This window comes from Mameliella sp. MMSF_3455 (genome assembly GCF_030733205.1).
Taxonomy (GTDB): Bacteria; Pseudomonadota; Alphaproteobacteria; order Rhodobacterales; family Rhodobacteraceae; genus Antarctobacter.
Map to the genome: position 1 here is coordinate 1 of NZ_JASHJL010000004.1, position 55935 is coordinate 55935.

55 protein-coding genes (1 of these 55 only partly in view) are annotated in these 55935 nt (G+C 65.0%); 23 read left to right on the forward strand and 32 right to left on the reverse strand.

Translation table 11 applies throughout. The annotated features are described in order from the left end of the window. Positions 1–515: 515 nt before the first annotated feature. Both RBB42_RS03330 and oiaX read right to left on the reverse strand, forming a co-directional pair. The gene (locus RBB42_RS03330) at positions 516–1577 is read right to left on the reverse strand and encodes a hypothetical protein (RefSeq protein WP_305968091.1); all 1062 of its coding nucleotides are present in this window, start codon (positions 1575–1577) and stop codon (positions 516–518) included. Positions 1578–1746: 169 nt separating this feature from the next. After that, entirely contained in the window at positions 1747–2991 is a 1245-nt protein-coding gene (oiaX, locus tag RBB42_RS03335; RefSeq protein ID WP_305968092.1) for a 3-oxo-isoapionate-4-phosphate decarboxylase OiaX, read from the reverse strand. Positions 2992–3122: 131 nt separating this feature from the next. Between oiaX and RBB42_RS03340 the strand changes: the two genes are divergently transcribed. The 7 genes from RBB42_RS03340 (at position 3123) to nanR (ending at position 10959) form a co-directional block, all read left to right on the forward strand. Next, on the forward strand, positions 3123–4076 hold the full coding sequence (locus RBB42_RS03340) for a D-ribose ABC transporter substrate-binding protein (RefSeq protein ID WP_305968093.1): 954 nt from the start codon (positions 3123–3125) through the stop codon (positions 4074–4076). Positions 4077–4134: 58 nt separating this feature from the next. Beyond that, entirely contained in the window at positions 4135–4785 is a 651-nt protein-coding gene (locus RBB42_RS03345) for a DUF2291 family protein (protein ID WP_305968094.1), read from the forward strand. After that, a complete protein-coding gene (locus tag RBB42_RS03350) occupies positions 4782–6353 on the forward strand; it encodes a sugar ABC transporter ATP-binding protein (RefSeq protein ID WP_305968095.1) in 1572 nt (523 codons plus the stop codon). The genes RBB42_RS03345 and RBB42_RS03350 overlap by 4 nt, the downstream gene beginning before the upstream one ends. Further along, positions 6353–7417, forward strand: coding sequence for an ABC transporter permease (locus tag RBB42_RS03355; RefSeq protein ID WP_305968096.1), 1065 nt, complete (start codon positions 6353–6355; stop codon positions 7415–7417). The genes RBB42_RS03350 and RBB42_RS03355 overlap by 1 nt, the downstream gene beginning before the upstream one ends. Positions 7418–7430: 13 nt before the next feature. Continuing rightward, complete coding sequence (locus RBB42_RS03360; RefSeq protein ID WP_305968097.1) at positions 7431–8450, forward strand: Gfo/Idh/MocA family protein; 1020 nt, start codon at positions 7431–7433, stop codon at positions 8448–8450. After that, positions 8447–10174, forward strand: coding sequence for a D-apionate lactonase family protein (locus RBB42_RS03365; RefSeq protein WP_305968098.1), 1728 nt, complete (start codon positions 8447–8449; stop codon positions 10172–10174). Before RBB42_RS03360 ends, RBB42_RS03365 begins: the two co-directional genes overlap by 4 nt. A 74-nt stretch (positions 10175–10248) precedes the next feature. Further along, a complete protein-coding gene (gene nanR, locus RBB42_RS03370; protein WP_305968099.1) occupies positions 10249–10959 on the forward strand; it encodes a transcriptional regulator NanR in 711 nt (236 codons plus the stop codon). Here nanR and RBB42_RS03375 read toward each other — a convergent pair. Beyond that, positions 10956–12308, reverse strand: coding sequence for a four-carbon acid sugar kinase family protein (locus RBB42_RS03375; protein WP_305968100.1), 1353 nt, complete (start codon positions 12306–12308; stop codon positions 10956–10958). The two genes, nanR and RBB42_RS03375, sit on opposite strands and share 4 nt — an antisense overlap. A gap of 105 nt (positions 12309–12413) precedes the next feature. On the opposite strand from RBB42_RS03375, the gene RBB42_RS03380 reads away from it, so the two are divergent. Next, positions 12414–13241 (forward strand): phosphogluconate dehydrogenase C-terminal domain-containing protein, encoded by an 828-nt coding sequence (locus RBB42_RS03380; RefSeq protein ID WP_306043599.1) that lies wholly within the window; start codon positions 12414–12416, stop codon positions 13239–13241. Between the two features lie 48 nt (positions 13242–13289). On the opposite strand, the gene RBB42_RS03385 is transcribed toward RBB42_RS03380, so the two are convergent. The 4 genes from RBB42_RS03385 to RBB42_RS03400 are packed head-to-tail and all read right to left on the reverse strand — an operon-like array spanning position 13290 to position 16033. Continuing rightward, positions 13290–14429, reverse strand: coding sequence for an amidase (locus RBB42_RS03385; protein ID WP_305968102.1), 1140 nt, complete (start codon positions 14427–14429; stop codon positions 13290–13292). Beyond that, entirely contained in the window at positions 14429–14818 is a 390-nt protein-coding gene (gene hpxZ / locus RBB42_RS03390; protein WP_305968103.1) for an oxalurate catabolism protein HpxZ, read from the reverse strand. Before hpxZ ends, RBB42_RS03385 begins: the two co-directional genes overlap by 1 nt. Next, on the reverse strand, positions 14815–15606 hold the full coding sequence (locus RBB42_RS03395; RefSeq protein ID WP_305968104.1) for a cysteine hydrolase family protein: 792 nt from the start codon (positions 15604–15606) through the stop codon (positions 14815–14817). Before RBB42_RS03395 ends, hpxZ begins: the two co-directional genes overlap by 4 nt. A gap of 1 nt (position 15607) precedes the next feature. Then, a complete protein-coding gene (locus tag RBB42_RS03400; protein ID WP_305968105.1) occupies positions 15608–16033 on the reverse strand; it encodes a cupin domain-containing protein in 426 nt (141 codons plus the stop codon). Between the two features lie 115 nt (positions 16034–16148). Here RBB42_RS03400 and RBB42_RS03405 point away from each other — a divergent pair, with 115 nt between their 5' ends. Further along, positions 16149–17036, forward strand: a complete 888-nt coding sequence (locus RBB42_RS03405) for a LysR family transcriptional regulator (RefSeq protein ID WP_305968106.1) — start codon at positions 16149–16151, stop codon at positions 17034–17036. Between the two features lie 17 nt (positions 17037–17053). Here RBB42_RS03405 and RBB42_RS03410 read toward each other — a convergent pair whose 3' ends face one another. Genes RBB42_RS03410 through RBB42_RS03430 form a run of 5 tightly spaced genes read right to left on the reverse strand, consistent with a single transcriptional unit; the run spans position 17054 to position 23238 of the window. Next, positions 17054–18742, reverse strand: a complete 1689-nt coding sequence (locus RBB42_RS03410) for an ABC transporter permease subunit (protein WP_305968107.1) — start codon at positions 18740–18742, stop codon at positions 17054–17056. After that, positions 18739–19779: an ABC transporter substrate-binding protein gene (locus RBB42_RS03415; RefSeq protein WP_305968108.1), complete on the reverse strand. Its 1041-nt coding sequence runs from the start codon at positions 19777–19779 to the stop codon at positions 18739–18741. The genes RBB42_RS03410 and RBB42_RS03415 overlap by 4 nt, the downstream gene beginning before the upstream one ends. 34 nt (positions 19780–19813) lie before the next feature. Next, positions 19814–20842 (reverse strand): ABC transporter ATP-binding protein, encoded by a 1029-nt coding sequence (locus tag RBB42_RS03420; RefSeq protein ID WP_305968109.1) that lies wholly within the window; start codon positions 20840–20842, stop codon positions 19814–19816. Continuing rightward, complete coding sequence (locus RBB42_RS03425) at positions 20835–22427, reverse strand: CocE/NonD family hydrolase (protein ID WP_306043511.1); 1593 nt, start codon at positions 22425–22427, stop codon at positions 20835–20837. The genes RBB42_RS03420 and RBB42_RS03425 overlap by 8 nt, the downstream gene beginning before the upstream one ends. After that, positions 22420–23238, reverse strand: a complete 819-nt coding sequence (locus RBB42_RS03430) for a creatininase family protein (RefSeq protein ID WP_305968111.1) — start codon at positions 23236–23238, stop codon at positions 22420–22422. The genes RBB42_RS03425 and RBB42_RS03430 overlap by 8 nt, the downstream gene beginning before the upstream one ends. Before the next feature lie 670 nt (positions 23239–23908). Here RBB42_RS03430 and RBB42_RS03435 point away from each other — a divergent pair. Genes RBB42_RS03435 through RBB42_RS03455 form a run of 5 tightly spaced genes read left to right on the forward strand, consistent with a single transcriptional unit; the run spans position 23909 to position 27765 of the window. Then, positions 23909–24748 carry a transporter substrate-binding domain-containing protein gene (locus tag RBB42_RS03435; RefSeq protein ID WP_305968112.1) on the forward strand — a complete coding sequence of 280 codons (840 nt, stop codon included), beginning with the start codon at positions 23909–23911 and terminating at the stop codon, positions 24746–24748. A 1-nt stretch (position 24749) separates the two neighbouring features. Beyond that, positions 24750–25502: an amino acid ABC transporter permease gene (locus RBB42_RS03440; protein WP_305968113.1), complete on the forward strand. Its 753-nt coding sequence runs from the start codon at positions 24750–24752 to the stop codon at positions 25500–25502. After that, positions 25492–26361: an amino acid ABC transporter permease gene (locus RBB42_RS03445; protein WP_305968114.1), complete on the forward strand. Its 870-nt coding sequence runs from the start codon at positions 25492–25494 to the stop codon at positions 26359–26361. The genes RBB42_RS03440 and RBB42_RS03445 overlap by 11 nt, the downstream gene beginning before the upstream one ends. 7 nt (positions 26362–26368) lie before the next feature. Next, complete coding sequence (locus RBB42_RS03450) at positions 26369–27007, forward strand: pyridoxamine 5'-phosphate oxidase family protein (RefSeq protein ID WP_305968115.1); 639 nt, start codon at positions 26369–26371, stop codon at positions 27005–27007. Positions 27008–27018: 11 nt separating this feature from the next. Further along, complete coding sequence (locus RBB42_RS03455) at positions 27019–27765, forward strand: amino acid ABC transporter ATP-binding protein (RefSeq protein ID WP_305968116.1); 747 nt, start codon at positions 27019–27021, stop codon at positions 27763–27765. A gap of 4 nt (positions 27766–27769) precedes the next feature. Here the strand turns inward: RBB42_RS03455 and RBB42_RS03460 are convergent, their stop codons facing one another. The 12 genes from RBB42_RS03460 to RBB42_RS03515 form a co-directional block, all read right to left on the reverse strand. Next, the gene (locus RBB42_RS03460; protein WP_305968117.1) at positions 27770–28840 is read right to left on the reverse strand and encodes a TonB family protein; all 1071 of its coding nucleotides are present in this window, start codon (positions 28838–28840) and stop codon (positions 27770–27772) included. Continuing rightward, a complete protein-coding gene (locus RBB42_RS03465; RefSeq protein ID WP_305968118.1) occupies positions 28837–29223 on the reverse strand; it encodes an ExbD/TolR family protein in 387 nt (128 codons plus the stop codon). The genes RBB42_RS03460 and RBB42_RS03465 overlap by 4 nt, the downstream gene beginning before the upstream one ends. After that, a complete protein-coding gene (locus tag RBB42_RS03470) occupies positions 29220–29606 on the reverse strand; it encodes a biopolymer transporter ExbD (protein WP_305968119.1) in 387 nt (128 codons plus the stop codon). The genes RBB42_RS03465 and RBB42_RS03470 overlap by 4 nt, the downstream gene beginning before the upstream one ends. Then, on the reverse strand, positions 29599–30255 hold the full coding sequence (locus RBB42_RS03475; RefSeq protein ID WP_305968120.1) for a MotA/TolQ/ExbB proton channel family protein: 657 nt from the start codon (positions 30253–30255) through the stop codon (positions 29599–29601). Before RBB42_RS03475 ends, RBB42_RS03470 begins: the two co-directional genes overlap by 8 nt. After that, positions 30252–30680: a hypothetical protein gene (locus RBB42_RS03480; RefSeq protein WP_305968121.1), complete on the reverse strand. Its 429-nt coding sequence runs from the start codon at positions 30678–30680 to the stop codon at positions 30252–30254. Before RBB42_RS03480 ends, RBB42_RS03475 begins: the two co-directional genes overlap by 4 nt. Positions 30681–30796: 116 nt before the next feature. Beyond that, the gene (locus tag RBB42_RS03485) at positions 30797–30964 is read right to left on the reverse strand and encodes a hypothetical protein (protein WP_305968122.1); all 168 of its coding nucleotides are present in this window, start codon (positions 30962–30964) and stop codon (positions 30797–30799) included. Beyond that, complete coding sequence (gene hmuQ / locus RBB42_RS03490; protein WP_305968123.1) at positions 30961–31284, reverse strand: heme-degrading protein HmuQ; 324 nt, start codon at positions 31282–31284, stop codon at positions 30961–30963. Before hmuQ ends, RBB42_RS03485 begins: the two co-directional genes overlap by 4 nt. Before the next feature lie 12 nt (positions 31285–31296). Continuing rightward, complete coding sequence (locus RBB42_RS03495) at positions 31297–32046, reverse strand: ChaN family lipoprotein (protein ID WP_305968124.1); 750 nt, start codon at positions 32044–32046, stop codon at positions 31297–31299. A 10-nt stretch (positions 32047–32056) separates the two neighbouring features. Further along, positions 32057–32839, reverse strand: coding sequence for a heme ABC transporter ATP-binding protein (locus tag RBB42_RS03500; protein ID WP_305968125.1), 783 nt, complete (start codon positions 32837–32839; stop codon positions 32057–32059). Continuing rightward, entirely contained in the window at positions 32836–33903 is a 1068-nt protein-coding gene (locus RBB42_RS03505; RefSeq protein WP_305968126.1) for a FecCD family ABC transporter permease, read from the reverse strand. Before RBB42_RS03505 ends, RBB42_RS03500 begins: the two co-directional genes overlap by 4 nt. 4 nt (positions 33904–33907) lie before the next feature. Continuing rightward, the gene (locus RBB42_RS03510) at positions 33908–34807 is read right to left on the reverse strand and encodes a heme/hemin ABC transporter substrate-binding protein (RefSeq protein ID WP_305968127.1); all 900 of its coding nucleotides are present in this window, start codon (positions 34805–34807) and stop codon (positions 33908–33910) included. After that, complete coding sequence (locus RBB42_RS03515) at positions 34804–35862, reverse strand: hemin-degrading factor (RefSeq protein ID WP_305968128.1); 1059 nt, start codon at positions 35860–35862, stop codon at positions 34804–34806. The genes RBB42_RS03510 and RBB42_RS03515 overlap by 4 nt, the downstream gene beginning before the upstream one ends. 198 nt (positions 35863–36060) lie before the next feature. Here RBB42_RS03515 and RBB42_RS03520 point away from each other — a divergent pair, with 198 nt between their 5' ends. Then, positions 36061–38088, forward strand: coding sequence for a TonB-dependent receptor domain-containing protein (locus tag RBB42_RS03520; RefSeq protein ID WP_305968129.1), 2028 nt, complete (start codon positions 36061–36063; stop codon positions 38086–38088). Positions 38089–38160: 72 nt separating this feature from the next. Here the strand turns inward: RBB42_RS03520 and RBB42_RS03525 are convergent, their stop codons facing one another. The 7 genes from RBB42_RS03525 to RBB42_RS03555 form a co-directional block, all read right to left on the reverse strand. After that, a complete protein-coding gene (locus RBB42_RS03525) occupies positions 38161–39609 on the reverse strand; it encodes a hypothetical protein (protein ID WP_305968130.1) in 1449 nt (482 codons plus the stop codon). A gap of 3 nt (positions 39610–39612) precedes the next feature. Beyond that, positions 39613–41439 (reverse strand): caspase family protein, encoded by a 1827-nt coding sequence (locus RBB42_RS03530; protein WP_305968131.1) that lies wholly within the window; start codon positions 41437–41439, stop codon positions 39613–39615. 22 nt (positions 41440–41461) lie between these two features. Then, the gene (locus RBB42_RS03535; protein WP_305968132.1) at positions 41462–42145 is read right to left on the reverse strand and encodes an OmpA family protein; all 684 of its coding nucleotides are present in this window, start codon (positions 42143–42145) and stop codon (positions 41462–41464) included. 33 nt (positions 42146–42178) lie between these two features. After that, positions 42179–43120 carry a trypsin-like serine peptidase gene (locus tag RBB42_RS03540; RefSeq protein ID WP_305968133.1) on the reverse strand — a complete coding sequence of 314 codons (942 nt, stop codon included), beginning with the start codon at positions 43118–43120 and terminating at the stop codon, positions 42179–42181. 71 nt (positions 43121–43191) lie between these two features. Beyond that, entirely contained in the window at positions 43192–44175 is a 984-nt protein-coding gene (locus RBB42_RS03545) for a hypothetical protein (protein ID WP_305968134.1), read from the reverse strand. A gap of 64 nt (positions 44176–44239) precedes the next feature. Next, positions 44240–45154, reverse strand: coding sequence for an OmpA family protein (locus tag RBB42_RS03550; RefSeq protein ID WP_305968135.1), 915 nt, complete (start codon positions 45152–45154; stop codon positions 44240–44242). Between the two features lie 230 nt (positions 45155–45384). Further along, entirely contained in the window at positions 45385–46887 is a 1503-nt protein-coding gene (locus RBB42_RS03555; protein WP_305968136.1) for a CHAD domain-containing protein, read from the reverse strand. Between the two features lie 273 nt (positions 46888–47160). Here RBB42_RS03555 and RBB42_RS03560 point away from each other — a divergent pair, with 273 nt between their 5' ends. The 7 genes from RBB42_RS03560 (at position 47161) to RBB42_RS03590 (ending at position 54598) form a co-directional block, all read left to right on the forward strand. Next, the gene (locus RBB42_RS03560; protein WP_305968137.1) at positions 47161–47679 is read left to right on the forward strand and encodes a DinB family protein; all 519 of its coding nucleotides are present in this window, start codon (positions 47161–47163) and stop codon (positions 47677–47679) included. 102 nt (positions 47680–47781) lie between these two features. Continuing rightward, positions 47782–48777 carry an acryloyl-CoA reductase gene (gene acuI, locus RBB42_RS03565; RefSeq protein ID WP_305968138.1) on the forward strand — a complete coding sequence of 332 codons (996 nt, stop codon included), beginning with the start codon at positions 47782–47784 and terminating at the stop codon, positions 48775–48777. Further along, positions 48774–49190 carry an HIT family protein gene (locus tag RBB42_RS03570; protein WP_305968139.1) on the forward strand — a complete coding sequence of 139 codons (417 nt, stop codon included), beginning with the start codon at positions 48774–48776 and terminating at the stop codon, positions 49188–49190. The genes acuI and RBB42_RS03570 overlap by 4 nt, the downstream gene beginning before the upstream one ends. Positions 49191–49470: 280 nt before the next feature. Then, positions 49471–49884, forward strand: a complete 414-nt coding sequence (locus tag RBB42_RS03575) for a universal stress protein (protein ID WP_305968140.1) — start codon at positions 49471–49473, stop codon at positions 49882–49884. Between the two features lie 63 nt (positions 49885–49947). Further along, entirely contained in the window at positions 49948–51777 is a 1830-nt protein-coding gene (locus RBB42_RS03580) for a BCCT family transporter (protein WP_305968141.1), read from the forward strand. 134 nt (positions 51778–51911) lie between these two features. Then, entirely contained in the window at positions 51912–53111 is a 1200-nt protein-coding gene (locus tag RBB42_RS03585) for an aminotransferase class V-fold PLP-dependent enzyme (RefSeq protein ID WP_305968142.1), read from the forward strand. Positions 53112–53176: 65 nt separating this feature from the next. Continuing rightward, entirely contained in the window at positions 53177–54598 is a 1422-nt protein-coding gene (locus RBB42_RS03590; protein ID WP_305968143.1) for a cryptochrome/photolyase family protein, read from the forward strand. Between the two features lie 16 nt (positions 54599–54614). Here RBB42_RS03590 and RBB42_RS03595 read toward each other — a convergent pair whose 3' ends face one another. Further along, positions 54615–55016, reverse strand: a complete 402-nt coding sequence (locus RBB42_RS03595) for a hypothetical protein (RefSeq protein ID WP_305968144.1) — start codon at positions 55014–55016, stop codon at positions 54615–54617. A gap of 145 nt (positions 55017–55161) precedes the next feature. On the opposite strand from RBB42_RS03595, the gene RBB42_RS03600 reads away from it, so the two are divergent. Beyond that, on the forward strand, positions 55162–55935 hold the 5' portion of the coding sequence (locus tag RBB42_RS03600) for an SAM-dependent methyltransferase (protein ID WP_305968145.1). Its footprint extends 432 nt past the window's final position; 774 of the gene's 1206 nt are visible here — the first part of the coding sequence; it begins with the start codon at positions 55162–55164; its stop codon lies beyond the right edge, outside the window.

The following is a 55935-nucleotide window of genomic DNA, read 5'->3' on the forward strand; positions in this document are numbered from 1 at the left end:
GCTCCTCTCAGGTGCGGGCTTTCACAGACCCACCTTGGCACAACGCGAAGCCGCTGGTGGAGCCATCCACACCATCAATGGCTTTCCAATGGCTCAATCCTGAAAATACGCCCGACGGATCTTTGCAATCGTCTCCACGACCAACATCCCACACTGTGCTCCCCGATGACCTCGGGGGCATCATCCACATCAGTGTAAGGGGGTCATTTTTGGACGCCGATAACCCCTCTAAAGGGTCAAAATTGCACGCCTGTTCACACCCCGCCGCCTTCGAAAGAAAAGTGGCCTAAACGAGCACCTGGGGCGGCACGAAAACGGGACAGGTCCAGACGTATGTCATCGAAAGATCGAATTTCGTACCCGTTCTCCTTCGCAAGAGGCGACATGCATCGCGACGCGATCAAGCCAATGGCATTGACCACCGGTGACGCCACCCGAAAAACATGCGGTCTATAACGACGCTCTCTGTCAAATCCTGCCCGCTATCCCGTGTTGGCTATCACGGCTGGTCTGCGTCAGTTGCGTGCTCTCCTCGCGAACAGGTCGAACAGGCTCCGGCGGTCTGCTGCGAGGCGAGCGATCTCTGTCTGCAGTGCCTCGATGCGGTCGGGGTCGGTTGTGCAGACGTCCGAAACCGTGCTCAGGCCGCGGATCCGGCGGTCGGCCTCTTCGGGGGACATGGCGGGCTGGCCAATCTCGGGAAAGCGGAGGCCGAATGTCAGTTCCAGCCAGTAGAGGTCCAAAGCCCGGGCTTCGATCGCCTCTTTCAGTCCCTTGCGCAGACGCGGCCGCGAAAAGCCACTGCACTTGCTGTCGGCCTCTTGCACCAGCGCCTTCATCCTTTGCGTGCGTCTCGCGTGGTATCGGGTCGGGGCCTCGATCTCGCCGCGCAGATAGCGCTGCATGATCTCCATCGCTTCAGGGCTGAGGCTCGTGTTGTCCTCGGTTGCCGAGCATCGCGCGCTGGCGGGATCCACCCCGACAAAGCGTCGGCAAAAATCGGTGACGACGTCCTGGTCTGCCAGTTCGGACCGGGCAAAGCGGATACAGGTTAGAGGGCCCGGGCCGTGAAGGCTCCAGGGTTCCAGTGTGTCACGGAAATAGCTGCGCGACGGAATGGTGAAATCGGGACGTTTCTTGAGGTCCTGCTGGGCGGACGACAGGAAGTGTGACGCCGGGTCGCGTAGGTAGGCACAGACGTCGATGCGGCTGAACAGGGGGCGCAGTTCAACTGTCAGGCGCTGAAGCGCCGCAGGCGCAAAAGGGCGGAACTGGTTTTCGCAGGACAGAACCACAAGCCGCGGGTTGGTCTTGTCCATTGTGTCGCGGGCCGCGTGCCAGAACGTCTTGCCCAAGGCCCGTTTGCGGTCGTCGGCCCGGGTGCCGCGCAGCCGGGGATCGTGCTGTTTCACGTCGTCGGTGAGATAGGAAAAGATGTCCTGGTGATTGGTGTGCTTGCCGGTCTCTGGGAACAGCACGCCCGCGTCGCGAAGCATCTCGGGGTTGGTGCGCAAGAAATTCTGGATCGAGGTCGAGCCGGTCTTTCCCTGGCCGATGTGGATCAGAAGATTGGGCATCCTGGACTCGCCTGACGACAGAGGAAAAATCGCTGGCCGGCAACAGAGAGCCGCCGCCGTGAACTGATACACGGCTGCGCGGTCGCCTGCAAACCGCGCCTTCGCCTCCCGCGTGCGCCGTCTTGGGCGTGATCTCCCTCGCACACCGGTGGTCGGGACCGCGGGTGGCTTATCCCCACTTGCCCAGTGAGGCCCGCAACTCGGGATGCTCCCGCGCCTTGTCCTGCAGCGACAGACCTTCGGCTGCGGCCTCCCAGGCCTGCCGGATCGCCTGAACGCCCGCGGCGGCGCCCATCGGGTGGCCGTGAATACCGCCGCCGCCAAGGTACATCAGGTCCAGTGTCTGACCGGTGCGGGTGTAGGTCTCGACCGCCTGTCCGCCCCATTGGCCGGAACAGACGACCGGCAAGGGCCTGTCATCCTCGGAAAAGATGGGGGTCATCACGTCGTGAAAGCTTTTGACGAAACTCTCGTCCGGCTCCCAGTACTTGGCCGCGAGTCCGTTGATCTGGAACTGGTCGACGCCCAGCAGGCGCCAGATCTTCTGGTAGGCGCGAAATTCCATCCCCAATGCCGGGTGGCGAGTCAGGATATCCCAGCCGTTGCGATGCGCATGCAAACACAGTTGCGAGCGTTTGCGCAGGAAACTCATGCCGCCTGGCCCGATCGAGTTGATGTTGATCACCGCCGCATTGCCGCCGCGTTTCACGACGTAGTCATGTCCATGCATCATCTGGTCGGGATCGGCCGAGGAAATGCCGAAGGCATACATCACCCGCTTGCCGGTCCTTTCGGCATGGGCATCGATCACGGGCATGATGGCGTCGACCCGCGCCTTCAGCGGGGCGTAGCCGGGGTTCATCATCTTCTCGTCGTCCTTGATGAAATCGACCCCGGCGGCGCAGAGCTCGGCCACCACCTTGGCGGTATCCTCGGGCGTCAGCCCTAGAGAGGGCTTTATGATCGAGGCGATGATCGGCCCGTCGTCCACCCCGGTCAGGCGTCGTGATCCCTTGATGCCGAATTGCGGACCGGGATGGCAGGACCACGCCTCGGGCAGGTCGAAATCCATCACCCGCACCCCGGTCAGCCCGCGCGCGGCATAGACCCCGCCGACCGTCACCGTAAGCAGCGCCGCGATGTCCGTGCCGATCGCTTCCAGCGGATAGGCAATCACTGCGTCACCACGGTTGAAGGGACCAGACGAGTCGGTGGGAAATCCGGGCCGGTCCGCAGGGGGCAGGGCGGTCACGCTTTCCACACGCGCCGCGCAGCGTTTGCGCACCGCGTCGGTTTCGCCGGGCAATTCGGTGAAGGTCCCGGTGGACTGGTCCGAGGCGATCTTGGCCGCCATCGCCTCGACGCTGCCGGGACATTCGATGCGATAGGTCACACGGATGAAATCTTCGGTCATGGGCTCTCCTGTTGTGGTTGGACTGTAATGCTCATCATACCTGTTGACAATCATATAATCATATCACAGGCTGGCGGCGATCAGGGAGGTAGAGCCCGTAACGGGCCGACTGATCTTTGGAGGAATGATTCATGAGCATTACACGTCGTCTCTTTGTATCCGGTCTGGCCATCACGGCGGTCCTGCCGACAGTCCGCGCTGCCAGGGCGCAAGGCAAAGGCCTGATCGCGATCATCACCCCGAGTCACGACAACCCGTTCTTCAAGGCCGAAGCCGTGGGCGCCGAGGCGCGGGCGCGTGAACTGGGCTATGAGACCCTTGTGCTGGTGCATGATGACGACCCCAACAAGCAGTCCGAGATGTTCGACACCGCCATCGCGCGCGGCGCGGTTGCGATCATCTGCGACAATGCAGGGGCCGATGCTTCGGTTGCGCCTGTCCGGCGGGCCAAGGAGGCGGGCATTCCGTCCTTCCTCATCGACCGGGAAATCAAGGAAAGCGGCATCGCCATCAGCCAGATCGTGTCGAACAACTACCAGGGCGCACAGCTGGGGGCCGAGGAATTCGTGGCGCTCATGGGCGAAGAGGGCCCTTATGTCGAGCTGCTGGGCCGCGAGGCGGACACCAACGCGGGCATCCGCTCTGCCGGGTATCACGATATCATCGACCAGTACCCTGATCTTCAGATGGTCGCACAGCAGTCCGCCAACTGGTCGCAGACCGAGGGCTACGAGAAGATGGAAACCATCCTGCAGGCCAACCCGGGGATCAAGGGCGTGATCTGCGGCAACGATACGATGGCGATGGGCGCCTGGGCCGCGCTCGAGGCGGCGGGCCGAACCGACGTGATCGTGGTCGGCTTTGACGGTTCCAACGACGTGCGGGATTCGATCCTGGCCGGCGGGATCAAGGCGACCGTGTTGCAGCCGGCCTATCGCCAGGCGCAGCTGGCGGTCGAGCAGGCGGACGAATACCTGCGCACCGGATCGACCGGCCAGCCGGAGAAACAGCTGATGGATTGCGTGCTGATCACGCCGGACAACGCCGCTCGGCTGGAAACCTTTGCCCTGGCGGACGCAAGCTGATTGATCCCGGCGGCCCGGGGAGCCGGGCCGCCCCATCCCGAACAGAACCGGAAGTCCCATGCGCCAAGCGATCCTGTCGGGCGCACTGGTCTGCGTGTTGCTGCCTGCGGCGGCGTGCAAGATCGTGCCCAATCCCGACCCAAATGACCAATCCGAAGCCCTGGCCAGCCAGACCGACGAGGCCCGCATGGCGGCCTATGCCGACGCGAACTGGGAGACCAAGGTGCTGCCGGTCATCGCCGAACATAGGGTGGAATACGACATTTGGCGGCAAGCGCTGTCACAAGGGCTGGACGCGGCTGGCGAGGCGCATGGCCTGCGCCCGGAAGGTGAGGCCAATCCCTGGAACTTCGTCGTCTCCGGTACGGGGACAGTGACCGAAGCCAAGCTCGACAGCCGCGCCGCCAAGATGCAGGTGGACATGGATGGCGATGGCGCCGCCGACGTGGTGCTGCAACTGGGCCCGATCATTCGCGGCACCGCCATGCGCGACGCCATGCCATTTGTCGTCTTTACCGATTTCCGCGACCAGATCGAATTCGCCAAACTGGCACGTGCGATGAACGAACGCGCCAGCGACGGGCTGACCCGGCCCGAGGGCGACGTGATGGGCCATACGGTGAGTTTCACCGGCGTCTTCACTCTGCGCGCCGCAGGTGACACGCCCGAGGTCGTGCCAGTCGAAATCGAGATGGGGGCCGCCCCATGACTCTCGATCCCGAATCCGGCAGTCCTCATCCGATCGGGCTGTCGATCCGCGGTGGCACCAAGGTCTATCCCGGCACCATCGCCCTCAAGGAGGTCGATTTCGACCTGCGCATGGGGGCGGTCAATGTGCTGGTGGGGGAAAACGGCGCCGGTAAATCCACCATGATGAAGGTCATCGCAGGGGTCGAACAGTTGACCTCCGGCACTGTGACCATGAACGGCGAAGCGGTGCATTTCACCTCGACCGACGATGCCGAACGGCATGGCATCGGCATCGTCTTCCAGGAACTCAACCTGTTCCCGAACCTGACCGTGGCCGACAATATCTTCATGGCGCATGAAAAGACCCGCGGCGGCATCGACATCGACATGTCGGCGCAGCGCGAGGCCACCCGCGCCCTGATGCAACGCCTGGAACATGACATCGACCCGGACACGCTGGTGGGTGATCTGAAGGTCGGGCAGCAGCAGATCGTCGAGATCGCCAAGAGCCTGTCACGCGACGCCCGCATTCTCATCCTGGACGAGCCGACCTCGGCCCTGTCCAACGCCGAGGTCGAGATACTCTTTCGCGTGATCGAGGAACTGAAGGCCGAAGGCGTCGGCATCGTCTACATCTCGCACCGGCTCGAGGAACTGATCCGCGTCGGCGATTACATCACCGTCCTGCGCGACGGGATGATCACCGGGGCACAGTCGATGGAAGGCGTCGATATTCCTTGGATCGTGCGCAACATGATTGGCGACAGCTCCAAGGATTTCGCCAAGGAGATCGAACATCCCTTCGGCGACGAGGCACTGCGGGTCGAGAACATGCGCCTGGCAGACACCAGCGGCGGCTTTGCGGTGGACGGTGTGTCCCTGTCGCTGCGCGCGGGCGAGATCCTGGGGATCTACGGGTTGATGGGCGCCGGCCGGACCGAGCTGCTAGAAGGCATCATAGGCCGGCACCCCCATGCCGCCGGGGATGTCTGGGTACAGGGGGACAAGATGGGACGGCCCTCTGTCCCCGACCGCATCGCCAAGGGGCTGGCCCTGATCCCCGAGGACCGCAAGCACGACGGGCTGGTCCAGATCCTGTCGATCCGCGAGAACATGACGCTCTCTTCCGTCGGCAGCTTCACCCGGGGCGTGCACATGGACCTGGGAAAGGAACGCTCGCGCGTGGCGGATTTCGTGCGCCGCATGGTCATCAAGATCGCCTCGCCCGAACATCCGGTGTCCGCGCTCTCGGGCGGCAACCAGCAGAAGGTGGTGATTTCCAAGGCGCTGATGACCGGGCCCAAGGTGTTGTTGATGGACGAACCCTCGCGCGGGATCGACATCGGCGCCAAGGCCGAAGTCTTTCGCGTGATGCGCCAGCTGGCGGCCGAGGGCCTGGGCATCGTCTTTGTCACATCCGACCTCGAAGAGGTCATGAGCCTGTCGGACCGCATCATCGTGATGTCGGACGGACGGATCACCGGAGAATTCAGCAGGGAGGAGGTTACGGAAACGGCTCTGGTCAGCGCTTCCGCCGTGGGCCACGCCCCCCTGTCAGAGCAGGACGCGGAAAGGGAGACCGCATAATGACAGACATGACCGCAAACGGTGCCGGAGCCTCCAGTCCCAGTGCAACGCTGCTATTGATCCTGAAGGCGCGGACCTTCATCGCGCTGATCCTTGTCTTCGTGTTCTTTTCCATCTTCGCGCCGAATTTCCTGTCGGCGGCGAACATGGTCATCATGTCGAAACACGTTGCCCTGAACGCTTTCCTGGCCATCGGGATGACCTTTGTCATCGTCTCGGGCGGGATCGACCTGTCGGTCGGTTCCATCGTCGGGCTTTGCGGGATGGTGGCGGGCTACCTGCTGCTCAACGGGATCGACATCGGGCTTGGCTGGTCGATCCAGTTCAACACATTGGAAATCTGCCTGATGGTCGCGCTGGTGGGGATCGCCATCGGGGCGCTGAACGGGTTCCTGATCACCAAGCTGAACGTGGCGCCCTTTATCGCCACGCTGGGAACGCTTTACATCGCACGCGGGGCGGCGATGCTGTCGAGCGACGGCAAGACCTTTCCGAACCTCTCGGGCAATGCGGAGTATGGATCGCAAAGCTTCCGGATGATCGGGTCGGGCGATTTCTTGGGCGTGCCGATCTCGATCTGGATGCTGATCGCGGTGGGTGTCCTGGCCGCCTATATCGCGCGCCGCACGCCCTTGGGCCGGTTCATCTATGCCGTCGGTGGCAACGAACGCGCGGCGGGGCTGTCCGGCGTGAAAGTCACCCAGGTCAAGTATTTCGTCTACATGTTCTCGGGTTTCTGCGCGGCACTGGTGGGGATCATCATTTCCTCGCAACTGGTCGCGGCCCATCCGGCCACCGGCGACACCTTCGAGCTGAACGCCATCGCGGCGGCGGTTCTGGGCGGCACCTCCATGTCCGGCGGGCGCGGGCGCATCGGCGGGACGATCGTCGGCGCCTTCGTGATCGGGGTGCTGTCCGACGGTCTGGTGATGATGGGCGTGTCAGCCTTCTGGCAGACTGTTATCAAGGGGCTTGTCATCATCGCGGCCGTGGTCATCGACCAGGCTCAACAAAAGGTCCAGGCAAAGGTCGCGCTGCAAGCCCAGGCCGCGTTAGGCAATTAAGAGGAGAGACAGTATGAAAGGCGCACTCATCGGCTGTGGCTTCTTTGCCCGCAATCAACTGCACGCCTGGGCGGATGTGACCGGGGCAGAGATCGTGGCGATCTGCGATCGGGACGAAACCCGCCTGACCGAGGCTGGCGAGGCATTCGGCATCGCCCGCCGTTACATCGACGCGGCAGAGATGTTCGCGGATGGCGGGTTCGATTTTGTCGACATTGCCACCACCGTCCCCTCGCACCGCCCGCTTATCGAAATGGCGGCAGGGGCGGGCGTTCACGTCATCTGCCAAAAGCCCTTTGCCCTGAACATGGACGATGCCCGCGCCATGATCGCGGCGGTCGAGGCCACGGGCAAGACCCTGATGGTGCATGAGAACTTTCGCTGGCAATCAGCGGTGCGCGCGGTCATCGAGGCGCTGCGCGCCGGCGCCATCGGCACGCCCTTCTTCGGCCGGGTGAGTTTCCGGTCCGGCTATGACGTCTTTTCCGGGCAGCCCTACCTCGCCGAAGGAGAGCGTTTCATCATCGAGGATCTGGGTATCCACATCCTCGATATCGCCCGCGCTTTGTTCGGCGACGTCGAGCGGATCACGGCCACCACCAAACGGATCAACCCGAATATCCGGGGCGAGGACGTGGCCACCATGCTGTTGTCCCACGGTGGCGGAGTGACCTCGGTGGTAGATTGTTCCTATGCCACGCGGCGCATGCCCGAAACCTTTCCGGAAACCCTGCTGGAAATCGACGGCAACGAGGGCAGCTTGCGGTTGGATGCGGGTTATCGGCTGACGATCCAGTGCGACGGGCAGCAAGAGGTGCGCGATGTCTCTCCGCCGGTGCTGCCCTGGGCGGAACGGCCCTGGAACAACATCCAGGAAAGCGTGGCGCTGATCCAGCAGCATTTCATCGATTGCATCGCCGCCGATCGCGCGCCCGAGACCTCAGGGGCGGATAACCTGCGGACCTTTGCGCTGGTCGAGGCCGCTTACCTGTCGGCTGCGGAGGGGCGCAGCGTCGCGTTGTCAGAGCTGTGAGCCCGGCGCTTTATGGCACCGATCAGCCGCCTGCAGCTTCCGGGGAGATCCAGCATGGCGATGTAACCCTGCACCTGCAGGACGGGGCCCTGCGCCACATCCGCGTGGGCGGTGTCGAGATCATCCGCTCGGTCGCCTTTCTGGCGCGGGATCGCGATTGGGGCACTATTGCGCCGACCCTTGGGGCGCTGAACCGCGACACCCGGGACGGCGCGCTGCACCTGACCATGCCGATGCGCTTCGATACCGCGACAGCGCGGTTGGAGGTTGTAGTGGCCATGACGCTTGGGGCAGGGCGGCTGACGGTCCATGCCCGGGGACGGGCCTCCGGGGATTTCGAAACAAACCGCGCCGGGTTTACCCTGTTGCACCCGATCAAGGGTGTCGCGGGCTGCCCTGCGCGCGTGACCCATGCTGACGGGCAGGTCGAGGACAGCCATTTCCCCGAGTTGATCGACCCCTGGCAGCCCTTCATGGACATCGCCGCGCTGGAGCATCGGGCCAATGGGTTGCGTGTATGCTGCGCCTTTCGGGGCGATACCTTCGAAATGGAAGACCAGCGCCAGTGGGGAGATGCCTCCTACAAGACCTACAACCGACCCTTGGCCTTGCCCTGGCCTTACGTCATCGCGGATGGCGAGGTGCTGGAGCAATCCGTCGTGATCACCTGGGAAGGCTGCAAAGCGCGGCCTATCGCAAGTCGTCCCGCGCCAAAGGACGCGCGGTTTCCGGAAATGGCTTTGGTGCTGGATGCCGCAGACGCGACGCGACTGTCGGACAATCCCGGCGATCTGGACATGGTGCGCCCGCAGCGGATCTTGTGCCATGTGGATGCGGAGTCTGGGCCTGTTTCGCCTCAGGTCGAGGCCTTTGCCAAGGCGCAGGCGGCGCGACCCGACGTGGCTTATGACCTGGAACTGATTTGCCGGTTCGACGGTGCGCAAACGCCGGAAGCCGAGTTGCAGGCGCATGCCGACGCCGTCGCGACCAGCGGCTTTGCCCCGGCCTCTGTCCTTGTCGTGCCTTCGGTCGACCGACAATCCACGCCGCCAGGATCGGAATGGCCCGAATGCCCGCCACTGGCGGAAGTTCATGCCGCTGCCGCGCGCGCCTTTCCCGGCCTTGTCCGGGGAGGCGGGATGGCAAGCCTATTTACAGAGCTCAACCGCAAACGCCCGCCGCTGGAGATGCTGGATTTCGTCAGTCACGGGCTTTGCCCCATCGTGCATGCTGCCGATGACCTTTCGGTGATGGAAACGCTGGAGGCAGTGCCGCATATCGCCCGGTCTGCCCGCGCCATCATCGGGCAAGCCGCGTACCGCATCGGGCCGGCGACCATTGCCATGCGGCAGAACCCCTATGGGTCGCGCACAATCCCCAACCCGGACGCCGGGCGCGTCTGCATGACGGATGATGACCCAAGGCACCGCGGTGCCTTTGGCGCGGCCTATGCGCTTGGGCTGGCGGCGGCCCTGGCGCCCTTCGACATCGCGGTCTGGACACCGGCGGCGCTCTACGGGGCGCGTGGCGTGGTGGGCAATCCGGGCCCCTTGCCGCAGGTCCTGCGTGCCCTGGCGGGGATCGCGGGGCAGTCCATCAAAGAGGCCGCTGTCCGCGATGGGCTGGCGGTGCTGGAAGTCGGGCCCACGCGGCTGTGCGCCAACCTGACCCCGCAGGAGCGGCAAGGGCTGTCGCCCTTTGGCTGGTCCGGCGGAACGGATTGAGGCGCCCGGATGAAACGGCTACTTATCATGTTACCTGACGAGTTCGCGCCGGAGCCCAAGACATGGAGAGCCCATTGAAATCTGCACCCGACAAGATTGTCCGCCGCAAATTGTCGGAACAGGTGCTTGAGCGCCTGCACGAGATGATCCGGACGCGGGAGCTGAAACCGGGCGACTACATGCCCTCGGAGCGGGCCTTGATGGAACGGTTCGGCGTGGGCCGCCCGGCCGTGCGTGAGGCCCTGCAATCGCTGCACAACAGCGGGCTGATCACCATCAGCCACGGCGAACGCTCGCGGGTGAATGAACTCAACGCGTCCAGCGTCCTGACCCAGTCGGATGAACTGGCGCGGCTGGTGTTGGATTCCGCGCCGGCCAACCTCGACCACCTGAAACACGCCCGCCAGATGTTCGAATTAGGCATGGTGCGCGTCGCCGCCGAAAACGCGACAGCCGACGACGTGGCCGAACTGCGCGCCCTGATCGACTTGCAGCGCAGCCAGCTGGGCGATGCCAATGCCTTCATCACCACCGATATGGCCTTTCACCGCAAGCTGGCCTCGCTGACGGACAACCCGATCATCCTGTCGGTGTCGGATGCGATGCTTGGCTGGCTGTTCGAATACCATGTCAGCCTGCTGCACCGGTCCGGCAGCGAGGACGTGACCCTGGCCGAACATGCCAAGATCGTCGATCACATCGAGGCGCATGACGCCGAGGGCGCGGTCGAGGAGATGCGCCGCCACCTGGAACGGTCACGCGTGTCCTTCGGACCGCACGGTTAACGCGGCCCGCCGCCGTCGCGGATCCAGCCGAAGTAGTCCTCGCTACCCATCTGTCCGCCCTTTAACGCGATTTGCAGCCCGTCATGCGCGCTGCCGCCAAAGCCCTGGCAAAGCGCTGCGCCCGGAATGGTCGGGGCCAGCGCCTGCAATGCCTCCAGCCCCAGCGCCCGCATTCCGTGCCCCGAAGTGTCGCCGCCCGAGATGACGGCGCGGCGCAGGCCGGTCTGCCGCAGGGTGCGGTCCAGAATGCGCCCCAGCGACTGGCCGATCCGGGCGTTTGCCGTGTCCGCCGACACGCCGCTGGTGGCCAGGGCGTCGCGGAATGCCGCGACACGAGGGTCGTCGGGGCCTTGGGCCGAGGTGACAAGTGGGCTGGCGCCGTTCTGGGCGGCCTCGGTTGCTGCCGTGGCGCAACGGTCGATTTCCGCTTCCAATGCGCCGGGATCGCCCAGCACACAAACGGTCTCGAAAGGGATCACCGCAAAGCCATGCGCGGCAGACCAGTCCAACTGACGCGCCGTGCTGGGCGAGACAGAACCGGAAACGGCGGCGATCTGCGCCACCTTGCCGGCGCCTTTCACCGGTGGTGCCGGTGGCAATTCGCCGGTTTCTTGCCAGTGGCGCACCAGCGCGTATTCCAGTCCCTGAGAGCCTGCGGCCACGCGCAAGCGGTCGCGGTTTTCCCAGATCAGTTTCCCGACGGCGGCTTCGCTGACTGGTTCCATGCTGTCGCAGGACAGGATCCGCGCGCCCTGATCCAGCGCATGATCCAGCGCCGCCTGGGCCGAGCCGGACCAGAGCGCTTCGAGGTCCAGCAGGGCAGAGGGCAGGTCGGTTTGCGCCGAGAGGTGGCGCAAGAGGTCGGATTCCCTCATCGGTGTGACCGGGTGCCGGGACATCACCGGATGACGGTCCAGCCGAAAAACACCGTCGAAGGTGCCCGCGAACAGGTGCCCAAACGCCTGGTAGCGCCGCATCTGCGGGGCCGCCGTGACTAGCGGCACTCCTTTCGAGGCGCGCTGGGCCAGGCACAATTCAATGGCCGTGCCGATGTTGCCGCTGTGCGGTGCGGAATCGAAGGTGGAACAGACCTTGTAGTGCAGGATCGGCGCGCCCGTTGCATCCAGCCAGGCCAGGGGAGCGGGCAGATTGGCCCGCATGGCGTCAGGGCTGTCGGTGCGTGCGGTGGTGGCGATGCCGACAGCGTCGACATCGGAAAACCGGGCGGCCAGAGCCTCGGACGGTGGGGCGGCATACAGCACCGTCCGCAGGCCGGCAAAGGCCAGCACCTCCATCACGGCAGCCGATCCGGTGAAATCGTCGCCCAGCCAGGCCAGTCGTGGCGTCATGAAAAGTGGTCCTTCCTGTGGCAAGGGGTCTGTCGCCTGTTGACATTGTTCTCATGATATTATCTGATCATACCAGTTAAGCAAGCCCTACCGGAGGAATACACAATGACCAAAGTCGCGCTTTTCGGAGCTGGCGGCAAAATGGGGGTCCGTCTGTCGCTGAACCTCGCGAAGACGGATTTCGACGTCAGCCACATTGAAATCAGCGACCCCGGAAAGGCGCGCCTGAAGACCGAGGTCGGTGTCGAGGCGGTCGATGCCGAAACCGGATTGCAGGGGGCAGACGTTGTCATCCTTGCGGTGCCGGACACCGTGATCGGCAAGGTCGCGGCGAACGTCGTGCCGACGCTGGCACCCGGGACGATGGTGGTCATCCTGGACGCGGCGGCGCCCTATGCCGGGCACCTGCCGGAACGCGAGGACATCACCTATTTCGTGACCCATCCCTGCCATCCGCCGATCTTCAACAATGAATCCACCGAGGCCGGTCGCAAGGACCATTTCGGCGGCGTGGCGGCGCAGCAGGGCGTGGTGAACGCGCTGATGCAGGGGCCGGAAGAACATTACGCCCTGGGCGATGCCGTCGCCCGCGCGATCTATGCCCCGGTTGCCCGCACCTACCGCGTGACAGTCGAACAGATGGCCTTGCTGGAACCTGGCCTGTCCGAAACCGTCTGTGCCTCGCTGCTGGTGGTGATGCGCGAGGCGATGGATGAAGTCGTGAAACGCGGTGTCAGCTATGACTGTGCGCGGGATTTCCTGCTGGGGCACATGAACATCCTCGGCGCGGTGATCTTCGACGAGGTCGAGGGTCAGTTCTCGGACGCCTGCAACAAGGCCATCGAGTTCGGCAAGCCGGCCCTGATGCGCGACGATTGGAAAAACGTGTTCGAGATGGACGAGATCGCCGCCAGCATCCGGCGCATCACCTGACCTGAATGGGCTGCCCCGGTTCGGGGCGGCCAGCTTGGCGTGACGGGGTCACACCTGCATCTGGCCTGCCAGTGCGATCAGCGCCCTGTCGCTGCCGCGCGGTCCGACAAGTGACAGACCGACAGGCAGGCCGGCGCGGGTGCGCATCGGCAGGCTGACTTGCGGCAAGCCGGCATGGCCCGCCAGGGAAAGAAGAGTCAGCGCGCGATTGCGGTAGTCTTCCATTTCCTCGCCCTTCACGGACAGCAGGGGCGCTGGTCCCGGGGCTGTAGGCACGATGAGGACGTTCCGCTCTGCAAGACTGGCAATCAGGTGGTCCTTGATCCGGGCGCGGTTCCTGCGCGCCTGCAAGATCTCTTGGCCGGTCAAAGTTAGCGCGCCTTCGAACCGCTGCTGGATGCCGGGACCGAAGGCGGGCGCGGTCTCTGTGATCCAATCGCGGAAATTCGCGGCCACCTCTGCCCCCTGGCAGATCCGGAAGGTCGGCAAGAGGAGGCTGCGCAACTCGTCGGAAAAAAGCGCGGGGCCCAGGCCCTGACCAGGTGGCAGCAGCGCCTCTGCGGTCTCTGTGTCTGCCAATTGCCAAAGGTCACGGGGATACAGGATCGCACCATCCAGAGGGGCGGCTGTTGGCGCAAACTGGTCTGCCAAAAGGGCAAGCGTGTTCGCGTCCTGCGTCATGAATCCCGGTACGTCATAGCTCTGGGCCAGCGGCACCAGTCCCTCTGCCGGCAAAAGGCCGTGCGTCGGGCGCCAGCCAAAGACACCGCAAAAGGCCGAGGGCAGTCGGAGGGACCCGCCGGTGTCCGTGCCCAACCCGATTTCCACGGCACCGGAGCCCACCGCCACGGCAGAGCCGGAAGAGGAGCCGCCGGGCATCCGGTCCGGCGTGATCGGGTTCACGGGGGTTCCGTACCGCGCGTTCTGCCCCATGAGGGAATAGGCCAGTTCGTCCATCTGGGTCTTGCCGACAGCCTCGGCCCCGAGGTCCAGCAGGCGCGCGACAAGACAGGCGGTGGTCTCGGCGGCCTCATGGGTCGCCGCCCATTCGGGGTTACCGCAGCCGGTGACATGCCCGGTGACGTCAAAATTGTCCTTTACTGCGAGGCGCAGCCCCGTCAGCGGCCCCTGGCCCGACGACAGTGGCGGGTCGAAGATCGAAACGAAGGGCGCGGCGCTGGATTGCATCACGATCCGTCCTGCATCAGCGAGACGTGGGCCGCGATCACGCGCCAGCCGTCTTCGGTGCGGACCCATGTCTGGCTCTGGCGGCCCACGCGGGTCGAGCCGACGCGCTGGAACTGAAGGTTGCAGATGCCCACATCAGGCCCCAGTGTCGTGATCTCGCGCCGGATGACCTCGCGCTGGGGCGATCCGCCAGTGCGGCCCTTGCGGAAGGCGCGGATCTCCTCGATCCCATAGAGATTTTCGCCCACCCCGTACCGCAATGTATTGGGATTGTCCCAGAACAGCCCGTCCAGGACCTCCAGGTCATTCTCCATAAGGGCCTTTTCGTAGAGGTCACAGGCGGCGGTCAGCTCTGCCAGCGCCGCCGGCTGGTTCAATGTCACGGTCATGCGCCGTCTCCGATCGCTTTGAGGATGTCCTTGCTGTCGCCGACAAAGCCGAAACATTGGCGCACGTTGTACAGCGTCGCATCCATGCAATAGGCGGGCGAGGTCGTGCCCGAGCAGTCCTCGAGCATGATGACGTCGTAGCCGAGGAAATTGGCGTCCTGCAGCGTGCACAACACGCATTGGTCGGCGTTGACGCCTGCGAACAGCACGGTGGTGATGCTGAGGTTGCGCAGGATGCTGTCCAGTTCCGTGTCCTGGAACCCGGACATGCGGTACTTGGATACGGCGATGTCGCCCGCTTCCGGTGCCAGTTCATCGACCACGGCGGCGGCCCAGCTGCCTTCCTCAAGGACATGAGCGCCGTTCGAGGGCAGCGGCTTGCCGATGCCGGTCGACCGACCGTCGGGATCGTAGACATGCAGCACCGAGGGCGGCAGGTTCATGCGGTCGGGCCGGTTTCCCCAGTTGAGCCAGATGACCGGAACATCCTGTGCTCTGAGTTCTGGCAACAGCGCCTGCAGCGGCGCGATCTGGGCCCGGGCCGGTGCGACGTCGACGCCAAGGTGGGCCAGCCAACCGTCGCCGTGGCAAAAGTCGTTCTGCATGTCGATCACGATGATCGCCGTGCGCGACAGGTCGATGGTGACGGCACGGTCGCGGTCGCGCAGGGTGACGGGACGCACCGGCGGCAGGCTGCGGGTCATGTCGACGCTGGACTCGCTGACATGCCATGCGTTGCGCGGCGTGGCCCCAAGGGGCAGGGGGGTGTCGGGGGAAAGTTCCGTCATCTCAGGCCTCTGTCAGGACACGCAGGTCTTCGTCGTCCAGTTCCACCCGCTCTCCCGAGCGGATCAACTCGGAGAAATCCTGGTTCGGGGTCATGACCGTCAGGGTATAGAGCTTGCCCGCGCCGGTGTTCTCGACGACGTGGACAGAACCGGGGTTCAGCAGCAGCGCGTCCCCTTTCGCGATGGGCAGGCGGTCGCCATCGGACGAGGCAAAGCCCTCGCCTTCGATGACATAAAAGAACTCATGCGCCTTGGAGTGGCTGTTCGGCGGTGTCGCGCCGCCCTTGGTAAAGATCTCGACGACGTAGATGTTGTCGGTGGGCGCATTGGCGGGGTCGAAGAGCATCACGAAGTAGTTGCTGTCCGTGGGCGCGATCTTCCAGGCCTCCGCCTTGGCGACCTGTTCATGTGAGAAGGATTTGATCATCTGGGGAAACCTCTTGTCGGTACGCGGTCTTGCGGGATGGAGATGAAGGGGCAGACGTGCCATGAATGGCACCGAAAGCCGGGGTTTCGATGACGGATTGGCAACGGAGAGGCGGATGCACGCGAGGGTTCTGACCTATGTGGACGAGGTGGCGCGGCAGGGGTCGATCCGGGCGGCGGCGGACAAGCTGAACGTCGCGGCCTCGGCGATCTCGCGGCAGATCAAGTCGCTGGAGGATGACCTGGGCACGCCGATCTTCAACCGGGCGCCCCGGTCGCTGACGCTGACCGCGGCGGGGGAAATCCTGCTGGTCCATATCCGCGAAACACTGCGTGAGATGGATCGCAACCTGGCACTGATCGAGGACCTCAAGGGGCTGCGCCGGGGCGAGGTTTCGGTCGTCCTGATGAGCGGACTTGCCTCGAACATCGTGCCACGCGTGGTGATGCAGTTCCGCAAGGCAAACCCCAAGGTCGCGGTGCGTCTGCAACTGATGACCGACCCGGACGAGATGATCGCCGCCGTGGCCGAGGGGCAGTCGGACCTTGCCATCGGTTTCGACTTTCCCCAGCGCCCCAACGTCCGGCAACTGGCTGTGGCGATGGTCAACCTTGGCGTTGTCGTGCCGCCGGATCATCCCTTTGCGGGACGTTCCAGCGTCCGGCTGGACGAATGCGCCGACTACACGATGGTGGTGGCGGATTCGAGCATGGTGATCCGCCCGCACCTGGAAAAGCTCTTTGCCCGTTCCGGCGGACGGCCCAGCGACCTGATCGAGACCAACTCGATCGAGATGATGCGCCACCTGACACGGCTGGGGGGCTGCATCACCTTCCTGACACCCTTCGACATCGAGACGGAGGTGGCCGCCGGCCAGCTTGCCTATGTCCCGGTCGAGGAATTCGCACGCGAGACGCAGCGGCTCATCCTGCTGGGGCCAGAGCGAAACCCGTCCGCGCTGGGCAGCGTGCTGGCAGAGCATTTCCGTGCGGCCCTGGGCTGAGAGAGGCACCATCGGCGTCACCTCGAATACAGCCGGTCAAGGCGCACGAACTTGCCCAGCAGCGCCAATGCCACGGTGGTGACGACGATCAAGAGGGCCGAGATCGCATGCGCCGTGGGTTCCAGCGCGAAGGTCGCCTCGGAATAGATCCGGACCGGCAGTGTCGTCAGGCGGGCGGTGGTCAGGAAGCTGGTCACCGTGACTTCGCCGAAACTCATCAGGAAACCGACCAGCGCCGCCGCGAAAATCCCCGGCGCCATGCCGGGCAGCGTCACCAGCAGGAAGCAGCGTATCCTGTTCGCGCCCAGGCTGGCGGCGGCCTCTTCCAGGGACCGGTCGAGGGACATGGCAGAGGTGGTGAGCAGGGTGATGATGAAGGGCAGGATCACGACGACATGGATCGAGACCAGCCCGGCAAAGGGCGGGATGATCAGGTAGACCTGCAGCAGCTTCAGCATGCCCACGGCGATGGCCACGCCGGGCAGCGACAGCGGCAGCATCCAGAAGGCGAGCAGAAGCGGCCGCATCCGGAAGGGATAGCGCGCAAGGGCAAAGGCGGCAGGCATCGCCAGCGTGACCGCGATGGCAACGGCAACCAGGGCCAACTTGACCGACACCATGAAATTGGAGGTGTAGTCGCCCTCTATCAGGACGCGGCGATACCATTCCAGCGTAAAGCCCCTGAACCCGGCCGCGGTGGCAAGCGGCACGTCGTTGAAGCTCTGGACCATGACCAGCACCAGCGGCAGGATCAGCAGCCCGATCGAGCAGAACAGCAGCAGGTAGCGGATCGGCGCCCCGACGGTGTCGACCAGGGTCGCCACCCAGGCGGGGATCGTCCAGGGAGAGGACGGTACGCCCTGGCGCCAGCGCATGAAACGGTTCAGCCAGAGGGTCGCCAGTGCGATGAAGCCCAGTCCGACCGCCGTCATGACCAGCGACAGGGCCGAGGCCATCGTCGCGTTGAGGTTGCTGATCGCCTCGTTCAGCACCAGCATCCCCATCGTCCAGACCTTGCCGCCGCCCAGCAACGTGGCCGAGACGTAGGAGGTGGTTGCCATCAGGAAGACCACGATCACGCCCGACCGCAGCCCGGGCAGCGACATCGGGAAATCGACGGTCAGGAAACGCATCCCCGGCGAGGCGCCAAGGCTTTCGGCGGCCTCGTGAATACGGGGCGAAGTGTTCTGAAGGTTGTCATAGAGCGCCAGTACCATGAAGGGCATGAAGACCTGCGCCAGCGCGATGATGACCGCCCCGTGGTTGAACAGCATGGTTTCCACGGGCGGAATGCCGAACCAACCCGTGAAGGTGTTGATCAGTCCCTGCGGCGACAGCAGCAGCATGATCCCCAACGAACGGACAACCACGTTGGTCAGCAGCGGGATGAGGATCACCGCGAAGGACAGCGCACGCCATTTCGATGGCATGCGCGCCAGCCAGTAGGCCAGGGGGTATCCGAGGAGAGCCGAAATGGCGGTCACGGCCAGGCCGAGCAGCACCGTTTCGGCGATCACCGAAAGATAGAATGGATCGGTCAGGATCTTGATGAATTGTACCAGGGACGGGCTCTGGATAACCGGGCCGAAGGGGCTGGGGTATTCGTGCAGCGACAGCAGCACGACCACGATCATCGGCGCCGCGAAGGCCAGAAGCAGCCAAGCGGTTACGGGAAAGGACAGAACCGGACCGATCCAACGTTTCATCCGGCGATCTCCCGGTCGTATTTCGCCTGCCACTCGGCGCGGTGGGCGTTGATGTAGTCCCAGTCGAAATCGACGAGACTGTCGACATTGCCGGAGGTGATGACCTTGCCCTGCAGTTCGGGCGGGATCTCGACGTTGTTGACCGTGGGCGAGTAGTAGATCTCGTTCGCGTAGGCGAGCATGGTCTCGGGGCTCAGGTGCAGGTTCACCCATTCCTCGGCCAACTTCTGGTTGCGCGTGCCCTCGGTGATGCAGGCCACGTTCATCGTCACGGCCTGACCTTCAACGGGCGTTGCGATGGCGCAGTTCGGGTTGCGGCTTTCGGCGTACATTCGGGTAAACGAGGCGAACTCGACCGACAGGTCGGCGACGTTCTGGTCCAGCATGTCGAACAGTTGCGCCTGGCTGCCCTGGATGCCGGCAAAGGGTTTCAGTTCCTTGACCTTCTCGACAACCTTGTCGAACTCGTCGATGCCATAGCCCCAGGCCTTGGCGGTCATCATCAGGGCAGAGATACCCTCGGCGCCCAGGCCGTTCGGCCAGGCGATCCGGCCTTTCCATTCCGGGTTCCACATGTCCTTCCACGAGGTGATCGGCGCGGAGGCAGCGGTCTTGTCGTAGACGATGGTGCAGGGGTTGAAGGCCACGCCGTAACCGCCCTTTCGGGCCAGCGGGTAGAGGTATTCGTAGTTCGGCACCGCCGGGCTTGCGGGCTGGGTGACGCCATCGGCAACGGCCTGGCGGCTTTCGTAGATGTTCAGATAAAGCACGTCAAAGCTGGGTCGGCCGCGTTCCGCGTAGGCCCGCGCGCGGCGTTCGCCGGTGCCGCCAAGGACGTAGGACACCTTGCAGCCGTATTTCTCGACCAGCTGGGGTTCGATGTGCTTCTTGACGATCTTTTCCTGTGCGCCGCCCCAGATGCCGACGACCAGTTCGTCACCGGGTTTGGGCTGGGCATAGGCCGGGCGGATGATTGACGCCGGGGCGGCAAGGCCCGCGGCCATCAGGCCCGTAAACTGTCTGCGGTTCATAGCCATGTTTGGCACTCCTGTTGGTTGGTGGTTGGGTCGTTCAGATGAAGGTCACGGCGCCGGGCAATGCCTCGACAGAGGCGGTCGCGCCCGCGGGCGGGGCGGCCAGGTCCGAGGGGATTGTCAGCCGGACCGGGCCGCTGGCCGAGGCGAGGTCGATCTCGAATGTCTCGCCCAGGTAGTTGACCGAGGTGACTGTGCCCGAAAGGGACAGCGGCCCGGTTGGACTGTCGCCAAGGCGCAGGCGCGAGGCGCGCAGCACCATCTTGGTCGCGCCATCCGGCGCGCCTTCGCAGCGCACGCCCTTGGTCTGGAACACGCCGTTGTCGACACTGCCGTTCAGCACCGTGCGCGCACCCAGGAACCTCGCCGTAAAAGCCGATGTCGGCGCATCGCAAAGCTGTTGCGGCGTGCCCAGCTCCGAGATCAGACCGCCGTCCATGACGGCGATGCGGTCTGACATCGACAGCGCCTCTTGTTGGTCGTGGGTGACGAATATGGTGGTGATCCCGAGGCGCTGTTGAAGGGCGCGGATCTCGTCGCGCATTTCGGACCGCAGGTTGGCGTCGAGGTTAGACAGCGGTTCGTCCAGCAGCAGGACCTCGGGTTCGATCACCAGCGCGCGGGCCAGGGCGACGCGCTGTTGCTGGCCGCCGGAAAGATTGCCGGGCAGTCGCTCGGCAAAGGCGCTCAGGCCCACGGTGTCCAGCGCCGCGCGGGCGCGTTCGTGCCGCTGGGCCTTGGGGATGTTGCGCATCCGCAGGCCGAAGCCCACGTTTTCCAGCGCCGAAAGGTGCGGGAACAGCGCATAGGCCTGAAAGACCACGCCGATGTTGCGCTTGTGCGGCGGCAGGCGGGTGATGTCCTGCCCGTTGACCATGATGTGCCCGGAGGAAGGCTGGATGAAACCGGCGATCATGCGCAGCGTCGTGGTCTTGCCGCAGCCCGATGGCCCCAGCAGGGACAAGAGCTCGCCGCGGGCGATTTCCAGCGTCAGCTGGTCGACCGCGACCGTGTCTCCGTACATGGCGGTAATCGCGTCCAGAATGAGATAGTTGCGGTCACGCATGGGGTGGTTCCTGATCTGCGGTAAAGACGAAAAGCCGGCTGGCGCGGTGGTCGATGGCGATGGTCGTGGCACGCAAGCCGGGATCGGCCAGTTCGGTGGCCGGATAAGGTTGGAAATCCGGTAAGGGGGCGGCCTGCAGGGACAGCCGCAGAGAGTGGCCCGGGCGCAGGCTGTGAAAGAGCCCCTCGAACACCAGGCGCAACGTGCCGCTCTTCAGGCGCGTGACCGTCGTGGCCAGCGCGGTGGCGGTGCCGTTTCGGTCCACCTCTGCCAAGGTGGCCGCCAGCCCGGGGTGGGGACCATCGACGTCCAGCGCGATCTCTGCCTCGACCCGGTCGCGCAACTGGACGCACGCCGTCATGGGGGCGGTGGTGTAGCAGGCCACGTCCGACCGGTCGTGCAGAGGGCCAAGATCGACCGGGCCGCTGAAGGCGCCCCCGCACAGCGGCGCCTGCCGGGTCGGGTCGAGAACCAGCATGTCGCTCTCCGGCGTCGCGGGGGCGGTCGTCAGGCGGCCATCCGTCACCATCTGCGCCGCAAGGCCGTCCGACGCCAGATGATAGACTCTGGAGCCGGATCCTTCGAAGGTGTCGGTGTCATGCCAGCTGTCGGTGCCCGCGTCGTAGGCGGTGATGGCAGCGGGGCGCGGGCCACGGCCCTTTAGGTAGTGGTCGAAAAAGTCGAGCTGCGCCCGGTCGACAGAGAATTCTGCCCCCGGTGCCAGCCGCGCCGCTCCGGCGGAACGGTTCCAGCCGATGTGGCCCCAGGGACCAAGGACAAGATGCGTGGTGTCGGGCGAGACAGCGCGAAAGGCCCTGTCCGCGGCAAGTGTGCCCCGGAGGAAGAAATCGGCGGTTCCGGCGGTCTGGATCAGCGGAACGGCGGGGGGCGGGGCCAGTTCGGCGGCGGGGTCGGCGCCCGGCTCGCCCTTGGCCCAGCGGGACAGATGCGACAGGTCCGGACGCGTCATGAGAAAGTCGAAATGCGCCTGCCATCCCCGCTCTGGCGCCAAGGTTGCCAGTGCCGCTGAATCGCCCATCCGGCTGGCCTTCAGCCGGGCCATCTGCGCCGCCCAGGAGGCCGACATCCGGCAGCGGAACAATCCGCCTTCGGAGAGCCAGTCGGTCAAGGGCGACCACGATGCCATCGAGACGGCCATCGCGTCGGGCCGCGCGCCGCCGGCCAGCATCTGGAACTGCGTGGTGCCCTGGTAGGAGAACCCGTAAGTGCCGACCTTGCCGTTCGATCCCGCCAGGTCGCGCGCCCAGTCCAGGGTTTCGGATCCATCCGTCGCCTCGTTGACCAAAGCGTCGAAATCGCCCTCGGAGTCGCCCATGCCGCGCACGTCCTGGACGGTGACGACATAGCCGCGCGCCGCGTACCAAGCGGGATGGGCTAGCGTCACGGTCGAGGCGATGGCCCTCCCGTAGGGCTGACGCATCAGCAGCACCGGCAGAGTGTCCTGCGTGTCCGGCCTCCAAGTGTCGGCAACAAGCAGGGTGCCGTCCGTCAGGCGCAGCTCCTGCCGGACGGGGGCCTGTACCGGCAGGAGGGACCGCAGTGGACTGTCCACCATGTCACGCATCGTTGAACATGGTTTTCTGGGTCACGCGGTCGATCGGGAAATCCCGGACCTCTTTCAACAGGGCGACAAACCGGTCGGCGGAGCGGTCCAGCGCGATCCGTCCCCGGTCCGCATCGGCGGTGGCGGCATTGCCGCAGGCGCCGGAAGGATGCAGGTCCTGCGTCTGCCAGCCATACCCGATGCGGCCTTCTGGGGTGAGGATGCCGCCGGCCTTTTCCATCTCGACGGAAAGCGGCTCGAAATCTTCGGCCAGGGTCATGTCTACGAGTTCGGGGTGCAGTTCCAGCAACAGGGAGGTTTCGAATTCGCCGCCGTGGATGCCGTGCTTCATCTCCTGGCTGTCGAAGAGGTCCGAGACATCGAGGTCCGCCGAGGCATTGGCGCTGACCGCGAACATGCCCAGTTTGACCCGCAGTTCGCGGCAGACGATTTCTACCACCTGCGGCTGGCCCCCGTGCCAGTTGGCAAACACCAGCTTTCGGCAACCGGTGCGCGCGACGCTTTCGCCGATTTCGTACCAGATCCGGGCAAGGGTCTCGTAGCTGTGCGTCAGGGTGCCCGGGAATTCCAGGTGTTCGACCGATTTGCCCACTGCCTGCATCGGCAGGATCAGGGCGTGCAGGTCGTCAGGAATGCGCTGGGCGACACGTTCCATGATGCCGGCGTTGATAGCGCTGTCGACGCGGACGGGCAGGTGAGGGCCGTGCTGTTCCACTGCGGCCGTGGGCAGAACGGCGACGACCTTGCTCATGTCCAGTTCGGCAAAATCCTTGGTGGAGAGATCCCACCACCAGTTCGATTTGAGCTTCATTTGCGCCGTCTCCGTCAGGTGTTCGAGTGATTCACCTGACTGTTGTCGAGGTTTTCGATGCGATAAAAGCGGCGTTTTTAGAGGTTTGTGTTGCCTGAATGGCAACGAGGTATGAAGGCGCGCCCTCAAATGCCGGGACTGATCGCTGTCCAGACGACCGGGTTTCAGCATCCCAGCCGGCCAGGACGGCGCCGCTGTCCTAACTGTCCTGAGCGCAATATTGGCATGTTTTCCAAGGGGCTACGGGCCGCCGATAAAAGAGGGCGCCATACCGTGGGGCCGCCTGCCTTCGGCTCGTTGGGAGGGTGTCCACAGTGTGCGCCGACCGCCTGAAAGGGCCTGTTCGGGCCGGGGCCGGCGCATGGGGGCCATTGCAAGTGGAATGCGGTGCTGACGCATTGCTGGGCGGGAAGCTCCGAGTTGCATAAAATCAGAGCGGAAGCGGGACGTGCCCCAAGGCGGTAGCAGGATGCGAAGCGAACTTTGCAGGACGTGTCGCGCTGCAGCGTGCCAGGTATCCCGAGATGTGCCGCAGAACTGGGCGAACCGTGGCACATGTCGAAAATCAAAAGACCCGCGACCGAAGCTTTTTGACTCTTCCGTAAGCTGTGCCAAAGTGACCGCAGCGAACGACCGTCAAAAAAACCGTTCGACGACAAGGGAGATACACATGAAACGATTTATCACGACAGCGCTTGTGACCTCGACTGCCTTGGCACCGCTGAGCCTGGCGGCACAGGAATGCACCAACGATACCTGGAAAAAGGTCATGGAAAGCGGCACGCTTACCGTTGGGGTCAAGGCCGACTACAAGCCCTGGGGTTATCGCGACACGGACGGGACCATCATCGGGATGGAGCCGGACATGGCGCAGATGGTGGCCGACACGATGGGCGTCGATCTGGAACTGGTCGCCGTGGTCAGTTCGAACCGGATGCAGTTCCTGGAACAGGGGCAGATCGACCTGATGATCGCTACCATGACCGACCGGCCCGACCGGCGCGAGATCGTGGGCATTGTCGGACCCAACTATTACACCTCGGGCACCAATGTCATGGCGCCCAAGCAACTGGGCTTTACCGAGTGGAGCGACCTGACGGGCAAGCCGGTCTGCGGCATCCAGGGCGCCTTCTACAACCAGATCGTCGAAGACCGCTATGACGTCGAGGTCGTGGCCTTTGGTGGCACTGCCGAGGCCAAGCAGGCCCTGCGCGACAAGAAATGCGTCGCCTTCGTCTATGACGACAGCTCGATCGGGTCGGATATCGCCAGCGGAAACTGGGACGACTTCGAGATGCCGCTGCCCTCCGAGGACGACAGCCCCTGGGGTCTTGCCGTTCCCAAGTCCGAGGAAAACTGCGTCTTCGGCGCCTTCATGAAGGGCATGCAGTATCAATGGCATCTCGACGGTACGCTGGTCGAGCTGGAGGAAAAGTGGGGGATCAAGCCCACGGCTTTCCTGGCCAAGCAACAGGAGCTGATCCAGCAGACGACACCGATGCCGGAATAACATGAGCGGATTCGAGGAGTTCTTTCGCGAGCTCGCCGCCGAGCATGTGCGGTGGAACTTCATCTGGCTCTACGACGAGAAACAGGCCGGGCGGATTCTGTCCGGCCTGTGGATGACCGTGAAGCTCAGCATCGCCTGTGTGCTGCTTTCGGTCATCATCGGCGTGCTGGGGGCCTGGGCGCAGGGCGCCCAGAACCGCGTGCTGCGCGGCGCGGTGCAGGGCTATATCCAGTTCTTCCGCAACACGCCGCCGCTGGTGCAGCTCTTGTTCTTCTACTTCGCGCTGGGCCAGTTCACGCCGTCCTACAGCCCCGACGGCTGGCTGGAGGTGCCGATCATCTCGAATGTCGGCTGGGCCATCATCTCGCTCTCCTTCTTCGCGGGTGCATTCAACGTCGAGATCTTCCGCGCAGGCATCGAGGCGGTGCCGGACTCTACCGTCGAGGCGGCGGAATCCCTCGGCATGACGCGCACGCAGACCTACCGCGAGGTCGTCTTTCCACTGGCGCTGCGGGTGTCGATCCCGGCGCTGAACAACAACCTGGTGAACCTGGTCAAGACGACGACGCAGGCCTATGCCATCGCCGTGCCCGAACTGCTGTATGAAAGCGTCTCCGTCTGGAACGATTTCCCTTCGGCCCAGAACCCCACGATGCTGTTGCTTTTCGTGACCTACATCCTTCTGGTCGGCATCCTCGTGATGGGCATGAACCGTTGGGAACGCAAGATGAGGATCCCCGGCTATGGACAGTAGGTTGCACGGGCAGACCGACCTGCCCGTCATGAAACCCTATGTCCTGCGCGGACACCAATATGACGAGATGTTCCTGGTGCGCTGGCTGGGAAGTCTGCCACCGTGGAGCTTTCTTGTCCTGCTGGCGCTCTGGCCCGCGGCGGCCTTTGCGCAATCGGCCACGTTCGGGACCGTGGACGCCTTTGCCGCGCTCTGGCGCTGGATACCCTTCCTGACCTTCCAGGGGTTCCTGTTCAACGTGCTGATCTCGCTCTTTGCCATGCTGATCGGCACCACGCTGGGCGCGGTTCTGGGCCTTGCCCAGGTGTCGCGCAACAAGGTAACGCGCGGGTTTTCCTGGGCGATCACGCAGCTGTTCCGCAATTCGCCCTGGCTGGTACTGCTGTTTGTGGTGCTGCTGGCCTTTCCTTTCGAGATCACGATCCTTGGCCTGACCATCCCGATCCCGGCCTGGGTCAAGGCGGTGATCGGGCTCAGCCTGCCGGTCATGGCCAATATCTCCGAGATCGTGCGCGGGGCGGTCAACTCCGTGCCTTCGGCCCAGTGGGAGGCCGCGGAAAGCCTGTCCTTCACCCGCACCCAGACCCTGTGGCAGATCATCCTTCCGCAATGTTTCAAGCGGATGATCCCGCCCTGGATGAACTGGTACGCGATCCTGACGATGGCAACGCCGCTCTGTTCGCTTCTGGGCGTGGGAGAGATCATCACCTTTTCCCGCCAGGCGATGGAGGCCGAGAACAACCACCCCGAGCTGCTGATGCCCTTCTACGGCTACGCGCTGGTGCTGTTCTTTGCCTATTGCTACCCGATCGCCCGGCTGACCATCGCGCTGGAACGGCGCTATTCCGTGAAACTCTGAGGCCGCCATGTCCGATCCCCACGCCATCGCCACCCGCGAAGACCTGCGCGCCATCACGGGCGAGCCCGGCGACAGGCCGGCGCAAAAGGTGATCGACCACATAGACCCGCTTTGCGCACGTTTCATCGCGGCCTCACCCTTTGTCGTGCTGGCGACACGGGGGGCGGACGGGTTGCTGGATCTTTCGCCGAAGGGCGATCCGGCAGGGTTCGTGGCCGTGCTGGATGAAAAGACGCTGGCGCTGCCAGACCGGCTGGGAAACAAGCGTTTCGACAGTTTCGGGAATGTGTTGCACAGTCCCGAGGCCGCGCTGATCTTTGTGATCCCCGGCCACAACGACACGCTGCGGGTTGCGGGCAAGGCCCGGCTGACCCGCGATCCCGATCTGTGCGACCGGCTGGCCGTCAACGGGCGCCCGGCGCAGTTTGTGCTGCTGCTGACGGTCGAGGAGGCCTACCTGCATTGCGCGAAATGCATGATCCGCTCGCGGATGTGGCAGCCTGACCACTGGCCCGACACCTCGGACGTGCCCAGCCTTGCAGAGGCCATGGTCGCCCACGGCAAGCTGGTCGAGAAAAATCTGGTCGCCGATGTCGACGAAATGGCGCAGATCATCGCCGACGACGCCAAGAACCGCCTCTACTAGGAGAGACAGGCATGAGCTGGACCCCCGATTTGCCCATCGTGTCCCTCAAGGACGTGCACAAGAGCTTTGGCGATTTCGAAGTGCTGAAGGGCGTCAGCCTGGACGTGATGAAGGGCGAGGTGATCTGCATCATCGGGCCGTCTGGCTCGGGCAAATCCACCTTGATCCGCTGCATCAACGCCCTGAACGACATCCAGGGCGGGTCGATCACCGTCGAGGGGCAGGAGGTCAGCGACCCGAAACTGGACAAGCTGGCGCTGCGCAAGAAGGTCGGCATGGTGTTCCAGCAGTACAACCTGTTTCCGCACAAGACGGCGCTGGAAAACGTCATGATGGCGCCGTTGAAGGTGCTCAAGGAAGACCCCAAGACGGTCGAGGAACGGGCGCGTTCGCTGATCAAGAAGGTGCGGCTGGAGGGGAAAGAGGACAATTACCCCGGTGAACTCTCCGGCGGCCAGCAACAGCGCGTGGCCATTGCGCGCAGCCTTGCGATGCGGCCCGACGTGATGCTGTTCGACGAGGTGACGGCGGCACTGGACCCCGAGACGGTCAAGGAGGTCCTGGTCACGATCAAGGACCTGGCCGCGGAGGGGATGACCTGCATCCTGGTCACGCATGAGATGGGCTTTGCCCGCGAGGTGGCGGACCACATCTATTTCACCGACCGTGGCGTGATCGTGGAACACGGACCGCCCGCCACCTTCTTTGCCGAGGCAAAGGACCCGCGCACCAAGGAATTCCTCAGCCAGATCCTGTAGAGGCTCAGCGCCCCTGGATCTGGATCGAGAAGCTGCGCCTTGCGCCGCTGGGCGGCTGCGGGAAAGGCGCCGCGCTGCGCACCACGCCCAGGGCCGCGCGATCCAGGGCCGAGGACCCGGAACTGCGCGCCAGCGAGACGGAGGCCAGGCCGCCGCCAGAAGAAATCGAGAAGGCAACGACCGCAGTGCCGCGAGCGTTCACCCGGGGCCTGCCGGCGCGGGACAGCTTGCGCATGACAAGCCCGGGATAGTTGCTGGCCGCCGCGTTTCCGGGGGCAGCCTTGCGGCCGTTGTTGCCGGTGTTGCGCGCCTTGGCGGCGGCGTTGCCGGTGGGGTTGCCGGCACGCGCGTTGCGGGTGGCGCCGCCGCCCTGGGGGGCGGGTTTCGCCCGTGGCTTGGGTTTGGGGGCTGGCTTGTTTGCTTCCTCGAATTCCGGCGTGCGCATCTGCGGCCGTAGCGAGCGGGAGACCGCCGCGCTCTTCGGAGCTTCGCCGGTCACCCGTTCCGCGGAGGCGCTGTCCGGTGTGACGGGAGTGATCGTGGGCGCGGGCTCGGCCCGTTCCGGGGTGATCCGTTCCGGCGCGGGAGCCAGGGCTGCAAGGTCCTGCGTTTCGGGTTTCAGGGGCTCAAGGCGCGGGCCGGTATCGGCCTGCGCGGCTTCAATCGCCGCAAGAAGGCGGGCTGCCGGATCCTGCGGCGCGGGATCGGGACGCGCGGTTTCGGTGGTGTCCCTGGGGCGTTCCACTGCCGCCGTTTCGGGGGCGGGGCGGTCCGCACTATCCGTTGTCCGGTCTGGTGGGGTCTGGTCCGGTCTTGCCTGCTCGACGGGATCCTTGACCCGCTCTGCCGTCAACCGATCCGGTTCGGCCTCCTCTGCCGGGGTCTTTGTCGGTTCGGGTTGGACCCGGCCCGCTGACATGTCGGCGAAGGATGATCCAAGCCGCACCTCGGCCCCGCCAGAGGCACCTTCGATCCGGGCTTCATCGGGGCTGGCAAGGGTCAGGGCAAGGGCGCCGTGGGCCAGCAGCGCCAGCGAAACGGCGGAAGTCTTGGCAAGTCGGGACGAGGAGATCATTCAAGGGCCTTCTCGGTAACGATGACGACGTTTTCTGCGCCCGCCCCGCGCAGGGCGCGGCCAATCCGGACAAGCTCGGCGGCGTCCAACTCCCGGTCCGGGATGAGGCGGACGCGGGCGCGGGCCTCTTCGGGCAGCTGCGCCATGAAGCCTTCGGCGCTGTCCTGCGGGACACCGCGCCATGTCATGCGCCCTTCCGCATGGATGACCAGCGCATCGGCAGGCGCGGTCGTGTCCAGCTCTGCCGTGCGGACCAGCGTCAGGTCCTTGTCCAGCGGACGTGCCAGCGTGCCCGCCACGAGGAAGAAGATCAGCATCAGGAAGACGATGTTGATCAGCGCGATGGTCGGTTCACGTTCGGTTTTCTGTCGGCGCGCTCTCATGAGGTCTCCAGTACCGTAAGCCTGAGGCCGGGCAGGGCGCGGATCGTCACCAGCAGGTCGGTCAGTCGTTGGGCCGTGACCTCGCCCTGCAGGGCAATGACCACGGGCAGGCCGGTTTCCGCGTCGGTTTGATGCTGGCGCAGCGCCTCGGGCAGCGTGGACAGTTCATGCGAGGTACCGTTGAGGCTCAGCCCGTCTGGCGCCAGCCGCAGGAAAACCGGGCGCAGACCCGAAGCATCGCCGTTTCCCGCGCCGCCCGCGGCCAGTTCGACCTCGGCAAAGCGCGAAAAGGTCGAGGAAAGCATGAAGAACAGCAGCAGGAGAAAGATCACGTCGATGAGCGAAGTCATCGACAGTTTTCGCCGCCGGTGCCGCCTACGCATGGGCCGGCATCGGGTTGGCTGCGGGGGCGAAGCCCTGGGCCTGACCGGAAGGCGCCAGGATCGTGCGCAGGGCTTTCTGCGCCAATACCCTTTCTGCATCCATCCGGCCTTCGAACCAGCTCAGCACAAGCGCGGTGGGCATGGCGACGGCCAGCCCCACGGCGGTCGTGAGCAGTGCGACCCAGATACCGCCTGCGAGGATCGAGGGATCGACCTGTGTCCCGGCCTCTTGCAGCGCCTGAAAGGCCGAGATCATGCCCAGAACCGTGCCGAAGAGCCCCAGCAGGGGCGCCAGCTGCGCGATGGAATCGAGCAGGCGCAGTCCGGATTCCAGCCGGGCAAAACGCGCTTCTGCTTCGGCTTCCAGCCGTTCGGCATCGCCTTGGCCGTCCAGCGCCATCGCCACCACCGGGCGCAAATAGCTGCGCGACAGGTCCAGGTGGCGGCGCGCTGCCAGCCGGTTGCCCATGTCCCAGGCCTCGACTGCCTCGCGCAGGGCACGGTGGCGCCCAACGCCCGCGGCGGTGAACTGCCAGAGCTTGTACAGCACGACCGCCGAGACGACGATCGACAGCGCACCCAGCAGGATGACGACAGGGCCGCCAAGATCAAAGATCCGTTGAACGGCTTCTCGCACTGTCTCGATCATCCGATGATCTCCACCTCGGTGCGGCTGCGCAGGTCTAGGTCCTGCGTGCAGGCGCCGGGGCTGGCGGCCTCGCAGGTTTCGGCACCGTTGATCAGCAGGCGGCCGAGGTTTGAACAGGCCAGGCCGGAGACGAGGAATTGGCGCACGCGGGGGCGGGCGGCAGGCAGATCCCCGAAATCGAACAGGGTCATGCGGTCCACGCGGCCCTCCGTATCGAACAGCACCGCCTCGTATACGGCCTGTGCGATGTCGCTGTCGTGGCCGTTCTGGATCAGGAAGCTGATGCGGCAGGCGCCGTCGACCGGCTCCAGCGCGTTGAGTTCCAGGGAAACATGCGCGCCCTGCACGGTTTCTGCCTGCGCGGGCGTCGCAAGGGTCAAGGCAAAGGCGCAGAGCGCCGCAATGCCAAAGGACGGAAAGTTCATGAATCCAGCCCCCATCGGTGGGTTTTCGTGTCTGGCTGGGGTGGGACACCCTGGCTGGTTGGGAAAGTGCCTAGCAGGCAGAATTGGGTCAGGCAATACCTGACAGAAAGAATTGACTACTCCGCATGGCGCGGGTCGGTACCCGGTCCGACCGCGCGTTGCAGGTCGATCAGCTGTTCCAGCGCCAGGCCGGTGTCGGCAGACGGATCTGTGCCGGAGTTCAGCATCTCGCGCCAGCAGACCGTGCGAAAACGGTCCTCCTGATCCTCGCGGGGGGCGCTCATGCCGCCCGTGCCTCGATGCTCTGGATCGAGGTGAAGCCCTCGAACCGGGGTGCGCCCTCGAACAGCTTGCGGGTCTGGCCGGCGCGGGTGTGGGCCGCGCGGAATTCCTCGCTGCGGGTCCAGGCGCGGAAATGCGCCTCGGTTTCCCAGACGGTGTGCGAGGCATAGAGGATCTTGCCATCCTCCTCGGGGCCGCGCAGCATGTCGAAAGCGACAAACCCCGCCATGTCGCGCAGGTGGCTTTCGCGCGACAACCACAGATCCTCGAACTCGGCCGCGTTTTCGAGCAGGACGGTAAAACGGTTCATGGCCAGGTACATGATGGTCTCTCCTCAGTTGGTCTGCAGGCTGGCGCAGGGATCGTCGCGCTGCGCCTCGGGAACGATGATCACGGTGTCGAAGGGCGTGTCGGTCTGCGTTTCGACAAAGCCCGTGGCATGGGTCGTCACCTCTGGCGCGGCCCGGGCGATCATCGCGGGAATGCCCCAGTCGGTGCGCGCATGGCCGTTGCCCGCGATCACCGCGACGGGCGGGCCGAAGGTATCCAGTGCCTCAAGCGCGGCGCGGGCAAAGACGGCGTCGCGATAGCGCTGGACCGCGACCATGCCCGCCATCATCTCGCGCGGCATGGCCTGGCAATGGGCGTCGAACTGCATTTCTTCGCGCAGGCTCTGCTGTGCCTCGGGCAAGGGGACATCCAGGCCGAACCGCGGCGCATCACTGCCAAAGAGCGCGGCGGCACCCTCGCCGTAGACCGTCCGCACCGTCTCTCGCGGCGCGGCAGCACCGACTATGCGCGCCGCGCCCATGGCGTCAAAGATCGGTGCGTACAGGCTGTAGTCAGGCCAGCCGCCATTGTCCCAGATCTCCGGGATCAGGTCGCGATCCTGATTGGCGCGGAGCGCGTCTTCGGCGGTCAGCATTTCAAAGACCACGGCGGTGGGTTTCAGTGCGTCCAGCGCCTGCGCCTGCCCGATGTGGGTCTCGGGATTGTCGTGGACCTCTCCGAGGATGACGATGTCGGCCACGGGATCGGCAAGGGTCGGCGTGGCAAGGCAGAACATGAGGGTGGCTAGACGCATGAGTGACCTTTCAGGCCGATGCCGCGTGCGGCAGGATAAAGGGAATGTCCGCCGGTGGCGGAGCGGAAACGCGCAGAGCACAGCCATAGGCGCGCGACAGAGTATCGTCGGTCAGGACGTCGGCAGGGGTGCCAAAGGCCACGCGCTCGCCTTCTGCCAGAACGGCGATCCGGTCGGCAAACAGCGCGGTCAGGTTCAGGTCATGCATGACGGCCAGAACTCCGCCGCCGCCGCGCGCGAAGTCCCGCGCGATCTCCATCACCTGCAACTGGTGCGCGATGTCGAGGCTGGAGACGGGCTCATCCAGTAACAGCCACCGGGGCGCGCCGTCCTCGACCGGCGCCCAGACCTGCGCCAGCACCCGCGCCAGCATCACGCGCTGCGCCTCGCCGCCAGAGAGGTCCTGGAACAACCGGTCGGCGTAATGCGCCAACCCGACCCGCGCCAGAGCCTGCATCGGCACCTCTGGCCGGTCGCCCGCCGTGCCTGCCTGCAAGCCGATGCGAACGACCTCGATCACCGTGAAAGGAAAGGCCAGCCGCGACGCCTGGGGCAGGACCGCGCGGGTTGCGGCCAGTTTCCAGGCCGGTTGCCCGGAAACGTCCTCTCCGTTCAGGCGTACGTGACCCTCGTGGGGCAGGGTGCCGTCGATGGCGCCCAGCAGGGTGGATTTGCCCGATCCGTTGGGGCCGACGATGGCCGTGACCTCTCCGGGGTGCGCGGCGAGGCTGACGCCGCGCAGCGCCTCGCGGCGGCCATAGCGGACCCGGATATCCTGTGCTTCCAGTGTCATAGCTCGACCATCCCCCGTCGTTTCAACAGGATCCACAGAAAGACCGGCGCGCCCAGCACAGCGGTGACGATCCCGATGGGCAGTTCGGCAGGGGCGATGATGACACGGGCGATCACATCCGCCAGGATAAGCAGGCTGGCCCCAAGAAGCGCCGAGTTCAGCAAGAGCGTGCGGTGATCCGGACCGGACCCCAGCCGCAGCAGGTGCGGCACGACGATCCCGATGAAGCCGATGCCGCCCGAGACGGCGACCGCCGCTCCGGCAGCGCCCGCCACGGCAAGGATGGCAATGTTCTTCATGCGCTGGACGTTGATGCCGATATGGGCGGCGGTCGCCTCTCCGAGTGCCAGCGCATTCAATCCGCGCCCCAGCACCAGGGCCGCGCCGATGGACAGCAGGATCAGAGGGCCGGCGGCGACCACCTTGGCCCAGCTTGCCCCGGCCAGCGATCCCAGCCCCCAGAAGGTCAGGTCGCGCAATTGCCTGTCATCTGCGATATAAACGAGAATGCCCGAAAGTGCCCCGGCCAATGCCCCCAGAGCGATGCCTGCCAGCAGCATTGTCGCGACAGAGGTGCGTCCGTGTCGGGTGGACACGCGATAGAGCAACAGGGTCGAGCCCCAGCCACCCAGGAAGGCCGCGAAGGGCGTCAGCTGGTTGCCGGTCAGTTCTTGCACCCAAGCGGGCAGCAGCGCGCCCAGCACGATGGCCAGGATCGCGCCCAGCCCGGCGCCTGCACCGACGCCGACGATGCCCGGATCTGCAAGAGGGTTGCGAAACAGCCCCTGCATCGCCGCTCCGGACACGGCCAGCGCGGCGCCGACCAGGATACCCATCGTCAGGCGTGGCAGGCGGATGTCCAACAGGACAACCCGTTCCATCTGGGTCAGGGGCTCACCGCTGACCAGTTTGCCCAGCAGGGCGGTCAGGGTCACATCGGCGGCGCCAATCTGCAGGCTGGCCAGCGCGCAGAGCAACAGGAATGCGGCCAGCATCCAGTGCAGCAAGCGCGCGCGGGCCAGCCGGTCGCGCGGCGGGACAAGAGGGTCGGTGATCGCAGTCATCGGATCAGCCCGGCGTCCCGTAAAGCGCCGCGTTCAGCGCCTCGACCGCCTCTGCGGTGCGCGGACCGAACCCCAGCATCAACAGCCCGTCCATGCGCACGACGGACCGGGTTTTCGCGGCCGGGGTCAGGCGGATGGCGGGCATGTCGAACAGTTCGTCGTCCGCAGAGGCGTGGTCGCCCGTGCGGTCCATCATCAGGATCACGTCCGGCGCGGCTATGCCCACGGCCTCGTCGGTCAGTTGCTTGTACCCGGTGAAACCGTCGACGGCGTTCACACCGCCGGCCATCCGGATGATCGCATCTGCCGCCGTGCCGGTGCCCGAGGCGTTGATCTTGCCGCCATCGGTGGACAACACGAACAGCACGCGCTTGCGACCCTCGGCGGGAATGTCCGCGCGGGCCTGCGCTGCGTCCAGTGCGGCACCGACCTCTGCGGCCAGTCCCTCGGCCCGGTCCGGAACGCCCAGGGCGCTGCCTATGATCTCGATCTTGTCGAGGATGCCGGCGGCGTCCAGTGCGTCGGGCACCTCGACATAGTCCACGTCGGCGGCGCGGATCACCTCCAGGGCCTCGGGTGGCCCGGCGCCTTCCTCGGAAAGGATCAGGCTGGGGCCGACCGAAAGCACGCCCTCGGGAGACAGCGCGCGCATGTACCCCACGTCCGGCAGGTTGGTCACCGCCGGGGGGTAGGTCGAGGTCGTGTCACGGGCCAGCAAACGGTGCTGCTGCCCCAGGGCCACCACGATTTCCGTGACCGCGCCGCCGATCGACAGGACATCGGCCTGTGGATCGGCGGGGGCGGGTTGCTGGGCAGAGACGGTCAGCGCCACAAGGCCGCCGAACATCGCGGTCGACAGACCGGTGAACAGGGCCAGCCCGTTGGAAGACTTGCAGGCTGTCATGCCGGCACCACGTCGGCTGCGGGCAGGGCCGCAACGATCCTGCCCCATGCGGGCCGCGAGTCACGCCCTTCCTTGCCGACGCCGAACACCTGGAAGATCAGGGCGCCTTCGGCATCGAACGCCTCGACAGAGACGGCGGGTCCGCGCTGGGTGGGCTTTTCCACGGCCCAGACCTCGGCCACCTTGTCCAGCCGCAGGTGCAGGTTGAAGCCGGGGTCCATGACGTTCTGCCAGGGGCCCATCGGATGCAGGCGGTTCACCGGGCCGGAATGGATCTGGATGCAGCCACGGTTGCCGACAAAGATCATCACCTCGATCCCGGCGTCACGAACCGACTCCAGCATGGCGTTGACGGCCTCTGGCGCCAGCGCGCGGACAAAGGGTTCGCCCGCGATCCGGTAGGCGCCAAGGCGGTTCATCCTGAGCTTGGAACACAGGCGCAGGAACTGGTGCGTGTCGGTCAGGCGCGCCCATTCCTCACGCAGGATGTCCAGCTTGTCGGGTCGCGATTTCGCGGCCTCGACGGGCTTGCGCGGTTCGACCGCCTGGCCGGGTGCCTGGTCGGGCAGGGCCAGTTCCGAGACCAGACCGACCCAGGCGTCATGGTTCGAGGTCTCGCGCAGGTGGATCTTGTGGATGGCATCGCCTGCGGCATCGAAAATCTGCAGGGACCGGCGCGGCGCGGTGCCGTCCTGGCCGGGCGTTTCGACCGCGTAGGCATGCACCCAGTGCGATGGGAAGATTCGCAGGTCGATGTCCTCGGCCAGCACCATCGCGGCATGTTCGCCGGGATGGTAGTTGGCATAGCCCCCGACCTTTTCATGCACGCAGGCCTCGACACGTGTCAGGGCCATGACTTCGCCCAGGCGCTCGGCCCCGGGCATGATCCAGTCGGGGTGGGCGTCGATCCGGGTTGTGCCGTCGCCGACGCGGGCGGCCACAAGCTGGGCCTCGGTGATGCCCAGTTGCGCGGCAAGATCCCGCGCCCGCATTTTCGGGTTGTCTGCCTCGGCGGCACGGATCTGTTCTGGTGACGGCGTAAGCTGCTCGGTCATGACGTCCTCGGGTCAGGGAATGTCTGCTGGCTTCGCCGGGACCAGGCCCGACGTGGCTTACGGTATTTACTTGACTGTTTTAGTCTGGATAACCTAATGCTGCAACCCGTCACGATAAATTTTATCGCCTAGGCAACAATCCGCCCGCGCCAGCCTTCGCAAGCCACGGCACCCAAACGGACACGAAGGAAGGCGCATATGCTCACTCACCTCCTGCGCGGGACCACCGCGCTTGTCTGCATGTCGCTGGCTTTGCCAGCGAGTGCACAGGACGCCCCCGGGTTCCTCGGGACCCTCATCCTCACCGGCGGCAAAAGGGATCTGACATTCGGGACGGCGCTGTCGCGCACTGTCATCGACGAGGAAGAAATCCAGGACCGGCAGGCCAGCACCGTCGCGCAGCTGATCGACTCGGTGCCCGGCGTGACGCTGGTCAACGGAACCACGCCGCAGGGGTCGGGGATCAACATCCGCGGGTTCGGTGCGAACACCACCTATGGCTCGGACCAGAAGATCGCGGTGCTGGTGGATGGTGCCGCCGTCGGGTCGGAGGAACTGTACCGCATCGGCACGCAGCTTTTCACCGATCCTTTGCTCTACAAGAACGCCGAGGTCCTGCGCGGCACGATCGGCAGCTTTGCCTACGGGTCGGGGATCGTCGGCGGGGTGGTCAAGCTGGAAAGCAAGGACGCCTCGGATTTCACCGGCGGTGTGCCGGGCTTCGCGGGCGCCCAAACCTTTGAATTCAGTTCTAACGGGGCGGGCACGGTCAGTTCGACGACGCTGGCCTGGCAGCCGACGGACCGCGCCGAGTTCCTGCTCAACTACACGATCCGGGATCAGGACGACCTGACCTCGGGCGACGGGCGGACCATCGGCAACAGCGCCTTCCGCACGCCTTCGGGACTGGCAAAAGCCAAGTTCACCTTTGGACAGGACGACGCGCATGAGCTGACCTTCAGCTATTCGCAGACCGTGGCCGACGACAAGGACGTGCCCTATGACCAGTTCGCCACCACGGGCGGCAGTTTCGGCAATGTCGACCGGTTGACCGACACCCGGCAGGCGGTAATCGACTACCGTTTCAACCCGGTCAACGACCTGGTGGACATGCGGGTGAACCTGTCCTTCGCGGATCAGGCGATCGAATATGACTACGTTCCCGGCTCTTCGCCGCTGGAGGGGACGCCGACCTTTCCCTTTCTCGTCAGCACGGTCAACGCCGACCAGCGCTATCAGACGACCAAGTTGACCCTGTCGAACCGGGCCCTGTTCGGGTCGGATGCCATTGATCATGACCTGCTGGCGGGTGTCGAGTTCATCCACCGGGACCGCAAGGACAACGACGCCGCCGGCGCCCCCGGCGGGTCCGACCGGCGCATCGCGCTGTTCCTTGTTGATGAGATCTCGATGGGCGCATTCACCGTGACGCCGGCGCTGCGCTACGAGACCTCGACCGTCGAGAGCGCCACAACCTATGGCAAGTTCACGAACGATGCGCTGATGGGCGGGCTGGCGCTGTCCTATGACTTTGGCAACGGGGTGTCGGTCTTTGGCAGCGCGGCATACACCGAGGGCCTGCCGATCATCGACGACCTGGGCGCCAGCGCCACGGCGCTTGCCCGCATGGATACAACGGAAAAATCGCATACCTTCGAACTCGGCGCGGAATACACCGGTTCTGATGTCTTCGGCACGGGGGATACCTTCACCATTCGCGGCAACCTCTACGCCACGACCATGTGGGACATCACCAGCTACACCGCCACCGGATCCACCTCGACCAATCTCGACCGGGTCGAGACCCGCGGGCTGGAACTGGAGGCCTCTTACGGCCATGCCAGCGGGGCCTATGTCGATTTCGCGGGCCACCTCGGTTCGGGCGAGGAATTCGCCCCGGGCGCGGATAGCATCACCTGGCGCAACACCGCTGCCGACCGTGTGCAGCTGACGCTGGGCAAGAAATGGGATGACGGTTTGGACCTGAGCTGGGAGGTCGTGCATTCCGCCGACCGCCGCGATGCGCTGGGCGGCGATCTCGACAATGTCACCCTGCACAACCTACGGGCCACCTGGCGGCCGGAGCAGGTGGCCTGGTTGACGGGCACCGAAGTGCGGTTCGGGATCGAGAATGCCTTTGACGTCGATTACGTCGGCCACCTGTCCTCGCCCACGCGCAAGGCACCTGGGCGGACCTTCAAGGTCAGCCTGACCAAGACGTTCTGAGCCATTCCCTCTGGCAAGGCACGGGCGGGCGAGTCCGGGAGCATCCCCGGGACCGCCCGTTTTCCGTCGGGCTCATTTCTTGCGGGTGCCGTCGATGATGCGGACGCGGGTTGCGGCGCCTGCAAGTGGCCCCGCATCGTGCAGGATCGCCAGCAAGGCCAGGCGGTCGGCCGGGGCAAGCCGCGCGCCATCCAGTCCCTGCAAGGCCTGCACCAGGTCGGCGGGCAACACGGGGTAGATCAGGCAGCCCAGCAGAGTCTCCGCCGGTGGCCCCATCGCGGGCCAGTAGACACGGTTTCCGCCGGGCAGCGGTGGCAGGTCGTCCGGCAGGATGAGCCGTTGACCGGCGGCAAGGCGCAGGTCAGGGGCGTAGTCGGCGGGCAAGACGATGTAGAACTGGCCGTGTTCATCCAGCGACAGGCAAAGCAATACCCCGGCCCGGTCTGTCCTCAAGGTCAGCCGCATCAGGCTGTCGGTGCACTCGGTCGGCACGCGGGCTGGGTCCGTGGCGCGGCAGATCGGGTAGTGCCCGTCCCGTCCGCCGGAGGCCGTCAGGGACAGATGGCCATTGCCGATCGCTGTCAGTGTTTCCGCGATGCCGTCCAACCTGGTGCCCTGCACGGTGGCGGTCGGGTCGAGCAACGCGCGCAGATGCGCCGGCATCCGCAGCGAGGACAGGTCCAGCGTGCGCGAGGCCCGCAATGCACCGTCCTGCGACAGTCGCAATACCAGTTGAAAGCGGTTGCGGTCGATCGGCCGGACGGTCCCGCCAAGGTAGTAGCCGGTGGCGGGCACCGGACCGCGCCGTACGCGGGCCGGCGGCGCATCGCGCAGCAGGGCGGTGACGGAATTGGCTGTGTCCAACCAGGCCTCGACCGCCATATCGGCCAAGGCCCGACCGAGGGGCGTTTCAAGCCCCGAGGTCTCGTTCGCGAAGGCGCCGACCGTGATCTCGGCCCGCGCGTCAGGCAGCATGTCCAGGAACTGGCGGATGGCGGCGCTGATGGCGGCGCGCGGGTCGCCTCCGGCCTGGCCTGTCAGCCCGGTCAGCGGCCTGTCCGAGGTCTTGACGATCACCCGCCCGTCGCTGAGATCGACCAGCGTGAGCCGCAGGGTCACGTCGCCGGCAACGATGCCGGTTTCCCCGACCAGCACGAAATCCGCCTCTTGCCGCAGGGTGGACTGCACGGTCTCTTGCCAGGCGGCAGTGCCCTGTCGGTTCAGCACCAGGGCCAGCGAGGCGCGCAATTCGGCACTTCCGGCCAGGATGTGCGGTTTGGCGGGCCAGTCTGCACACATCTCCTGCGCGGCGCGGCTCATGATTGCCTCGACCTGCGGCACGGGCAGGGGTGTTTCCGAGGCCAGCGGCGCCGCAAGCGCTATGCTGGCGCCTGCCGGGATCTGCCCCTCTGCCATGCGGCAGAGCTCCGCGCCCAACGCGGTTTCTGCCTGCGCCAATGCGGGGCGGGGCAGGGCCAAGGTCAGCGAGAGAAGGGCGGACAGGAGGGCAAGGCGCAACATGGGTCAGTCTTCCGTGACATATTCCGCCAGCACGTTGTCCTCGCTCCCGGGCAACAGGCTGGGTGATTGGCGCAGGTCCTGCTGGGCCAGTCTCTCGTCGATATGAGCGCGCAATTCCGACAGGCGAATACGCCCGTCTCCGTCGGCATCCGCCGCCCCGCGCAGCCCCTCCAGCGTGTAATAGCTGAAGGCGCCCTGTTGCTTGTCATCCAGCCAGTGGGCGAACTGCGGCGTGCCGAAATCGGTCGCGGTCAGAACCGAAACGCGCGCCTTTTCCTGCGGCGGCGCTATCGCGACCCCAAAGGCGCCCGAGACGCCGGGCACCAGGCTGCCCTGCGTCGACAGGCCGGAAAAGCAGGCGTCCAGCAGGACAGTGACTGATTTCACCGGCAGGGTTTCCAACTGGCGGATCAACATGTCCAGCGGGTAGGCGCCAAAGCCCGGTTCGGCGGCGGGTACGTCAACGGGCAGAAGGTAGCCGCTGGGCAGGCCCTCTTCGTGGAAGACAGGGACACCGTGACCCGAGTAGATGACCACGATCTCATCGACGAACCGCGCGCGGCGGGCCAGCCGCCCGTCCGGTACATCATCTGTCCCGAACCAGCGCGCCATGCCGATCGAGGTCAGGTCCTTCTCGATGATGATGTTGTCCTGCGGGACACGCAGGATATCGCGGAAATAGCGGGCAAAGGCATCGGCGTCGTTATGGGCATAGGCGACAGGAGGCGCCTCGGCATAGCTGCGGTTGCCGATGATCAGGACCAGCGTTTCGGGCCGGGCGACGGCCACGGTGACGGGGGCCTTTGGAGCGGGTCGAGGTGCCGCGATCACCGGCTGGCGTTCGGGCAGATCGGGCCAGTGCGTCTCTGGCAGTGACCACAAGCGCACCGTGCCGTCCCAGCTGGCGGTCAACAGGCTGCGTCCGTCAGGGGCAAAATCAACCGCGTCGATCGAGGCTCCGTGGCCGTCGAAGACCAGCAGTTCCTCGCCCGTCTCGACATTCCAGAGATAGGCCTTGCGGTTCCATTCCCCGGTCAGCGCCAGCGCGCCATCCGGGCTGAGATCGACAGCGCGGATCGCGGCCTCGTGACCGGGAAACCGTCGCAGGACCTTGCCGGTGTCCACTTCCCAGAGGATCGCGCTCTTGTCCCAGCTGCCTGTGATCGCTTCCTTGCCTTCGGGGCCAAAGGCCACAGAGAGGATCAGCGCCTCGTGCCCGTCAAGGCGGCGGATCTCCTCGCCGCTGGCCATGTGCCAGAGCCGGGCGGTGCGATCGGTGCTGCCGGTCAGCAGGTGTGTTCCGTCCGGGCTGATCGCAAGCGAGGTGATGGCCTCCCCGTGGCCGGCAAAGGTCCGCAGCTCGGCGCCGCTGCGCAGATCCCAGAGCCGGGCGATGCCGTCATTGCCGCCGGTCACCGCCTGCCGTCCGTTGGGGCTGTAGGCGGCAGAGGTGAACCGCCCGCCATCCTGCGTCAGCTTCAGCACCTCCTGGCCCGTGGACAGGTCCCAGACCCGCGCCGTGCCATCCGCGCTGGCGGTCAGCGCGCGGGTGCCATCGGGGCTGAAGGCGACGCCGCTGACCCGGTGTTCGTGACCTTCGAGGATCGCCAGACCGTGCTGGGTCGAGACTTCCCAGAGCTCGGCGGTGAAATCGGCGCTGCCCGTCAGGACATGCCGCCCGTCCGGGCTGAAGACGGCGGCGTCGATGGCGCCCTGGTGACCGGTCAGCACGGTCGAGGTCGGGTCGTCGGCCCAGAGTGGGCCGGTCGGGCCAAGCGCGGTCAAGGCAATCGCAAGGGCGAACCGGGGCAGGGGCGGGGTGCGTCGCATGTTGGTGGCTATCCTGTATGTCTCACCAGGTGATGGTGATGTTGCCGTCCTTGTCCTTTTGCAGCGTACCGGGCAGGGGCTGTTCGGGCGGCGCAACCGGCTCGACGCTTTCGGCAGGCGGCGGAGCCGTCGGCGCGGCTTTGGGGGCGTTCGCCTCTGGTCTTGCGGGCAGCAGCAGCGTCACCTCGACCCTTCGGTTGATTGCGGCGGTCGGGCTGCCCGGCGTCTTGAGCCGCGTCTCGCCAAAGCCCACGGTCACCAGGCGTTGCGGGTCGATTGGGAAATGTTCGACAAGGAAGCGCGCGACGCTTTCGGCGCGGCGTTCCGACAGCCAGAGATTGTAGGCGTCATCGCCCGAAGTGTCCGTGTGGCCCGCGATCAGGTAATGGTGCGGGCGCAGCGCCGAGGAGGCCAGCGCGTGCCCGAGCGCCGCCAGGTCCTCACGCGCGCGCCAGGTCAGCTCGTAGCTGTCGAGCGCGAAGTAGACCTGCAGGTCGATGCTGTGCTGAGGCACCACCCAGACCGTGCGTCCGCCGATCTGCACACCGCGTGCGGCCTCCTCTGCCGGGGCGGTGCTTTCCTGCTGGACCGGCGCCAGAGAGGTGATGATCTTCTGGATGTCCTCGGCTTGGTCTGCCTGCGCGGGGATGGCCGTCGCAATGGCCAAGCCCAGTCCGGAGAGCCATTTGGGGGCTTTGAGGTTCATGGGTTTTCTCCCTTCGATATGGCGGCGCGGGCGTCAGTTGCCGCGCAGGATGTCGGTGACGCCGCCGGAACTTGGCCCGTCGCCTGCCGGGGCGGGATGGCTTTCCACGGGCAGGGTGGCGGCGGGGTTGACGGGCGTTGCGACGGGTGTTGCCGCAGGCGCGGCGCCGGTGATCTCGCGCAGCAGGCCGGACTGTTGCAGGATCGCGCTCAACCGGGTGCTCCTGTTGAAGCTGCGGTCGTCATTTGGCGTCATGCCGCCGGAATGGTGCAGCGCGACGGGGCGCAGTTCACGGTCGAAGAGGATCGAACCGGAACTGCCGGGCTGGGTGTCGCAGCGGTGGCGCAGGATGGGGCCGTCGTCCTGTTCGCGCAGGGCGAAACAGCGGAACCGCGTCATGACCTGTGGGCGGCCCAGCGGGTGATGGATCACCATGAGCGGATCGCCCGGATCGACGACGACACCCTCGATCAACAAGGGCAGGATATTCTGCGGCATGTCGGTCATCCGCACGAGGCTGAAATCCAGCACCGAATGCCAGTCAGCGGGATCGACGGAGAGATTGTAGCGTCGCGTGTCCCTGTCCCCCTGCACGAGGTAGCCGGTCAGGATCGAGGCGGCGAGCAGTTTGTGCGCACCGTCCTCGGGAATGCAGTGATGGTTGGTCAGGACCCAGCCACCGGGCAGGATCGCGCCGGTGCAGGTGACGAGGTCCCGCCCGCCACGGTCATTCTGTTCCAGCAGGTCGACGCGGCCGATGGCACCGGCCAGACGGCGGATCGGATCATCGGCGGGCAGTTCGCGGATCGGCTCGAACGCGCCGTCCTGTGCCGCGATATAGGCGCTGGCATTGCCGGTGCTTTCCAGGAAGACGAGATCGGTCTTGCCGTAGTCATCGGCGGAAAAGGTCGCCACCTGGGCCAGTGCCGGCGTCGTGGCCAGCGACAGTGCAAGGGCGCATGCGAGACGGAACATCCTGTGGGTCTTTCGATCTGCGGGAAATTGGGATGCGCCGAGGCACGGCGCATCCCTTTCGGCGACTGGGATCAACGGTTGCCCATCAACCCGATCTTTTGGATCTCGAAGCGGTTGCCCGACATCGCGATCCGGGCCTGAACGCCCATCGACTCGGCCATCAGGCGCAGGTTGCGGTTGAGCCGCGCCACGTCCGAGCAGGTTTCGTACCAGTAGTCCGCAGTGGTCATGGTCACGCGCACAGGGCGGTGGTGGTCATATCCCTTGAAGCCGGCCAGGTAGCCCTCGATCAGGGTCATTTCCTGCGGCTGGAACCCGGTGAAGGCCAGCGTGTAGGCGGTGGTCAGGCCGGTGCAGCCCGCGGGCGCCGGGACGACCGGCTGCTGCGCGACGGGAGGAGTCACGACAACCGGCTGCTGCGGCACGGGCTGTGGGCTGGCAGGCGAAAGCACGTCGAGTTTGGTGGCCAGGACGCGGCCCACCTCGGCGCCGATGGTCTTGGCCTCTTTGCCCACATGTTCCAGAACGCAGTCGCGGTTGCAGACACGCGGCAGCGAAGCGACCGGGATTTCGCCCGCGCCGGGGCCAAAGGCGACCTCGAAGTTGCCGAGGCTCTGCATGGTCTGAGCGTGCAGCATGCGGCCCGTGACCCGGATGCGCAGATCCAGCACGTCGGGGATATAGGGGTTCTGGTCGGCCGAGGCGTAGATCTGGATCGGCAGGATCACGTCGATCGGCACGTTGGGAACGCGCTGGGCCAAGGCGATCAGTTCGGCATCCGACCGGCGCACCCGGTTTGGATCGGTAAAGCCCATGATGACGCCGGTCTGGTCGTAGACGCGAAAGCCCATTGTCTGCATCTCGGTGATGACGGCGCGCAGCACGCGTTCGAACACGCGCGAATTGCCGGGCACCGTGTCCAGATCTGCGTCTTCGGGCACGGGCAGGATGTTGGGCTGGTCTCCGGCGTGGCTCGGAGCCGGAGCAAGGGAGAGCGCCAGAACAAGCGCAAGGCTCGCGAAGGCGCCCATCAGGGTCGTGGTCAGGGTTTTCATGTAGGGACTCCTCCAATGTGGTCCGGATTCCGCGCCGCGCCCGGAAAGGCGTGGCGCCAATTGTTCAGTGAAGAACGATGATGCGGCCGTCGGGCTGGACGATCACGCGGCCGGAGACCGGTAAGGCCGGGTCGCAGTCGATGCCCGGTTCGGGCGAGAAATCGTCGAGGTCCAGCGCCTTGCCGTCCGGGCTGACGACACCGGCGGGGCAGGGCGGCAGCGGCGGAACATATTGCGCGCCGGTCCGGGGCGGAAGCACAGGTTGTGGTGACGGCTGCTTGTGCAGGTCGCTGGTCTGTGGCGCCGGTTGCGGCATGGGAACGGGTTGCGGGACCACCGGCTGCACCCTGTCGATCAGCGTGATCTCGACCCGCCGGTTTTCGGCGGCATAGGGATCGGCGGGATTGCGCGGATAGCGCTCGCCCCAGCCGACCACCTCCAACCGCCACGAGGGTATCGAGTGATGACGCATCAGGTAGCGCTTGACCGCCCAGGCCCGGCGATAGGACAGGTCGACGTTGTAATCGTCCGGCCCGCGTGCATCTGTGTGACCGGCGATCAGGTAGCGGTTGTTCATCAACTGCGCCGACTGCAGCGCCTGGCCGATCAGGTCCAGGTCTCGCCGCGCGGGCGGCGTCAGGAAGGCGCTGTCATGGGCGAAATACACCGTCACGTCCAAGCTGTAGCCGTAGTTCAGGACGATGGGCCGCCGATCGATGATGATGGTCGTGGGCCGCCCCAGGATCACCGGCGGCAGGAACACATCCGGCAGGGAGTGCGTGACCACGGGTGGCGCTGCTGTCGGTGGTGTGGCGGGCTGACCGGCCATCGGCGCCAGCGACTTGATGATCGCGGTGACGCTGTCGGCCCGCGAGGTGTCCAGTTGCAGGGTTTCGGTATTGGTTTGCGCATGGGCCGCGGAAAAAGCTCCGACCGCGACGGCAAACAGAATGGATAGTCGTTTTCGGGTCTTGTGCATGTCGTCTCCCCCACGGCAATGCGTTGGACACCCGTCAAGGAAACCGTCTGATACTCGTACTGCACTGAAACCTGGGTGCCTGTGAGGTCAGCCTGTGCCAATCGGGACAGGGCGACCTTGAGGGAGATCAAGAAGCATGCGAATTTTGGAATATTGATGTGGTCTGGGCGGTTTCGGCCGAAGGCTCAGCTTCTGAGGCCGCCCAGCCGCCCGGGCGGCCGATATGGCAGCTACGGGGCCAGCAGCGCCTTGAACCCGGCGCGGGTCTCTGGCGCGTCGAAGGCGGCAAAGGTCTGCATGACACGGGCGCGTTCGGCATCCTGCCGCTGGTGCAGAACGGTGGTCAGCGCCCCTATGCTGCGGGCGATTTCCAGCTGACCATCATGATCGGTGTCCGTCAGCCTGCCGATGACGGCGGACAGGGCCTCCTGCTGGACGACGCTGTCGTTGAAATCGCCCAGGTTGTCCTGAAGTTTCTTCAGCGCCTTGATGAGGCGTTTCATCTCTGACTTGCCAAAGAGCGGGGCAAAGAACTCCATCAGGTAGCGCAGTTTCTTGCACTGGATGCGCAACTGGTGGATTTCCGCGTCCGGTGTGTCCGCGTCTATCGCACTCGCGATCTTGCGAACCCTGCGATAGCGTTTCCGGATCAGGCGCTGAGCGTAGTCCCTGGCGGGGTGATCAGCCTCGTCTCCCTGGGCCAGACGCTCTTGCGGATTGGCAAAGAGATCCTGCAGGGCCGTAATCTCGGCGGCGTATGTCTCGCTACGGAGATGGAGGCAGAGCGCGTCATGGGCGGCATGGCGTTCCTTTGTGAAATGGTCGAACAGGAGGCCGACGCCGGGGCGCAGGCTCTCGGGAACCATTTGAATGTAGCGGGGGCGTTCGATCAGGTAGACGTCCAGGTCACGCAGGGGACCCGTGACAGACATAAGGGCCGAAAACCGCGCCTTGAGGTCCGCGACCTGTTCGGGGCTGTAGACGCCCTTGAACAAGGACAGGACAGAGCGGATCTTGCGCAGGGCGACACGGTAGTCATGCACGAACTCGCTGTCGTGATCGGCGATGATGCCCGGTTCGTTGGCGCGGGCAACAGGCAGGTGCGCGGCGATGATCGCCGAAGCCGCGTCAAAGGCCGGCGTGTCCGGCGAGAACGGGACATCCGGTTTGGGCTGATAGGCGGTCACGCCGGGGGCAAGTGTTTCGAGCGCCTCGCGCGGTGTACAGAGGGACGGCGCGGATCGCAGGTGTTTCAGGATCCGCTTGTAGTGGCCTTTCTGGCCGGACAGGGGGCGCAGCCTTATCAGGCTGACCTGGCGTCCGTCCTCCGCTGTCAGGAGGCGAAGATGGCCGTGACACATGAGCTTGTCCTTGGCGTCGCGCAGGGCAACGTCCTGTGCCCCCATCTCTGCCGCAACAAGCTCGAGGAGTTTGCGCAGCGGCGATATGTTTTCGGCAAGAATGCCGGTCACGGCACCTCTTGGCATCTCGTCGATGAAGCCGTGCTGCGCGCTGTCCTGCCGAGTCTCGGTTCCACTAGCGTCCAGCAGTGTCAGGGTGTCCTCCGCCGCTACAAGAAGCATCCCGCCATGCGCCAGTTCCGTGTCGAAGGTGTCGGCCAGCACGGCTGGTGCCCGTGTTTCGTGGCCGAGGGCCGAGACGCGGCAATCACGGGCCAGCGTGGCGCGGAGATCGCCCTGGAACAGCAGGGTTTTCGGTTCGATCTTGCTCATCGCGCCCCGGTGGTCTGGTTGTGGGTTTTGTCGGTTGCTCTTGTGGTGGACAGACTGACACAGAAGCGCGTCCTGGTGAACGGGGGGCTGCGCCAGGGTTCAGAATTGCGGTCGATGTGTCTAGGTCTGCGCAGCGGGCCGTTTCTGGGGCTTTATCGGATTGCCCTTGCCCGCGGCCTCTGCAAACCTCTGCAGCGGGGCGACCGACGACGCGTGCCCCGGCTTTGGGCACCCGGATTGGATTGCGGTGGTCGGGAGAAAGGAACCTGGTGGATGATGATCTCGCCCGAATACTGCCTTGTCATGGCGCGCTACAACGCCTGGCAGAACCGGCAGGTGAAACATGCCTTCGTAGCGTTGGACGAGGCAGAGCTGGGCCGGGACCGCAAGGCGTTTTTCGGGTCGATCCTCGGGACGGCGAACCACCTGCTGTGGGGCGACATGATCTGGATGTCGCGCCTTGCCGGCACCGCGCGCCCCGAAGGCGGGATCAAGGAAAGCCCGAGGTTGACCGCCTCACGGAGTGAATGGGAAATCGCCCGCTTTCGCACGGATGCCGAGATCCTGCTTTGGGCGGAACGGCTGCGGGCGGTGGATCTGGCGGGGGAACTGTCGTGGTACTCCGGCGCGATTGGGTGCAACGTGTCGAAACCCATGTCGCTCTGTGTGACGCATATGTTCAACCACCAGACCCATCATCGCGGCCAGGTTCACGCCATGCTGACCGCAGCCGGTGTCGCGGCACCGGTGAGCGATCTGGCTTTCATGCCGGAAGAGGGCCCCTGGCTGTGACGGGCGGGCCGGACGGACGCTGTTTCGCCTGACGGCGAAAGACGCCCCGCCCGCCGTCCCGCAGGGGTCGTGCGAAACGAGAAACAGGGAAGGGAGTGACCCATGTTCAAGGCGCTGGTTGTCGACAAGGACGAAGAGAGCGGCAAGACCTCTGCTGCGGTTCGGGAGATCGGTCCGCAAGACCTGCCCCATGCCGAGGTGACGGTGGCGGTGGAATATTCGACCGTCAACTACAAGGACGGGCTGTGCATCGGGCCGGGCGGCGGGCTGGTCCGCAAGTACCCGCATGTGCCGGGTATCGATTTCGCGGGCACGGTCGAAGAGTCGTCGGACGATCGCTACAAGCCGGGTGACAAGGTCGTTCTGACCGGCTGGCGTGTCGGAGAGGCGCGTTGGGGCGGCTATGCGCAAAAGGCGCGGGTCAAGGCCGACTGGCTGGTGCCGCTGCCCGAGGGGCTGGACACGCGCGCGGCGATGGCAGTCGGCACCGCCGGGCTGACCGCCATGCTGGCGGTCCTTGCGCTGGAGGATCACGGGCTGGAGCCGGGTCACGGGCCGGTCCTGGTGACGGGCGCCGCGGGCGGCGTGGGTTCTGTTGCGACAGCGATCCTGGCGCGGCTGGGCCACGAAGTGGCCGCTGTCACCGGGCGACCCGAACAGGAAGAGTACCTGCGCGGCCTTGGCGCGACGCAGATCGTCCCACGCGAAGACTTGTCCGAAGTCACCCGCAAGCCGCTGGAAAGCGAGCTATGGGCAGGCTGTGTCGATGCGGTGGCGGGCGCCATGCTGGGCCGGGTGCTGAAACAGATGAAATACGGCACATCCGTCGCGGCCATCGGCCTTGCCGGGGGCGCGGCGATCGAAGGGGCGCTCATCACGCCCTTCATCCTTCGGGGTGTCAACCTTTTGGGGATCGACAGCGTGATGCAGCCCTATGACAACCGCGTCCGGGCCTGGCAGCGGATTGCGCGCGATCTGCCGATGGACAAGCTGGAGACAATGGTTCAGCCTGCGACCCTGTCGGATCTTCCGCACCTGGGCCGCGACATTCTCGAGGGCCAGGTCAAGGGACGCGTAGTGGTGGACGTGAACGCATGAACTATGACGAACAGAACATCTTTGCCAAGATCCTGCGGGACGAGATCCCCTCGACCCGGATCTACGAGGACGCGGAAACGCTGTGCTTCATGGACATCTTTCCGCGGGCCGACGGTCATTGCCTGGTGATCCCGAAGACACCCTGCCGCAACCTCCTCGACGCCTCTGGCGAGCAAATGGCCAGCGTCATGGCGACGACGCAGAAGGTGGCAAATGCCGCGATGTCGGCGCTGGGCGCGGATGGGATCACTGTCCAGCAGTTCAACGAGGGGCCGGGCGGGCAGGAGGTCTTTCACCTGCATTTCCACATCCTGCCGCGGTGGGAAGGTGTCGCGTTGCGGCCTCCCGGTCAGCAAGGCGACATGGCGCAGATCGCGGAAATCGCCGGGAAACTGCGCAAGGCCCTGAATTGAAGCGTATGCCATGAGCCGCGCACGCCTGGGCTTGCGCTGCCCGTTCCAGCCCCGCCTCCGGATTTCGGTGGCGGGGCTAATTTTCTGATTTGGAAACGTTTTTTCGACCGCGAATGTCGCTTTTGCTCCGTCGAGTGTCTTGATGATTTGTCCTCACCTGTGTTTCCGGGTTAGGCTTTGGAGGTCGAGACGCCGTGCAGGTTGTCATGGACGTGCAAGTGCCGGATGGCCGTTCCGCTCAGAACGCGCGCTTCCGGCAAAAAATCAAAGGGAGTGGGACGTGTTCAAACGGATCATGGTGCCGGTCGACCTCAAGCACATAGATCGCCTTGAAAAGGCGCTCGGATGTGCGGCCGATCTGGCACGACACTACGATGCCAAGGTGATCTACGTGGGCGTCGCGGCGGCGACGCCCAGTTCGATCGCCCATTCGCCGGCGGAATTCGCCGAGAAACTCAAGCAATTCGCCGAGGCGCAGGCTGGGGCGCATGGGGTGTCGACCGAACCCCACGCGGTCACCAGCCACGACCCGGCGATCGATCTGGACCCGACGCTGTTGAAGGCGGTGGACGAGACAAAGGCCGACCTGGTGATCATGGCGAGCCATATCCCGAACATCACCGACTACATCTGGCCATCGAACGGCGGTACGGTGGCAGGCCATGCCAAGGTCTCTGTCATGGTGGTGCGCTAACGGCGAACAATTGGCGCGCAACTGCCAATCATCCAAGGAAACGCAACTACATGGAGGCCTCACATGGCTGACACCTCAGACGATCAGGGCATACCGGAGCCGGAAGGCGTCTCGGACCTGATCGATACCGATTACGAGATCGGACAGGACAACATCGAAACGCAGATCGGACCTTTCGGTCTGGACATTCACAATCCGGTTTTCCTGATTTCCGGGCTGTCGATCATCGCTTTCGTCTTTTACACTCTCGCTTTGCCGGAACAGGCAGGCGACCTCTTCAGCTGGCTCTTCGGCGCCGTCACCAAGGGCTTTGACTGGTTCTTCCTCGGCGCGGCCAACTTATTTGTGCTGTTCTGCCTGCTGTTGATCGTGCTGCCCGTGGGCAGCGTGCGGCTTGGCGGCCAGGACGCGACCCCGGATTACGGCTATGTCGGCTGGTTCGCGATGCTCTTTGCCGCCGGCATGGGCATCGGCCTGATGTTCTACGGCGTGTCCGAGCCGATGAGCCACTTCTCATCGTCGTCAGGTGGGGCCTACCACAACGTGAGCTTCGCCGGAGAGGTGCCGGAAGAAGGGCCCCCTGCCGGGTTCGAAAGCCGCGAGGCCTTTGACGCGGCAGTCGGCCTGACCAATCCCGATCCGGCGGCGCTGGCCGCTGCGCTGGACGAAGCGGTTCCGGCCGATCAGCGCGATGCCTTCACCGTGTCGCCGAACCGTGCGGACTGGGCACCGCTGGGCGGCGCAGCAGCGGATGAGCAGGAGGCCGTGCGCCTCGCCTTTGCGGCGACGATCTTTCACTGGGGTCTGCACCCTTGGGCGATCTACGCCATCGTGGCCCTGGCGCTTGCACTCTTCTCCTACAACAAGGGCTTGCCGCTGACGTTGCGTTCGGCGTTCTACCCGCTCCTGGGGGATCGCGTCTGGGGATGGTGGGGCCACATCATCGACACGCTGGCGGTCTTTGCCACGCTCTTCGGTCTGGCGACCTCGCTTGGCTTTGGCGCGACACAGGCAAACGCGGGACTGAACGAACTGTTTGGCATCCCCGTCGGTTCGGCCACAGAAGTGGTCCTGATCACCGCGATCACCGCCGTGGCGCTGGTCTCGGTGGTGCGTGGCCTCGACGGTGGGGTCAAGGTCCTGTCCGAGATCAACATGGGCCTGGCTTTCCTGCTGCTGGTCTTCGTTCTGCTGACCGGGCCGACGATCCTGTTGCTCACTGGGTTTGTCGATTACCTCGTTGCCTACATCGAGTACCTGCCGGCCCTTTCCAACCCGATGACCCAGACGATTGCAGGCGAGTCCGGTCGGGGCGATGTCAACTTCAGCCAGGGTTGGACCTCGTTCTACTGGGCGTGGTGGATCTCCTGGTCGCCCTTCGTCGGCATGTTCATCGCGCGCGTCAGCCGTGGCCGTACCGTGCGCGAGTTCATCATCTGCGTTCTGCTGATCCCCTCGCTGGTCTGCGTGCTGTGGATGAGCGTCTTTGGCGGCACCGCAGTGAACCAGGTGGTGGCTGACGGCTATACAGCCGCGCAGAGCGCTTCGCTGGAACTCAAGCTGTTCAAGATGCTGGACGAACTGCCGCTGGCAGCCATCACCTCCTTCATCGGGATCGTGCTGGTGATCGTGTTCTTCGTCACCTCCTCCGACTCCGGTTCGCTGGTGATCGACACGATCACGGCGGGTGGCAAGGTCGATGCGCCGGTGCCGCAGCGTGTGTTCTGGTGCATCTTCGAGGGGGCGGTCGCCATCGTGCTGCTGCTCTCTGCGGGCGGCCTGTCGTCGCTGCAGTCGATGGTGATCTCCACGGGTCTGCCGTTCACGGTGGTCCTGCTGGTGATGTGCTTTGCCATCTGGAAGGGCCTGCTGGCCGAGCGGAAGGCGCTCTGAGCACCCTTCGCCATGCATGACAGGAAAGGCCCCGGCGGTGACGCCGGGGCCTTTTCCGTTTCTCGTGGCGGCATGGGTTGACGCGGCACGCCACAAGCGCATTGTCTCCGCCACGCAAGAGCGATTGGGGTGACATGCTGGATATCGATTTCGTGCGGGCGCAGTTTCCCGCCTTTGCCCAACCCGCCCTGCAGGGGCAGGCCTTCTTTGAAAACGCCGGGGGTTCCTATGCCTGCCAGCAGGTGATCGACCGGCTGGCGCGGTTTTATACCGAACGCAAGGTGCAGCCCTATGGCCCCTTTGCCGCCAGTGCGGCGGCGGGCGCCGAGATGGACGAGGCCCGCAGCCGGTTGGCCGCGCTTCTGGGGATCGACACCGACGAGCTGAGCTTTGGCCCCTCGACCACCCAGAACACCTACGTCCTTGCGCGCGCCTTCCGGCAGTTCATGCAATCCGGAGAGGCGATCGTCGTCACCAACCAGGACCACGAGGCAAATTCAGGGCCTTGGCGGCGGCTGGAGGCCGAAGGCATCGAGATCCGTGAATGGAAGATCGACCCGGACACGGGGCACCTCGATCCTGAGGCGCTGGAGCCGCTACTGGACGAGAAGGTGCGGCTGGTCTGTTTTCCGCATTGCTCCAACGTCGTCGGAGAGATCAACCCGGTGACGGAAATCACCGCCCGCGCCCATGCGGCGGGGGCCTTTGTCTGCGTCGACGGGGTCAGCTATGCCTCGCATGGCTTTCCGGATGTGGGCGAGCTGGGGCCGGACATCTACCTGTTTTCCAGCTACAAGACCTATGGACCGCACCAGGGGATCATGGTGATCCGCCGTACACTGGCCGAGGCGTTGCCGAACCAGGCGCATTTTTTCAACGGCGATGTGCTGACCAAGAAGTTCACGCCCGCGGGGCCAGATCATGCCCAGGTGGCAGCCTGCGCAGGCATGGCGGATTACGTCGAGGCGTTGGCGACGCATCACGGCTGCACCGCGCATGACCTGCATGACCTGATGCGCGGGCATGAAACGCGGTTGCTGCAGCCTCTGCTGGACGCGGTTTCGGGGCGCAACGGTATCCGCCTGCTAGGGCCGCGCGACGCGACCAACCGCGCGCCGACAGTGGCCTTGGCCCTGCCAGGTCCGGCAGAAGCCGCGGCCGCAGAATTGGCCAAGCACGGGATCATGGCCGGGGGCAGCGATTTCTACGCGGTGCGCCCCTTGCAGGCGATGGGGATCGACCCGGCGCGCGGGGTTTTGCGCCTGTCCTTCGTCCATTACACCAGCGAGGAAGAGGTGGCCAAGCTGATCGAGGCGCTCGACGCGGTTCTCTGATCCTGGGGTTGCCCTTTGGCGGTTCGCGCTATGTCGCATCCGGCAAGCCAGTGAAGGAGCGCGCCTTGTCCGACACCTCTCCTGTCCTCCTTTGGATCCGGCGCGACTTGCGCCTGTCCGATCATCCGGCACTGGATGCCGCCTGCAAGGCCGGGCGTCCGGTGATCCCGGTCGTGATCCGCGATGCGGTGATGGATGGCTTGGGCGCCGCGCCGAAATGGCGGATGGGACTCGGCATCGATCACCTTGCACAACGGCTGGAGGACAAGGGGTCGCGGCTGGTGCTGCGGTCGGGCGATCCGGTCAAGGTGCTGAGGGCTCTGGTGGAGGAAACCGGGGCAGGGGCGGTCTACTGGATGCGGGCCTATGACCCGGCCAGCGTGGATCGCGACAAGGCCGTGAAATCCGCGCTGCAGGAAACCGGTATCGAGGCCACCAGCTTTGCCGGACACCTGATGTTCGAACCCTGGACCGTCGAGACGAAACAGGGCGGTTTTTACAAGGTCTTTACCCCGTTCTGGAAGGCGGTTCGGGGGCTGGATGTGGCAGCGCCTCTGCCGACGCCGGGCCGGATCCCGGCGCCGGATACATGGCCCAAGGGCGAAGACCTGCAGGATTGGACTCTGGGCGCGGCCATGCGGCGCGGCGCGGATGTGGTGCGCCCCTGGGTACAACTGGGCGAAGACGCCGCGCAGGGCAGGCTGGGGGCCTTCATTGCCGAGAAGGTGACCGCCTATGGCGAGACCCGCGATCTCCCATGGACCGACGGCACCTCTTGCCTGAGCGAGAACCTTGCCTTGGGCGAAATCACCCCGCACCAATGTTGGCACGCCGGGCGGCGTGCGATGGAGGATGGCAAGAAGGGCGCCGAGACCTTTCTCAAGGAACTGGTCTGGCGCGAATTCGCCTACCACCTGATGTGGCACACGCCACACCTGCTGGAGAGCAACTGGCGCGAGGAATGGGAGGCCTTTCCCTGGAACGAGGATGAGTCCCGCCCCGAGGTCATCGCCTGGAAGCAAGGGCGCACGGGCATTCCCTTTGTGGATGCGGGCATGCGTGAGATGTACGTTACAGGACGGATGCACAACCGTGCCCGGATGATCGTCGCCTCTTACCTGACCAAGCACCTGCTGACGCATTGGAAGATCGGAATGCGCTGGTTCGAGGATTGCCTGATCGACTGGGATCCGGCGTCGAACGCGATGGGCTGGCAATGGTCGGCCGGGTCCGGGCCGGATGCCACGCCCTATTTCCGGGTCTTCAATCCCGTCACCCAGCGCGACAAGTTCGATCCGAAGAGAAAATACATCGACCGCTGGATCGCGGAAGGCCGCAGACACCCGTCCGAAGAGGCGTTGAGCTATTTCGATGCCGTTCCGGTCAGTTGGGGGCTATCGAATGATGACCGCTATCCCGATCCTGTGGTGGCGGTTGACGAAGGGCGCAAACGCGCCCTCGCGGCCTACGAAAACCGCGGGTTCTGACGCGGTGCCGGGTGTCTCAGTTTGTCACGCCGCCCATGCGGTCCATTTTGACCCAGCCGCTGGAATTGCCGGCATAGGCGATCTTGCAGACTGGCTTGGCATCGGAACATGTCTCGACATAGCCGCCCTCGCCAGGGGCGAGCGTGCCCACCTTCTGCGTGAACTCGACATCGCTGTAGACCGCGATGGGCAGGGCGGACATGTTGAAGTAGGGGATGTCGCGCGCCACGTTGCGTTCCCAGGATCCACCGGAAACCGGCTTGGGCTGCACTTCGCGGACGGGTTCGGACAGGGTCATGGCGGGTCGCGCCTGCGGAGCTTTGGTCTCTCCCTTGTCGAGGCCGACCATACTCATCATCTTGCCGCATCCAGAGGCTGCGAGGACCATGAGGCACACCACCACCAATTGATTCTTCATCTGTCATCTCCCGTTTTGAGGGAACGTATCGCTCCGGACTGATACCAGAAAACACCATGTTGAAGAAAATCCAAAGCACAAATCCTTGCCACAGGTGGTTTGGGCCATAAACTTCGGTAAGATATCGGCTTCTCGAAAGAAACTTATGCTATTGACAGACATCCAGGGGCAGGCGGGGTTGCCCCGGTATTTCGCGCGGGTCTTCGACATGGCCCGTGGTATGGGCTGCGGCCGGCTGGATTTCGTGCTGGTTGACGGGCGCGTGTTTCGCGCCGAGGGACGTGTGCCTAGCCCGGTTGCCGAATTGCACCTGCACCACGACGATATCTTTGCCCGCCTGATCCGCGAAGGCGACCTCGGGTTTTGCGAGGCCTATCTTGACGGCTGGTGGTCCACCCCGGACCTGATGGCCTTCCTGGGCCTCGTGCATGCCAACGAAGAGATGTTTGACGGCTATCCCGGCGGCGGGGTGGTACGCATGTGGGAGCGGTTCCGGTTCTGGCTGCAATCGAATTCCAAGCGGCAGGCGAAAAAGAACATCGCCCACCATTATGACCTGGGAAACGATTTCTACGGCCTGTGGCTGGACGATACGATGACCTATTCCTCGGCCCTGTTCCGCACCGGGCAGGAGAGCCTGGAAAAAGCGCAAGAGTTGAAGTACGCCTCGATGATCGACCAGATGGGGGCACAGCCCGGCGATCATGTTCTGGAAATCGGCTGCGGCTGGGGCGGCTTCGCCGAGTACGCCGCCAAGGAGCGCGGACTGCGCGTGACCGGGCTGACCATCAGCCAGGAGCAGTATGTCTATGCGCGTGAACGGATCGCCAAGGCCGGTCTGTCTGACCGCGTGGAATTGAAATTGCAGGATTACCGGGATGAGCGCGGCCGCTATGACGGCATTGCCTCGATCGAGATG

Excerpts from the sequence above, each read along its gene's own strand:
- RBB42_RS03330 (WP_305968091.1), bottom strand. The coding sequence starts at position 1,577 with ATGCCCAATCTTCTGATCCACATCGGCCAGGGAAAGACCGGCTCGACC.
- oiaX (WP_305968092.1), bottom strand. The coding sequence starts at position 2,991 with ATGACCGAAGATTTCATCCGTGTGACCTATCGCATCGAATGTCCCGGC.
- RBB42_RS03340 (WP_305968093.1), top strand. The coding sequence starts at position 3,123 with ATGAGCATTACACGTCGTCTCTTTGTATCCGGTCTGGCCATCACGGCG.
- RBB42_RS03345 (WP_305968094.1), top strand. The coding sequence starts at position 4,135 with ATGCGCCAAGCGATCCTGTCGGGCGCACTGGTCTGCGTGTTGCTGCCT.
- RBB42_RS03350 (WP_305968095.1), top strand. The coding sequence starts at position 4,782 with ATGACTCTCGATCCCGAATCCGGCAGTCCTCATCCGATCGGGCTGTCG.
- RBB42_RS03355 (WP_305968096.1), top strand. The coding sequence starts at position 6,353 with ATGACAGACATGACCGCAAACGGTGCCGGAGCCTCCAGTCCCAGTGCA.
- RBB42_RS03360 (WP_305968097.1), top strand. The coding sequence starts at position 7,431 with ATGAAAGGCGCACTCATCGGCTGTGGCTTCTTTGCCCGCAATCAACTG.
- RBB42_RS03375 (WP_305968100.1), bottom strand. The coding sequence starts at position 12,308 with ATGACGCCACGACTGGCCTGGCTGGGCGACGATTTCACCGGATCGGCT.
- RBB42_RS03380 (WP_306043599.1), top strand. The coding sequence starts at position 12,414 with ATGACCAAAGTCGCGCTTTTCGGAGCTGGCGGCAAAATGGGGGTCCGT.
- RBB42_RS03385 (WP_305968102.1), bottom strand. The coding sequence starts at position 14,429 with ATGCAATCCAGCGCCGCGCCCTTCGTTTCGATCTTCGACCCGCCACTG.
- hpxZ (WP_305968103.1), bottom strand. The coding sequence starts at position 14,818 with ATGACCGTGACATTGAACCAGCCGGCGGCGCTGGCAGAGCTGACCGCC.
- RBB42_RS03395 (WP_305968104.1), bottom strand. The coding sequence starts at position 15,606 with ATGACGGAACTTTCCCCCGACACCCCCCTGCCCCTTGGGGCCACGCCG.
- RBB42_RS03400 (WP_305968105.1), bottom strand. The coding sequence starts at position 16,033 with ATGATCAAATCCTTCTCACATGAACAGGTCGCCAAGGCGGAGGCCTGG.
- RBB42_RS03405 (WP_305968106.1), top strand. The coding sequence starts at position 16,149 with ATGCACGCGAGGGTTCTGACCTATGTGGACGAGGTGGCGCGGCAGGGG.
- RBB42_RS03410 (WP_305968107.1), bottom strand. The coding sequence starts at position 18,742 with ATGAAACGTTGGATCGGTCCGGTTCTGTCCTTTCCCGTAACCGCTTGG.
- RBB42_RS03415 (WP_305968108.1), bottom strand. The coding sequence starts at position 19,779 with ATGGCTATGAACCGCAGACAGTTTACGGGCCTGATGGCCGCGGGCCTT.
- RBB42_RS03420 (WP_305968109.1), bottom strand. The coding sequence starts at position 20,842 with ATGCGTGACCGCAACTATCTCATTCTGGACGCGATTACCGCCATGTAC.
- RBB42_RS03425 (WP_306043511.1), bottom strand. The coding sequence starts at position 22,427 with ATGCGTGACATGGTGGACAGTCCACTGCGGTCCCTCCTGCCGGTACAG.
- RBB42_RS03430 (WP_305968111.1), bottom strand. The coding sequence starts at position 23,238 with ATGAAGCTCAAATCGAACTGGTGGTGGGATCTCTCCACCAAGGATTTT.
- RBB42_RS03435 (WP_305968112.1), top strand. The coding sequence starts at position 23,909 with ATGAAACGATTTATCACGACAGCGCTTGTGACCTCGACTGCCTTGGCA.
- RBB42_RS03440 (WP_305968113.1), top strand. The coding sequence starts at position 24,750 with ATGAGCGGATTCGAGGAGTTCTTTCGCGAGCTCGCCGCCGAGCATGTG.
- RBB42_RS03445 (WP_305968114.1), top strand. The coding sequence starts at position 25,492 with ATGGACAGTAGGTTGCACGGGCAGACCGACCTGCCCGTCATGAAACCC.
- RBB42_RS03450 (WP_305968115.1), top strand. The coding sequence starts at position 26,369 with ATGTCCGATCCCCACGCCATCGCCACCCGCGAAGACCTGCGCGCCATC.
- RBB42_RS03455 (WP_305968116.1), top strand. The coding sequence starts at position 27,019 with ATGAGCTGGACCCCCGATTTGCCCATCGTGTCCCTCAAGGACGTGCAC.
- RBB42_RS03460 (WP_305968117.1), bottom strand. The coding sequence starts at position 28,840 with ATGATCTCCTCGTCCCGACTTGCCAAGACTTCCGCCGTTTCGCTGGCG.
- RBB42_RS03465 (WP_305968118.1), bottom strand. The coding sequence starts at position 29,223 with ATGAGAGCGCGCCGACAGAAAACCGAACGTGAACCGACCATCGCGCTG.
- RBB42_RS03470 (WP_305968119.1), bottom strand. The coding sequence starts at position 29,606 with ATGCGTAGGCGGCACCGGCGGCGAAAACTGTCGATGACTTCGCTCATC.
- RBB42_RS03475 (WP_305968120.1), bottom strand. The coding sequence starts at position 30,255 with ATGATCGAGACAGTGCGAGAAGCCGTTCAACGGATCTTTGATCTTGGC.
- RBB42_RS03480 (WP_305968121.1), bottom strand. The coding sequence starts at position 30,680 with ATGAACTTTCCGTCCTTTGGCATTGCGGCGCTCTGCGCCTTTGCCTTG.
- RBB42_RS03485 (WP_305968122.1), bottom strand. The coding sequence starts at position 30,964 with ATGAGCGCCCCCCGCGAGGATCAGGAGGACCGTTTTCGCACGGTCTGC.
- hmuQ (WP_305968123.1), bottom strand. The coding sequence starts at position 31,284 with ATGTACCTGGCCATGAACCGTTTTACCGTCCTGCTCGAAAACGCGGCC.
- RBB42_RS03495 (WP_305968124.1), bottom strand. The coding sequence starts at position 32,046 with ATGCGTCTAGCCACCCTCATGTTCTGCCTTGCCACGCCGACCCTTGCC.
- RBB42_RS03500 (WP_305968125.1), bottom strand. The coding sequence starts at position 32,839 with ATGACACTGGAAGCACAGGATATCCGGGTCCGCTATGGCCGCCGCGAG.
- RBB42_RS03505 (WP_305968126.1), bottom strand. The coding sequence starts at position 33,903 with ATGACTGCGATCACCGACCCTCTTGTCCCGCCGCGCGACCGGCTGGCC.
- RBB42_RS03510 (WP_305968127.1), bottom strand. The coding sequence starts at position 34,807 with ATGACAGCCTGCAAGTCTTCCAACGGGCTGGCCCTGTTCACCGGTCTG.
- RBB42_RS03515 (WP_305968128.1), bottom strand. The coding sequence starts at position 35,862 with ATGACCGAGCAGCTTACGCCGTCACCAGAACAGATCCGTGCCGCCGAG.
- RBB42_RS03520 (WP_305968129.1), top strand. The coding sequence starts at position 36,061 with ATGCTCACTCACCTCCTGCGCGGGACCACCGCGCTTGTCTGCATGTCG.
- RBB42_RS03525 (WP_305968130.1), bottom strand. The coding sequence starts at position 39,609 with ATGTTGCGCCTTGCCCTCCTGTCCGCCCTTCTCTCGCTGACCTTGGCC.
- RBB42_RS03530 (WP_305968131.1), bottom strand. The coding sequence starts at position 41,439 with ATGCGACGCACCCCGCCCCTGCCCCGGTTCGCCCTTGCGATTGCCTTG.
- RBB42_RS03535 (WP_305968132.1), bottom strand. The coding sequence starts at position 42,145 with ATGAACCTCAAAGCCCCCAAATGGCTCTCCGGACTGGGCTTGGCCATT.
- RBB42_RS03540 (WP_305968133.1), bottom strand. The coding sequence starts at position 43,120 with ATGTTCCGTCTCGCATGCGCCCTTGCACTGTCGCTGGCCACGACGCCG.
- RBB42_RS03545 (WP_305968134.1), bottom strand. The coding sequence starts at position 44,175 with ATGAAAACCCTGACCACGACCCTGATGGGCGCCTTCGCGAGCCTTGCG.
- RBB42_RS03550 (WP_305968135.1), bottom strand. The coding sequence starts at position 45,154 with ATGCACAAGACCCGAAAACGACTATCCATTCTGTTTGCCGTCGCGGTC.
- RBB42_RS03555 (WP_305968136.1), bottom strand. The coding sequence starts at position 46,887 with ATGAGCAAGATCGAACCGAAAACCCTGCTGTTCCAGGGCGATCTCCGC.
- RBB42_RS03560 (WP_305968137.1), top strand. The coding sequence starts at position 47,161 with ATGATGATCTCGCCCGAATACTGCCTTGTCATGGCGCGCTACAACGCC.
- acuI (WP_305968138.1), top strand. The coding sequence starts at position 47,782 with ATGTTCAAGGCGCTGGTTGTCGACAAGGACGAAGAGAGCGGCAAGACC.
- RBB42_RS03570 (WP_305968139.1), top strand. The coding sequence starts at position 48,774 with ATGAACTATGACGAACAGAACATCTTTGCCAAGATCCTGCGGGACGAG.
- RBB42_RS03580 (WP_305968141.1), top strand. The coding sequence starts at position 49,948 with ATGGCTGACACCTCAGACGATCAGGGCATACCGGAGCCGGAAGGCGTC.
- RBB42_RS03585 (WP_305968142.1), top strand. The coding sequence starts at position 51,912 with ATGCTGGATATCGATTTCGTGCGGGCGCAGTTTCCCGCCTTTGCCCAA.
- RBB42_RS03595 (WP_305968144.1), bottom strand. The coding sequence starts at position 55,016 with ATGAAGAATCAATTGGTGGTGGTGTGCCTCATGGTCCTCGCAGCCTCT.